A 42,411-nucleotide genomic window follows, 5' to 3' on the forward strand; every position below is an offset into this window, starting at 1 on the left:
CCCTGGATCGCCCTGTCCGCCGGCGGCGCCATCGCCCTCATCGCGGTCGCAGTTATTGCGTACCGCCGCCGCAACCAGCACTAACCGTCAACACCTGTCCGAGCGGGGAAACGCCCCGCGTCCCCCGCTCGGCACTCTCGAGATCGAATCGCACCATGCGCTCTGCATCCTCACCCCCGCGACGCCGTGCATCGACCGTCGCGCTTATCGCGGCAGCGACCGTCGCTGTCCTGGCGGTGGTCGGCGGGCTCATCGGTGCCGCCAACAACACCCCCGGGTCCGGCACCGCGTCCGTCTCCGGTACAGCGATGAACGGTAAGCACGTCACCCTCGATTTGGGGGAGTCAGCGGATGCCGCGCGGAAGTCAAACGCGGTCGCCTCCACCGGGGACCGGCTTCGCGTCCCCTCTGCCGGTCTCGACGTGCCGCTCGGAGCGCTCGACGCCGTCGAGGGGCAGATCACCCCGCCCGGCTTCCAGGAGGCGTACGTCGTCCGCAACATGGGTACCACGCTGGCGGACCGGAAGAACGGCACCGTGTTCGTGGTGATGCACTCCCTCCGCGGCGGTGCGATCGGACCCGGCAACTACCTCATCGACGTCGAGAAACAGCGTAGCGATGTCGCCGTCGACAGCATCGTCCACGTCGGCGACGCGACCTACACCGTTACCGGATCGCACCGCATCACTAAGAAGACAATCGCCGACGATGCAGCGACGTGGGCGGACGTGCCGGGCCGGCTGGTCCTCATCACCTGCCTGCAACGACCAGACGGGTCCGCCTCGGTTGACAACGTCCTCATCGAAGCGACCCTCCGACCATGACTAGCACCCGCCAAGAAAGACGCATCATCACCACGCCATTACGGAGCAGTCTCGTCGCTGTCGTCCTTGTCGGAGCACTCATGCTTGCCGGCTGTACGACACAACCGGCCAGCGAAGTCGATCAGGCCTCGGCCGCCGGCACCAGCGCGACGAATCCTGCTAACAGCTTGACCGGCATCGCGCCGGTGACGGATGCGAAGACGTTGGAGGGCCCCAGTACGGCGACGTTGGCAACGGACCTGCCGCCGCGTGCTGCGACGATCGATGCTCCTGACCTGCCGGTCACCGTCACGGACAACCAAGACACGAAGGTCACCGTCACGAGCGCGGACCGGATCCTCGCACTCGACATCTACGGCACGCTGTCCTCCACCGTGTACGGCCTCGGACTCGGCGACAACCTCGTCGGCAGGGACATCTCCACCGGCTTCGAGGGCACCGAGAACCTGCCGCTCGTCACGCAGAACGGCCACGAGCTCTCCGCCGAAGCGATCCTCTCGCTCCGCCCGACCGTGCTGATCACCGACACGTCGCTCGGCCCGTGGGACGTCGTCCTGCAGGTGCGCAAAGCCGGCATCCCCGTCGTCGTCGTCGACTCACACCGGGACACCTCCAACATCGACGAGCTCATCGGGCAGGTCGCAGACGCGCTCGGCGTGCACGACACCGGCGAGCGGCTCGCCGCCGAGGTGCACGCGCAGCAGGCAGCCGTCGCCACCCAGGTGGCGCGCATCGCCCCGAAGCGCAAGGCCGACAAGCTCCGGATGGTGTTCCTCTACGTGCGCGGCAACGCGGGCATCTACTACCTGTTCGGCAAGGAGTCCGGCGCCGACTCGCTCATCGACGCCGTCGGCGGCCGCGACATCGCCACCGAGCAGGACTGGACCGGCATGCGTCCCGTGAACGCCGAAGCACTCGTCGCCATGCAGCCAGACCTCGTCATCATGATGACGAAGGGCCTCGAATCGGTCGACGGCGTCGACGGGCTCCTGCAGCGGGTGCCGGCAATCGCGCAGACCCCTGCCGGGCAGCACCGCCGCATCGTCGACATGGCCGACTCGACAGTGATGAGTTTCGGGCCGCGCACCCCCGAGATCGTCGCAGCGTTGACAGCGGCGATCTACGCCCCGGCGGGGTCCTGATGACCGCACGGGAGGCACGGATCGCCGTGGCCGGACCGGGTCCGGCCCGTCCCACGGCCGGGGCGCGTGCGACGTCGCGAGCAGGACGGATCACGCTGCTGACGGTCGGGCTCCTCGTGGCGCTCGTCCTCGCGACGCTGGTGTCGGCGAGCACCGGGCAGCTCGGCATCCCGCCGATCGAGGTGCTGCGGACCGTTGGACGCTCGCTCGGCCTCCCTGTGCACGGCACCGCCGACGACCTGTTCACGCAAGCGCTCTGGACCATCCGGTTCCCCCGCGTCGTCATGGCGCTCATGATCGGCGCCGCCCTCGCCGCGGCCGGTGTCCTCATGCAGGCGGTGTTCGCGAACCCCCTAGCCGACCCCGGCGTCGTCGGCGTCTCGGGCGGAGCGGCGTTTGGGGCCTGCGCCTCGATCGTGCTCGGGCTACAGTTCGCCGGGTACTGGACGACACCCCTCATGGCGTTCGCCGCCGGGCTCGTCGCGACACTGCTCGTGTACGCACTGTCCCGAGCCGGCGGGCGCACGGAGGTCGTGACGCTCCTGCTCACCGGCATCGCCGTCAACGCCTTCACCGGCGCGGGCCTGGCGTTCCTGACCTTCCTCGGGGACCAGCAGGCCCGCGAGCAGATCGTGTTCTGGCAGCTCGGGTCGCTGAACGGGTCGATGTGGGACCAGGCGGGGTCGATCGCCCCGGTCGTCGTGTTCGGTCTCGTCGGCGCCGTGGTGCTCACCCGTTCCCTCGACCTGCTGTCGCTCGGGGACCGGGCGGCCCGACACGTCGGGGTCCGGGTCGAGGCCGTGCGGGTCGTCGCGATCGTCGTCGTCGCCCTGCTCGTCGGCGCCGCGGTGGCTTTCGCCGGGATCATCGCGTTCGTCGGGCTCGTGGTCCCACACCTCATGCGCATGCTGATCGGTCCCGCCCACGGCCCGCTGCTGCTCGTTTCAACACTCGGTGGCGCCCTGCTCCTGACGATCGCGGACCTGCTCGCTCGGACACTCGTGCCGTACGCGGACCTGCCGATCGGCATGCTGACCTCGCTCGTCGGCGGACCGTTCTTCTTCTGGCTCCTGCGCCGCGCACGTCGCCGGTCGGGAGGGTGGGCATGAACGCCGCGGCCGTCATCGTCGACCGGCTCGGCGTCGCGATCGGCGGACGGCCGCTCCTCGACGGCGTCGACCTGACGGTGGCGTTCGGCGAGGTCCTCGCACTCGTCGGACCGAACGGCGCCGGCAAGTCGACACTCCTCCGTGCCGTCGCGGGTGACCTGCCGCACACCGGGTCGGTGTCGATCGACGGGGCCCTCAGCGGCAGCGAACGACCAATTCTGACTGCCCGACGGCGGGCCGTGCTCGAGCAGGACAACGCCGTGGCGTTCGGGTTCCGGGTCGGCGAGGTCGTCCGGATGGGCCGGGCACCGTGGCGCGGCACCAACCGCGCGGACGCTGACGACACCGTGGTGGCACGAGTACTCGACCAGATGGAGCTCGCCGCGCGCATCGACCAGACGTTGCCGTCGCTATCCGGCGGGGAACGTGCCCGCGCCTCGTTTGCCCGGGTGCTCGCGCAGGAGACGCCCGTGCTCCTGCTCGACGAACCCACCGCCGCGCTCGACCTCCGCCACCAGGAGGCCGTGCTCGACACCGCCCGTGCGCACGCCCGCGCCGGGGGAGCGGTCGTCGTCGTGCTCCACGACCTGTCGCTCGCAGGCGCGTACGCCGACCGGGTCGCGATGCTCGCCGACGGACGCATCGTCGCCGTCGGCACCCCGACCGAAGTCCTCACCGCCGACCGCATCAGCGACGTCTACCGCCAGCCGGTCGCCGTCATCCCCGACCCGAACACCGGCACGCCCGTCGTCGTGCCGACCCGACGCCCCCAGGAGGTCCACTCGTGACCACGTCCGTCCGCCCGCTGCGGTCCATCCCCGCCGCACTGCTCGCCCTGGTGCTCGGCATCGTGTCGGCCGTCGGGCTCGCCCTCGCCGGTGCCGCTCCGGCGTCCGCGGCCGCCCGGGTCAGCGTCGCCGTCGAGGGACACCCCGAGGTCACAAATCGTACCGACTCGACGTATCTCACGACCCTGCGGGTGAGCGGCACCGGGTTCCAGTCGATCAAAAAGGGGTTCGGCGGGATCTACGTCGCGTTCGGCACAGTGTCGGGCACCTGGCAGCCGAGCAAGGGCGGCGCCACCGGCGTCAACTACAGCTACGTGCCCGACGACGAGTCAAACCCTTCCGGCTACCTCGACTTTGTTTCATTCCCCGGCGGCACCACCGAATACGCTGCGAACGGCGGCACGATCGACGCCGCCGGCAACTGGTCCGCCACGCTCAAGGTGCCCGGATCGACGTTCCAGGCGCTCGACCGAAACAACAAGGCCACCACCGTGAATTGCACCGTCGTGCAGTGCGGCGTAATCACCATCGGCGCACACGGCGTACCGAACGCCAACAACGAGACCTTCACCCCAGTGACAGTCTCCAATCTCTACGGTACCGGCGGCACCCTCGCCGGAGGCGGCACCATCACCCAGCAGGGGAGCGCCCAGACCGGCACAGGCACGACGCAGGCCGGCGGGACGGCCGCGAGCGGTGCCTCCAGTCCGACCGCCGCGGCAACGCCCGGCGCGACCGCCACGTCGCGCGCGACCAGCCGACCCACCGCGTCCGCCGCACCAACCACGGACACGCCGACCGCGACCCCGTCGGCCGTGGCCGCCGCAGCGACGGACGCAACCGCCTCGGGCGGCATCGACCCAACCGTGCTCCGCATCGTGCTCGGCGGGCTCTCCGCACTCGTCGTCGCCGTCGCGGCACTCGTCGTCATCGCGATCGTGCACTCCCGCCGCGCCGCCAAGCGTGCTGCGGCCGAACCGCCGACCGCATGAGAACGACCCCGCCAGGGGCGGGGTCACTGATGGGTGCTCGCAGGGGGTGCCCTCATCGAGAGAAGGAATGAACACATGACACGAATCGCTCGCACCGTCGGCGGAACGCTCGCGGCCGGAGCAGCCGCGCTCGCACTCGCCGTGCTGCCCGCGGTCAGCGCCTCGGCGGCCACCACCGGCACCAACGGGACAGCCACGCTGTCCGCCACCGGTCCGGCTACCGTCGTCACGGACGGCAACGGTGCCCTGAACGGCGTCGGCACCGGCACGGTGACGCTCACCGGGACGAACTTCGACGGCAACGCCGGCGGGCTCGGCTTCGGCGTGTACGCGGTCTACGGGCCGAAGGAGTCCGACTACTTCACGAACTCGGGCTGGTACGGCTCGGCGCAGTGGATCCCGAAGAGCTCCTTCACCACCGGCGGCAAGTTCACCACGACGCTCACCGTGTCGAAGTCGTACACGGCGGACCCGCACCACACCGGTGACGCCGCCGCGAAGGTCAACTGCGCCTACGACACGACGAAGACCAAGGCCGCCAACGCCGCACTCGGCAAGTACAAGTGCTACCTCCAGACGTTCTCGGCGCACGGCGTCCAGAACAGCACCCCCACCCGCGACGAAGTCACCATCCCCGTCAACTGGTGACCCACCGCTCGGGCGGCGACACCGCCGCCCGGGGCCCCCACGGCCGCGCCCAGCATCGCTGTCCACCGCTCCTGTCCACCGCTCGCATCCACCCGAGGAACCCCATGCACACCGTCACGTCCTGTGGCACTACCCGTGCGCCGATCCGCGCGCTCGGTCTGGCCGTCGCCGCCCTGATTGGGCTGACGTCCGCCGTCGCCGGTGCAGCCGGCACGGCTGTCGCCGCCGACTCCACGTCCACCAGCGTCACCGGCGGCACCGTCGACTGGGGGTTCAAACAGTCCTTCCGCAACTACGTCAGCGGCGGCGGCTCGATCACCACGGGCGGGGGTGCCACGAAGAGCAGTGACGGCACCTTCCGGTTCCAGGCGACCTCGGGGAGCTACGACACCGCCACGAAGGAACTCACCGCCACCGGCGCCGGGAGCGTCGAGTTCGACTACCGTGCGCACACGTTCGTCATCACGCTCGACCAGCCGACGCTGACGCTGACGCCGACCAGCGGTTCGCTCGTCGCCGGGCTCCGCGTGCAGATCGTCGACGCGGCCACTGGCGCGCCGAAGGGCACGTCCACGTCGAAGCGCATCACCCTCGCGACCGTCGACGTCACGAAGGGCACCCGCTCGGTCACCGCCGGGAAGTACTCGTGGTCCGGACTGCCGACCGCCATCACCGCCGAGGGGGCGAAGGCGTTCGCGGCGGACATCAGCGGCACCGGGCAGGACCCGACCGAGTTCTACTCCGCGGGTACGGCGCTCGACCCGGTGTCCGTCGACCTGACCGGCACGTGGCCGGCCGAGGGCGAGACCCCGGACGCCGAGTTCAGCGAGCCCGGTGTGAGCGCACTCGCCGCCACCCGGTTCACTGAGACGACGTCGACCGTGTCCGCCATCGCCGCGGACCCGAAGCGTGGGCAGTTCGTCGTGCAGAGTGGTCGGAGCGACTCCGGTGCGCCGATCCTCAGCGTCGTCGACGAGCACGGCACGGTCGTCCACGGCGGCATCGACGGGGTGACGACGGGCTTCGCGAACGCGCGGGTCGACCCGAACACGGGCGACATCATCGCCACGACCTCGCTGCCGGCCACGACCTTCGGCGGCGACGAGGGCTCGTGGGTCTCGGGTGCCTACGTCGTCATCCAGCGAGGAGCCGACGCGGCCTACGACCACGTCGTGTACGTCAAGCCCTCCATCGCGGTGTCGCCGTCGACACCGTTCTCGATCGACCCCGCCGACGGATCGATCGTGACCCAGGCAGCGCTCGACGACGACGGTGGCTCCGCCGGCCTGGTCCGGGTGTCGCCGCTGTCCTCCGGAACCCTCGAGGACGCTGGGGTGACCGACGAGGGCGCGGCGCTGTCCACCGCGAGCCTGTCGGCAGAGCGCATCGCGGACGTCGACCTCCAGATCGCCCAGGTTGCGGTCGATTGGACGTCCGGGCGCGCCGCGGTGACCGACCAGTACGCGGGGAAGGCCGCGGTCGTCGACCTCGCCACAGGTTCCGTCGTCAGCACGCTCTCGATCGGTGCCGCCGCGCAGTCCGGACTCGCGGGCGACGTGCCCGTGGACGCCGACGGACGGGCCTGGCTGAGTAACGACGGCGACCAGAAGCTCCGTGCCCTATCACTCCGCGGGACTCCCGCCGTGACCGCCACGATCGACCGCGTCGGCACGGCGTCGTACCTCGCCGTCGACACCGCCCGTGGGCTGCTCTGGGCTTCCGGCTCCGGCGACACCACGGCGGGCAACGTGCTGCGGGCGTACCGCATCGGCGGCACCGCCGGTACTGCGGCGAAGCCGCTCGAGGGCACGTTCCTGCCCGGCAATAAGTACGTCGCCGACCCGATCCAGGTGACGAGCACCGGCACCGTCCTGGCCGGCACGGCGAACACCGCGACGGGGTCCGCGAAGCAGGGGCTCCGCGAGGTCGCCGTCGTCACCACGCCCACCTTCACGAAGCAGCCAGCGGACGTGTCCGTGGAGCTCACCGGTGCGACGACCGGCGCCGACGGGACCGTGTCCGGCGCCGACCCGAAGCTCGTGTCGTTCACCACCTCCGTCACAGGCTCCCCGACACCCACCGTGCAGTGGCAGCAGGAAACCCCATCAGGCTGGGCAGACCTGCAGGACGGCGAGTCCGTCGCCGGAGCCACCTCGACCACCCTTCGGATCACCGCAACTGAAGCACTTGACGGCGCCACGTTCCGGGCGGTCGCGACAAACACCGTCGGCGATACCGTGATTGGCCGGGTCGCTTCAGGCACCGCGAAGCTCACGGTGACGGTCAAGCAGCCGAGCACCAGCCCCGGCACAGGTGCGGGAGCAGGCGGCGGATCGACGGTGGTCGGCGCCGACGGGTCGATTACCGGCGCGAAGAACGCCGCCGGGGCATCGACGAGAGTCAAGCCCGCCACGCAGATCACCACGGCTGCTGCTGGCATGAAGCTCACCGTCAGCGGCACGGGGTTCTCGAAGAACACCAACAAGTCCGGTCTGTACGTCCTGTTCGGCTACGTCACGAAATTCCCCGCAGCCGGCGGCTCACTCGGCACCGGGTACGACTACGTCAACGGTGGAGGGGCGTCCGGCCAGGAGGGGCAGGGCTTCGTGGCGTGGCCGGACAACACCGCGACCGGTGGCGCGGCGACGGCAAAGCTCAGCGCGACGAAGAACGGTTCGTTCACGCAAACGGGCCTCACGGCGTCCGCCACCTTCACCGGCGCCTCGACCAAGCGCGTGGACTGCCTGTCCGGCGCCGTGCAGTGCGGCGTGATCACGATTGGGGCGCACGGATTGAAGGACGCAGCCCTCGAGACGTTCACCCCGGTGTACTTCGCGGGCCAGACCGTCCCAGGGGCGCTCCCGACGACACCCACCACTGGGTCGAACGGTGGCCTGCCGGTCATCCAGCCGCCCGTGGTGCAGACACCGCCTGCCGCTGCGGCTCCGACCGTCGTCAACGCCGCGGCTCCCGCACCGAAGGGGTCCGTCCGCCCTGCAAACGCGGCGACCCCACCCAATGCCGCCGAGCCGCCGACCGCTCCGGCAGCGGACTCCACCGAGCTGCAGGCGAAGATCGACTCCGGAGAGATCCGGACGGTTACTGCTGCAGAGGCCGGGATCCCGGACGAGGCCACCGCAGGCGATGTCCTCGAGATGTCTGTTGTCTGGTCGGAACCCGACCAAGCCGGAGCGATCTGGACGTACTCCGAACCCACGCGCACCGGCGACTTCACCGTCGAGGACGGCCGCGCAAATGGCACCGTCGACACCACAGGGCTCAGCGCCGGCAACCACCACATCGTCCTCGCCGGCGACGCCGGAACCATCGTCGCCATCCCTATCGCCGTCAGAGACGCTACAAATGGCTCCACCGCCTCAACGGTCGATTCGTCGTCTACGACCGCGGCGGCGAACCCGACCGACGGCGGCGTGCCGACCGAGACATGGCTCCTCGTCGCCGTCGGCTTCCTCGGCGGCATCGTCATCATCGCGATCGCCATCATCATCCTCCTGCTCACCGGTGTACTGACCGTCCGGAGCAAGCCAAACGCCCGCACCACTGCGCCGACCGAACCGAGGACCGCACCGTGACCGACACAGTCATCCCTTTCTCCGAGCTCCTCCGAACCCGCACACGACGCTCCCACAGCGCCTCAGCCCGAGGCGGGTTTCTCCACGACCTCGTCGCCGGACGATGCACCGTGCAGGACTACACCGCACTCCTCGTGCAGTACTCATACCTGTACAACGCACTCGAGCAGGCATCCGAAACGATGCGGAAGGACCCCGTCGCGCGTCTGTTCGTCTCCGAGCAGCTCACACGGCTCCCCGCAATCCACGCCGACCTGGAGTTCCTGGCCGGGCCGGACTGGCGCGAACAGGCGAGAGTCCTGCCCGCCACCACGCGGTACGTCGAGCGGGTACGTAACGTCGCCGCCCGCTGGCCCGGTGGATTCATCGCACACCATTACACCCGGTACCTCGGGGACCTATCCGGCGGTCAGATGATCGGACGAAGCCTCGCGAAACAATTCGCATTCGACACCAACGGGATCGGTTTCTTCATCTTCGACCAGGTCGCCGATCCAAGCGCATTCAAGGACACCTACCGGGCCCAGCTCGATGCCGTCCCCTGGGGCGACGACGAACGAGAACGAGTCATCCAGGAGGTTGTTCTCGCCTACGATTTCAACCAGGCGATGCTCGACGGACTCGATACCATGCGTGCCGGCACCGCAGGCGAAACAGTAGGAGTATGAGCGCCCTCGACTCAACTGCACGGCAAGCCGTCCTCACGCATATGAACAGCGACCATGGCTCGGACAGCCTGATCATCGTGCGTGCCAACGGAGCGCCCGCTGCGGTGAGTGCCGAAATGCTCGACATCGATGACACGGCGGGGACCTGGAGCACTGCCCAAGCAGACGGGACGGTGACGCTGGTCAAAGTCTGGTGGCCACAACCGCTAACCTCGCGTCAATCAGCTCGCGAACAAATCGTCGCTGTCTACGACGCCGCGATGCGTGCGAAATAGTGAAGCCCAGCCGTCCCATCGACGTTCCTTGCGCTATAATGTGATTGGAGTCTTCACAACCCCAGAACAAACCGCTTCACGCTGATGCGTGAAGCGGTTTGTTCTGCGTCAATAGCGCAACAAGCATCACATAGATAGCCGGCGCCAACGTCCCGTTTCTGTTGAATTATCGATACTCGAACCCTGCCTGCACAGGGGTGACTATCCGCCGACTTTTGCGCCGAGACCCCCTGGCGTTGAAACTGCAAACGCATTCGACTTGATGGCGATGGTTGTGCGACAGCAATACCATCAACCTGGCTCAGACCCGCGCTCCATCTAGTGACGCTTGAGATCGCCTCCGCACGGAAGACTCGTGTGAGGTATGAGTCGAAGTGCAGGCCTGAAACCTAGTCAATGTCGGCGATCGTAGTCGTCGCGGTGCTATCAATCTCGTCGCCAAAAGGCGGTGAGTCTTGAGCTGAAGTACGGCAAGACTAAGCATCATCGTTGCTCGTGAACAGTAGGTCTCAGGGGCAGTGAAGAGGCAAGTCTCCGCGGAATCGGCCTCACGCGGCGTGCAAGGGGAGCGGGATCAGGCGTTCCAGAGCTCGGTATACAGCCCATCTTGCCTGATGAGGTCCTCGTGACTGCCGAGTTCGACGATGGTGCCCTCGTCCATGACGGCGATGCGATCGGCGTGCTGCACATGCTCGAGTCGGTGGGCAATGATGACACAAGTGCGACCGCGGATTGCGGCGTTGGCTGCATGGTCGAGGGCCACCGCGTCGGCGGATCCGGCCTCTGCGGTTGCCTCATCGAGGATGACGACGGCAGCGTCGGACAACGCGACGCGGACGAGGGCGAGGTGTTGTGCTTGCCCTGGCGTCAGCTGGTGAGCAGCGTCACCGACAGTGGTGTTGATGCCGTCGGGCAGTTGATGAATCCAGTGTGCGCCGACGAGCTCGATGGCGGCTTCGAGTTCGGCGTCGGTGGCGTCGGCGAACAGTCGAAGGTCGTCGGCGATGGTGCCATGGAAGACGTGTGGTTCCTGGCTCAGCAGCACCATGTTCGCGCGGAGGGTTGCCGCGTTCCAGTCGGTGTAGTCCACTTCGTTGAACCAGAGGGTGCCGCGGTCGACTGGGAGCACACCGGCGAGGATGCGCGCCAGGGTTGTCTTTCCGGACCCGCTTGCGCCGACAATCGCGAGCCGCTCGCCGGGGTCCAGTCGGAGGGTGATGTTTCGGATGGCGGGCCGCTCGTTGTCGTAGCGGAAGCAGAGATTAGCTGCTTGCAGTACGCCGCTCTGCGCGTGCGGGCTGCGTGGTTGCGCGCTGGCAGGGGTGGGAAGGGTGAGGAGTCCGACGAGTCGCGTCATACTGGCGCCAGCGTCCTGCAGGGTGTCGACTTCGGAGAGAAGTGTGCCCATGGGGCCGAACAGCCCGAGGAAGTACAGCGCGGCTGCACTCGCTGCGCCGACGGCGATGGAGTCGCTGCTGACGAGGGCGTAGCCAGCGATGAGTACTGCGCTTAAGCCGACGAACTCGGCACTGTTGAGGAACACCCCGAAGGTGTTGCGAATGTGCGTTGCGCGGAGTTCGAGCTGCACTGCGTTCTCGGATTGCCGTCCGATGTGGCGCAGGTGATGCTGTTCGGTTTGCAGCGCGTGCACGGTGTCGAGTCCGCGGACGGCCTCGATGGTGTGTTGGCTTCGTTGCGCGACCACCGTTCGATGCTTCCGGTAGACGGGGCCCGATCGGCGCAGAAACTGTCGGAGCCCGAACATCTGCACCGGCACCGCCGCCATTGCGGCGATCGCGAGCCGCCAGTCAAGCAGTACCAGTCCGAGCAGACTGAGCAGGACTGCGAACATTGCGGCGAGGAACGTTGGGACAGCGCGGCTGACGACATCGTTGAGCGCGCGGACGTCGTTGGAGAGCCGTGAGATGAGGTCGCCGGTGCCGGCTGACTCGAGCACTGTGGAAGGTTGCTGCAGCACGGTCGTAAAGACGCGTTCGCGGAGTTGCCGGATGATGTGCTGGGCGAGCCGCGCGAGGAGCACCCGACCAAACCATGTCATCGCTGCGGCAGCAATCATGGCGGCGCCCAGAACGCTTGTGAGGGGGATGAGCGCGGCGCCGGCGTTGTCCTGCACGTCCGTGACGATCAGCCCGACTATCCACGGTCCAGCCAGCGTGAGCGCGGATCCGCACCCCAGGGCAGCCAGTGCCATCACCGTCAGCGCTGACCGATCCCTGGCGATGCGGGCGAGTTCGTCGGCGGTGCGCCGGCCGGTCGCGATCGGTAGCGCGATCATGCGTTCTCCTGCCGGCTGTTGGCGGGACCCGCTTTGCGGCGGAGGTCGTATACAACCGAGCAGTGTTCGAGCAGCGTTGGCCGGTCTGTGATGACGACGATGGTGCGTGCCGATCCTGCAAGATTCTGTGCGACTCGACGCTCGGTAACGGGATCCAACGCTGTGGTGGGTTCGTGCAGGACTAGCACGGGATGCGTCTGATGAAGCGCGCGTGCGAGCAGCAGCCGCTGCCGCTGTCCACCGGAGAGTCGCATCCCGCCCTCACCGATCGGCTCGTCGAGCCGTCTGGGCAGGCGGTCGAGTACTTCGTCGAACGCAGCGGTGACGAGATGCTCCGGTGAGATGGTTTCGGCGATGTTGGATTGCACGGACCCGGTGAACACGGCGGATGCGTGCGGGGGTGCGAAGACTGTGCGGCGGAGCAGGTCTGCCGGCAACGCGCGACTGTCGGCGCCTCTGATAAGGAGCGTTTCCGGCGGTGACAGCGTGGCACCGTTGAGGGCGCCGAGCATCGCCGCCGCGTCGGAGTCCGCGCATCGGATCCCGATCATCGCGTGCTCCTTTGTCGCCCATATGCGCCCGTCAGCCCCGACGAAACGAACCGAGGGAACAGCGGACACATCGAGCGTTGACGGCATCGATGGTGCGGCCTGAGGAGGCGGCGGCTCGATGATCAGTTCTGCGATCCGGCGGGCGGACCCGTGTTTCGCGGCGATTTGTGCTGGGAGCTCGCTCAGCGCTTGCAGCGGCCAACGGATGGTTTGCGCGAGCCCGATGACGGTGATGAAGCCGCCGACGCTGACCGCGCCGGTGACTGTGAACCAACCCGCCGCGAACGTCAACCCGGTGAACGCAATCCCGGACACGAACGTGTTCAGCCCTGAGATCGTCGCACCGGTCCGCTCGGTGATGTATGCGGCGGTGGCGGCGGCCCGGCTGGCGTCGATGTACCGCCGCACAGCATTGGATGTCCCGCCGAGTGTGTCCAATACGCGGAGCCCTGATGCAAGATCAGTTCCGATCGTGTCAAGGTGCGCCGCACGCTGCTGCGCGGCGTAACTGCGCCGCTCAAGCCGCCTCGCGACACTGCGGATCAGCAGCAGCTGGCCGACGGTGATGATCATCACCGCGGCCGCCAACGGCCAGGCGATGAGCACCAGCGAGACGATCGCAGCGGACACTGCTGCGGTTGCCGCGGCGACTTCGGCGATGGTCCACATGATGCCCGCGGCGGCGGCTGAGTCGGTTGCGGAGATGGTGAGCACTTCACCAGTTGGCCGACGAGCCGCACCGTTCCGCGCGAAAGCCGCGATGAGGATGCGCTGTCGAAGCCCGTGCTCACCGAACGCGAACACCCGCATTCCGGACCGGTCGCCGGTCTGCCACGCAGTGATCAACGCCGCAAACACCACCGCGAGAACAACGACCGACCATGCCAGAGCAGTCGGATCGCCGGCGCTGATTGCGTGATCGATGGCGAAACCGACCGCAACGGGCACGAGGACCTCGGCGATCTGATGCCCACCGAAACCGCACACTGCCAACGCAAGACTCAGACGTCGACCGCGCTGCCATGCCACCGCCCGAAACACGGAACGAACATCACGGCGGCTCACGGGCATCTGCTGACTCATCTCTCCTCCACTGGGATGCTCACCGCGCACCGCCCGGCGTTCGCAGCAACAACCACACGAAGTAGGGCGTACCGACCAACGCGGTGAGGATTCCCGCGCCGAGCTGCGCCGGCGCGATGACTGTCCGACCGAGCAGGTCCCCGAGGCATACGAGCACCGCTCCGAGCAGCACGGCCACCGGCACGACCCGGGCGTGCCTACGGCCTACGAGCGAGCGGGCCGCGTGTGGTGCGACCAGCCCGACGAAGCCGATCGTCCCGACGGCCGCGATCGCCGTCGCGGTGAGCAGCACCGCGAGCGTCAGGAAGCCGAGTCGGGTCCGGCCGAGTCGGACGCCGAGCAACCTTGGGGAGTCCTCGTCGAGCGAGACGAGGTCGAGCTCCCGGTGCGCTGGCAGCACGAGCACGAGCGCAATCACGAGCACCACGACCACGGGCAGCGAGTCCTGCCACGTTCGGCCGTACGTCGAGCCAGACAACCAGGTCAGCGCCTTGTTCGCGTTGAACGGGTCGGTGACCACGATGAGCAGGCTGATCAGTGCCGTGAGCCCGGCCGACACCCCGACGCCGACGAGCACGAGGCGGTTCTGTCGGAAGCCCCCGCGGACAGCGAGACCGAACACCACGAGCGCAGCCACCGCGGCACCGGCGAACGCGGCCCCGGCCACGCCCCACGTCGACGCCGCGGGGACCGCCGTCACGACGAGCACGGCACCGAGTCCGGCTCCGCTCGAGACGCCGAGGACCCCGGGGTCGGCGAGCGGGTTGCGCGTCACGCCCTGCACGAGCGTCCCGGCGAGTGCCAGCGCTGCACCGGCGAGCAGCGCGGCAGTGACCCGCGGGACCCGGGTGTCCAGGATGAACGAGATCGCCTGGTTCGCCCGGCCGGTCAGCCAGTTCGACACGTCACCGAGCAGGAGCTTCGCGTCCCCGAGCAGCACCGACGCGACGACCACGCCGACGAGCACGGCCACGAGGGCGACGACCGTCAGGGTGACCGCGAGCCGACCGGGGATGCGCGAGACCTCGAGCGGGGTGGTCTGCCCGGTGTCGCGCATCCGGAGTGCCATCACGACGAGGAACACCGCGCCGACGACGCTCGTGACGACGCCCGTGGGGACGGTCACGGCCCGGTCGCCCGACACGACGGCGCGGAGCAGGACGTCCGAGGCGACCACGATGCCGGCTCCCACGAGGCCCGAGACGGTCAATAGTGCCCAGGATCGGTGCAGGGCGGGGAAGGACCTCGCGACCGGGCGGACGAGCGCCGGCGCGCACAGGCCGACGAACCCGATCGGTCCGGCGATCGTCACCGCCGCGGCGGAGAGCAGCACCGCGAGGACGACTGCGACGATGCGGGTGCTCCGAACCGGGACGCCGAGCCCGCGGGCGGCGTCGTCACCGAGTGCCAGGGCGTCCACCCGGTGGGAGAGGACGAGGAAGCCGACGACCCCGACGGCGACCACCGGGAGCATCGGCAGGATCGTGTCGTACCCGTTCTGTGCGATACCGCCCTGATTCCAGCTGTACAGCCCTTGCGTCTGTTGCGGAAACAGTAGGACGAGGGCTTGAGTGATGGACCCGAGGCCGAGGGCGAGCGCGGTCCCGGCGAGAACCAGCCGCAGGGTCCCGCTGCCGAGCCCGGACAGCGCAAGCACCAGCGCGGCTGCGGCGAGCCCACCGAGGAATGCGACGCCGGACTGGGCGATAACCGGTAAACCGAGACCGGTCACCGACACGATCCCGAGCGCGAGGTACGCGCCAGCGTTCACGGCGAGAGTGTCTGGCGCCGCCAGTACGTTCCGGGTCACCGCTTGCAGCGCCGCGCCAGCGACACCGAGCGAAAAGCCGACGACGATGCCCGCGACCGCGCGGGGGAACCGTGAAGCGACAACGACCGACGCGTCGGCGCTATCTGCCCGACCGATCAGAGCCTTCCAGACGTCGGTCGCACCGATGTTCGCTGTCCCTTGCGTGGTGTCGACGGCTGCGAGCACCGCGACGAGGGCGAGTCCGGCGATGAGCAGTAGCACGCCGAGCGCGGTCCGGGTGACGCCTGTGGAGCGTCGCCCGGCCCGCGTCCCTGTGGTGGTGCTGGTCACTGCTACTTCGTGAGCGCGGCGACTGCGGCGTCGACGTAGGCGTCCACCGCGCCGGGGCCGCCGAACATCCAGATGCCGTCGTCGAGACGGTGCACCTGTTCCTGCTGGACGAACGGCAGAGACTTCCACACGGCGTTCGACGTCAGCGACTTCGCGAACACGTCCTCATCACCGGATGCGGTGTTGCCGATATAGAGGAACTGGGTGTCCGCCGGGAGCTTGGTCAGCCCTTCGACATCGGTTGACCCGAGCCCGTACGCCTTGTCACCGTCGATGCCGGTCGACGACCACGCGTCCTGCAGCCCGAGCTGCGCGTTGACCTCACCGAGGAGCGACCCTTCCGTGTAGGGGCGGATCGTGACCTGGTTCGACAGGACGTACCCGTCCGCGAACGCCACCTTCGTGCCGGCCTTGCCCGCTCCGGCGATCTCCTGCTTGCCGTCCGCGATCTTGTCCTCGAGGGCCTTCCACACGGTGTCGGCCTTCGCGGTCGTGCCGGTGGCCTCCGCGATGAGGTCGAGGGTGTCCTTAATGGTCTCGAGCTGGGCGCCAGACTTCGCCGAGGCGATGACGATCGTCGGGGCGATCTTGCGGAGCTGCGTGATGACCGAGTCCTTGAGGTCGGTCGTCGCGACGATGAGGTCCGGCGCGATCGAGGCGATCGTGTCTGTGCTCGGCTCTCCGCGGGTACCGATGTCCTTCGGATCGCCGGTCAGCGGGACCTTCGAGTCCCATTGGCTATAGCCCTTCACGTCCGCGATACCGGCGGGTGCGACGCCGAGGGTTTCGAGGTCCTCGACGACGTTCCACTCGGTGCCGACGACTTTCTTCGCGGGGCCGTCGAGCGTCACCTTCGTGCCCTGGGCATCGGTGACCGTGATCTTCGCGGCGGAGGGGCTGGCGTCGGAGGCCTCCTGCGTGGAGCCGCAGGCGGTGAGAGCCAGCGCGGCTGCAGCGGCGAGAGCGGTGGCGGTGAGGAGACGTCGCTTCATGGCGGCTCGGGTTCTTCCTGTTCAGTGGGGCGGGGGATGGAGTTGACGGCCGGGCGCCTGCTGCGCCAGCGGCTCGTCAGCGTGCTGAGATTGCGGTGTTTCGGGTGTGGTGCCGCCCGACCGCGCGGGTCCGCAGCCCGCCGGTAGCAGGGTCGTGGTCAACGTCAATGCGGATGCCGTACACGTCGGACAGGCGTCCGGCGTTAAGGACGTCCTCCGGAGTGCCATCGGCGACGACGACGCCTGCGCGGAGCAGTACGAGGCGGTCTGCGACGGCGGCGGCCTGGTCAAGGTCGTGCAGCACCACGCCGACCGCTGTGCCGTGCACGTCTGCGAGGTCACGGATCAGGTCGAGGAGCTCCACCTGGTAGCGGAGATCGAGGTACGTTGTCGGCTCGTCAAGAAGAAGTATCCCGGTCTGCTGTGCAAGGCAGCTCGCCAACCAAACCCGCTGCAGCTGCCCACCGGACAACTCATCCGCGGGCCGCTCAGCAAGATTCGTCAACCCCGTCACCGCAAGCGCGTGCGCGATAACAGCCTGGCCGTTCGGGTCCGGCCCGCCGAAACGGCCGCGGTACGGGTGCCGACCGAACGCAACAAGGTCACGAACGCGCAGACCACCAGGAACCGGCCGACTCTGCGTGAGAAGCGCGACCTGTCGGGCAAACGCCTTCGGGGTCAGCGTAAACCCATCGACAACGTTCGCCAGTTCTGCGGCACCGCGCAGTTTTACCGTCCCGGAGTGTGCGGTCTGCAACCGGGCGATGGTCCGCAGCAACGTCGACTTACCGGACCCATTCGGACCGACGAGCGCTGTCACCGTCCCGGCGGTGAGCTGAAGGGACGCGGAATGGACAACGTCCTTGCCGTGGTAGCCCACGGTCATCTCGCTAACATGCAGATCAACCACGCGCTTAGGTTAGCCTAACCTTGGCGGCCTCGCCGTACTCGCTCGTGCTTGCTTCGCGGTTTGGCGGAGGGCTACCGGTTACTGCTGCAGAGGCGTGCAAACGGTGGTTACAGGGGTCACCCTGTACATCGGTAGGGGGTGATCGCGAGAAGATGCGTCTGATCGTTGAGGATGCACGCCAGCACGAGGTCGCGGTCCTCCTCGAGGAGCACGTTCCGGTGCGGCAGTTCCCAGAGTGGACGATGGGTCACGCCGCCGACGACACGCTCCGGCACGCCGACGTGCCCGGCTACCGAATCACCTTTGACGACATCGAATTCATCCCCGACGACCATCAGCAGAGTTCCACCCTGCTGGCGCTTCGCGAGCTGATCCGCTGGTTCCGCGCACAGCGCCCCGACGACAACGTCCGCGACGCCACCAACGGGACGGGCACGGCCGTGCCCTGATCAGGTGATCGGCGTCGTCCGGTGTTGGTCCTCGCAATTTGCTTGCGTCCTCCGGTGTGCGGCAGTGAGGTGGAGGCGGTGTGTGGTGATGACGGCGGTGGCCCAGCCGAATCCGGCGGTCCAGCCCATGGCGACGTCGGTGAACCAGTGCGCTCCGAGCAGCACCCGGGATGCCCCGACCGCGGCGATCGTCGCACCAGCGCCGACTGCCACGGCGACCTCGCCGCGGCGGCGGCGCTGCCGGAGGATGATCAGGTACGCCAGGACCGACATGACCGATGCTGCGTTGATGGTGTGACCGGACGGGAAAGACGGGGAGTGCTCGTACGGCGGTGCAGCGTCACGATGCGGGGGCCGGTTCCGATGGATAAGCTGCTTGCCGAGCAGGGTCATTGCGAGGGACCCGGCTCCGGCTGCCGTGACGAAGCCGAGGGGTTCAGCTCGGCGTCGGCGCAGCGCGAGTGCGGATCCCGCGCCGAGGGTGAGCAGCGGCATGCCGATGGGGCCGAACAGCCGCGCGATCGTGCCGGCCGCGGTGTTCGCTGCGGGGGAGCGGAGCCGCTTGCCGAGCCGCAGTGCCGGTGCGTCGAGACGTTGCACGCCGAACCGGCCGGTGACGTCGTCATAGACGGTGATCGCCGCCGCGGTGCTCACCGCGACCACGACACCACCGGCGACCAGTCCAAGCGTCGACGCGGTGCCCGCGCTGGAGCGGTGGGCGATCCTGTGGTGGGCGCAAACGAGGAACCTGCCTGGAGGGCTCGTCCAGGTGCGAACGTCCTTGCCGAAAATGGTCGGCGCGTCGTCCGGGTGGTCTTCGTTCATGCTCATCTCTGCATCGTGCCCGCACAGGTGCAAAGTCGCGTCGGGCATCCGGGAAGAGCTCGTTCAGGCTCGGCAGTAGCCGAGGACCGCAGTCGTGAAGTAGGTCAGATCCTGACGGTTCGGGCCAGTGGGCGTGGTGCCGCTACAGTCCGAGCCTGTCCGCGTCGAAATGTTGCCCGTCGACGTGGTGGCGATACACCTGCAGCCTCACCATCGGGCATAACGGGCTTCATCGCTTCCGGGGAGGCGACGTCTCCGCCGAGTGGAACGATGCTGAGGCAACGCTCGGCTTCCTGCGGGGATGACGCTCGTGAAGCGGACCCGCTGTTGGATTTTGTTGCTGGTCCGCCGCTGCCAGCTACACGTCGGCCGGTATTCGCCGCAGAAGTGGAACTATTGCAACGCGGAGTGACATTTCGCGCTATCTATGACAGCACCGCACTGGATGATGTGACTCATGCCGTCCAAATGCGGCAGCTCGCCGAGGTTGGCGAACAGGCGAGAATCCTGGTGGGTCTACGTACGAAGATACTCATTGTCGATGGGACGACTGCCCTCATACCGCTGGCGCGGACACCTGATCGCCCAGAAGCGACAGCAATCCACCTCGGGCCGTCCGCTGTGACAGATGCGCTTGTACTGCTTTTCGCGTTGCTTTGGGAGGGGGCACACCCAACGCTGCTCGAACGGAACGGAAAGGACGAGCACCTTCCGCAGGAACTGGAAGAACTCCTTCAGCTCCTATCAAGCGGCATGTCAGACCGCCGGATTGCCGAAGTCTCCGGCGTAAGCGACCGCACCCTCAGGTGGCGAATTGCAAACCTACACGCGCACTTTGGAACATCGAATCGATTTCAACTAGGTGTTGTCGCGGGAGTTTTTCGGCGATGACCACCCCCTCAATCGGTTGGCAGTTCGAGGCTGCCCAAAGCATCGGAGTACTTCTGTGCAGTGCAACGTTCTCCTCTAACGCACCACCCATTTGGGCAATGATGGCGTACACACCCAAAGTCGTTACGTCGTCCCATAAGTGATCGCGCAACAATACGTTCAGTACTTATGCAGCTTCCGCGCGTACTTCGAAACTCAAGTAGTGCTTCGAAGTGGGACCGCGAGAAGCCAAAGGAGGTAAATTCCGCCGAGAGCCGCCGTGATTAGGCCAACGGGGATCTGGAAGGGGCTGAGGAGCCGTCCTGCGAGGAAGTCGGCTGCGGCGAGTAGGAGCGCTCCGAGGACTAGTGCTGGGAGTATGCCGCGGTGATGGTGGGGGAGGAGGCGTCGCGCGAGTTGGGGTGCGGCGAGGGCGATGAACGCGATCGGTCCGACGGCGGCGACACTGACGGCCGCGAGGGCGACGCCGCACGTAAGAAGGTAGGGGCGCCAGAACGCAAGGTTGACGCCGAGTGTTGTGGCGAGTTCTTCGCCGAGCTCGAGTATCGCCAGCGGCTGGCATCCTGCTGCGGCCATCGGCAGCAGGATGGTGATGGCCAACAGGGTGGGGAGCACGTGCGGCCAGGAGATCGCGTTCATACTGCCAAATTTCCATGCCGCGGCGGCTTGCGCGCGTTCGATGTCGCTGCGGGTGAGGAGGTAGTCGTTGACCGCGGCGAGCATCGCGCCGACGGCGATTCCGACGAGGACGAGCCGTTCCCCGTGTCGGCGGGTTGATGCGCTGAGCAGGTACACGGCGATCGCGGTTGCGAAGCCGCCGATGATCGTTCCGCCAGCCAAAGCGACGGCTGATGCGGATCCGGACACGAGAATGGTGACGAGTCCGCCGCTTGCGGCGCCGGTGCTGAAGCCGATGAGGTCTGGGCTGCCGAGCGGATTGCGGGAAATGCGTTGGAAGAGCATGCCGCTGACACCGAGGGCTGCGCCGACGCCGATTGCGCACACCGCCCGCGGTAACCGTTGGTTTAGCACGATGAACTGCGCCTCGGGGTCGCCGGAGCCGGTGAGCGCAGCCCACGTCTCCGGCAGTGTCAGCTGCAAGGGACCAGTAGCGATGCTGGCAATCGTGACCGCGAGCAGCAGCATGAGCAGGAGAACCCATCGCAGCGCGGACCGAGTCTGGTGTCGGTGGTGGCGCATCACCACTCCCCGGGCGGAGTGGGGACAGCTATTCGGCGACGGCGGAGGACGAGCCCGATCAGTACCGGCGCGCCGATGAACGCAGTCACGATGCCGGCTTCGAGCTCGCCGGGCGGCGCGACGACGCGGCCGATGATGTCCGCAGTCAGCAGGAGTGTCGCTCCGGCGAAGAGTGAGCCGAGCAGCACCGCACGCATTCGGTTTCCGAGGAGGAGCCGGACCGCGTGGGGCACGACGAGCCCGACGAAACTGATCGGTCCGGCCACGGCTGTCGCGGACCCGCACGCCACGACGACCAGGGCAAACCCGAGAAGCCGCACGGTGGGGACGGCGACCCCGAGCGACGCGGCGGCCTCATCACCCATTGCGAGCAGCTCTACCGGCTGCGCGAGCAGCATCGCCCCCAGCACCACGATGACCGCGACTGGTATCAGCCAGCCCATGTCCGCGAGGTCACGGTTCGCAACCGATCCGATCACCCAGGACCGGTAGTCGCCGAAAGTCCGTTCATCGGCCAACGTGATCACACCCGTCACCGACGACAGACTCGCTGTCAATGCAGCGCCAGCGAGGACCAGCCGCGTCGACTCCGCACGCTGCCCAGAACGCACTGCGACGAGCATCACCACGACCGCCGCTCCTGCCGCACCGAGACACGCCGCTCCCATTACCGCGCCCCGCTGCCCCATACCGAAGACGCCGATGGTGATCACAACCGCCAGGGATGCGCCGGCATTCACGCCAAGCAGGCCCGGTTCCGCGAGCGGGTTCCGGGTGATTGCCTGCATCAGCACGCCCGCGACAGCCAACAACACCCCGACGCCGACAGCCAGCAGCGTCCGCGGCATCCGCAGTTGCCACACGATGATCGCGTCCCGCCCCCCGTCCGGATGCATCACCGCTGCCCACACCGCCGGCAACGACACCGGCTGCGCCCCCACGGACAAACTCACCGCGAACAGCAGCCCCAGCAGGAGCAGCAGCCCGACAGCAACAACACCCATTCGGGTCCGCGGACGTCTGTGGAAGAGGCGAAGGACAGACATTGCCAGGTAAGGGTATCCTAAGCTAATCGGGTGAAAACTTCCCCCGCTCACCGAAACGGTCGGCGCCTGGTCTGCGTCCTGGTCGCTGCCATCGCCACATCCGCCGCGCTCACCGCGTGCACATCGACGAGCGCCACCGACACGGCTCCGAGCTCCTCGCCCGCTGGCTCCGCGTCCTACACGACGCCGCGCACCATGCCCACCGGCAAGGGCAGCGGCGAGGACGACGGCGTGTTCCCGCGCACCGTCAAGCACTTCGAAGGGTCAACGACTCTGACTACTGCACCGAAGCGGGTGGTCGTGATCTCCACCGGGCAGGCCGACGCGCTCCTGACGCTCGGGGTCGTGCCGGTTGCGTCGACCGCTGGTGACGGCGCGGACCTGATCCCGTCCTATCTGACCGGCGCGTTCCCGAAGGACGCGGAGGCGCTGGCTGCTGTGACGAACGTGGGGAACCGGTTCGCGCCGGATATCGAGACGATCGCGACGGCGAAGCCGGACCTCATCCTGATGAACATCGCGGGCAAGGATGCCGACACCCTCTACGCCAGCCTTTCCAAGATCGCCCCCACCGTCGCAACGCAGGGCACGGGTCTGTACTGGAAGCAGGACTTCCTCCTCCTCGCCGACGCCGTCGGTAAGACCCAGCAAGCGGAAACCTGGCTGACGACGTACCAGAACGACGCGAAAGCGTTCGGGAAGACGGTCGAGGGGGCTCCGTCGGTGTCGTTCCTGCGGTACAACGCGGATCGGCTGCGCGTGTTCGGCGTGGCCTCCTTCCCAGGGTCCGTTGCCGAGGACGCCGGCCTCGACCGTCCGGACGCGCAGGACTTCACCGACGACACGTCGCAGGACATCAGCAGCGAGCAGCTCGCACTTGCGGACGGCGATCACCTCTACGCCGGCGTCCAAGGCGGCGACCGGACCAAGGTCACCGGTTTGGCCCTGTGGCCGACGCTCGACGTCGTCGACCAGAAGCAGGTGACGTTCGTCGACGACGACGTCTTTTACCTCAACACCGGCCCCACCGCGGCGCAGGCGGTACTCGACAAGCTCGAGCAGACCCTTCCGACACAATGACCTCGTCCTGCGTGGTGGCGCGGCTCATACCCGCATCACCACGCAGGACGCGTGCGCAGGTCCTGCTCGATGTTCGGGCCCTGGTCGGTCCGCATCCGGGGCCAACCGGGTCCGAGTCAGTTGCGAGTGTCGAACGCGGCGGTCGTGGTGGTCGTCCCCAGTGCGGGGAAGATCGATCGGAACCGGTCCGCATGCGCACCTGGGTTGGGGTCGTTCGTGGCGTCCTCGACGATCACGATGTCGTAGCCGAGATCGTATGCCGCACGCGCCGTTGACTCGACCCCGAACGTGGTCGCCTGCCCGACGATCACCACACGGGTGGTGCCCCGTGCTTGGAGCTGTTCGTGCAGGCCAGTGCCGGTGAATGCGCTCCAACCGCCGCGGGTCAGGTCGGTGTCGCCATCGACGCGTTCAACGAGGAGGTTGCCGTACGCGACGGGCGCTGACCTTGGCCCGCCGCCGTACTGCGTCGCCCCGGATGGGGTTGCTGCGGGGTTGTGACGGATGATGACGACGTGGCCGCCCGCAGCGCGGACAGCACGCGCCACGGTGTTCACATTCGTGACGACCTCGTCAACCGGTCGGGTGTGCTGGTATTCGGCGGTACCGGTCTGGACGTCGACGACGATGAGTGCGGTCTGCGAGTTCAGCATGTGTCCTCTTCGGTCTCGGCGGTCCGCACGTTGACGGAACAATCAGGCATCAGCGCGGGGGCGGCCGCGCCCCTGCGCGAGCAGTGCGATGGCGGCAGCGAGAGCGGCGGCGACGGCGCAGATGGCAAAGAGCACGCGGTAGGCGGTCAACGACGGTAGGTCGACGGTGCCGAGGGTGATCGTGAACGTGGCGAGGATGGTGCCGCCGAGGGCGCTGGCGAGGGAGCTGCCGAGGGAACGGATGAGGGTGTTGACGCCGTTCGCGGACGCCAGTTCATGATGCGGCGTGTTCGCGCTGACCAGCGCGGGAATGGCGGCGTAGCCGATCCCGGTTCCGATGCCGACAATGGTGCTACCGACGATAACCTCCCACAGTGTTCCGGTAATGGTGATGCGCATCACCCAGCCGAGCGCGACGATCGCGCCGCCGATCGCGAGTGTGCGTCCGGCGCCGATGCCGTTAATCAGCCGCGCCGCGACGGGGGAAAGTACTAGCATCGCGATGCCGCTGGGGAGCATTGTTAGGCCGGCGACGAGGGTGGTGGATCCGAACCCGTACCCGCTGGCCTCGGGGGCTTGCACGTAGGTTGCCGTGCCGATGAGCGATGCGAACAGCGCAAAACCGATGAACAGCGACGCGATGTTCGTCAGCAGGATCGGCCGCCGCCCGAGCGAGCGCAGATCCACCAGCGGGTCGCGGTGCCGCAGTTCCCAGAATCCGAGCGCGACGAACAGCGCTGCGGATGCGATCAAGAGGACGACCGTCGACGCGGATCCCCACCCCCAGTCGGAGCCTTCCGCGAGGGGCAGCAGCAGCGCGACCAGCGCCCCGGCGAGCAGGACCGCCCCCAGGATGTCGACGCGGCCTCCGACACGGTCGTCCGACTCAGGTACGAAGAACATGATCGCGGCGAACGCGACCGCGGCCGCGATCGCGGTCACCCAGAACAGGGTGTGGAAATCACCATGCTCAGCAATCAGCCCAGCGAAGGGCAACCCGAGCGCTCCGCCGACGCCGAGCATGGCGGAGATTGTCGCCATCGCAGTCGCGCGACGCTTCGCGGGCAGAAGCGTCGCCAGCAGACTGATGCCAAGCGGGATCGCGGCGGAAGACAGGCCCTGAATGGCGCGGCCGATGATGAGTACGACGATGTCGTTCGAGAGCGCCGTGATCAGGGAACCGACGACCATCGCGCCGATCGCCACGAGCAACATGAGCCGCTTACCCCACATGTCGCCGAGGCGCCCCATCAGCGGCACGGCAACGGCACTGACCAGCAGCGTCGACGTCAGCAGCCACTGCACCGTCTCCGTTGTGGAGTGCAACTGCTGCGGTAGTGCCGGGAGTACCGGGATCAGCAGCGACTGCGCCAGCGAAACCACCAGGGCCCCAAGGCCAACGGCGGCAAGCCAGAGACTAGACCGCGAACTGGAGACGCGCTCGGCCGCGTCGGAGATGTCCTGCTCGGCAGTCGTCGGTGAAGGAGTCATGACCGTAAACTACGTCAGGCAGTTGACTTAATCAAGTTGTGCTGTTGCACTGGTGTCACAATGGCGTGCTAGGGAGGACGGCATGTCAGACGACGGACGCGGCGCGGTTGCGGCTGTTCCCGTTCGTGAGGCACGGGCGGAGCACACTCGGACGGTGATTCTCGACACGGCTGAGCAGCTTTTCGCTGAGCAGGGTGTGCGAACGGTGTCAAATCGGCAGATCAGCGAGGCCGCAGGGCAAGGGAACAACACCGCGGTCGGATACCACTTCGGCTCCAAAACGGACCTCGTTGCCGCGATCGTGCGGCGGCACCATGAGGACATTGAACGTCGTCGGGATCAGATGGTGACGTCGCTGCCGACCGCACCTACCGTCGAGGATTGGGTTGCGTGCCTTGTGCGCCCGACCGCGGAGCATCTCGAGGCACTACGCAGAGCGGACGGCGTGAGCTACTACGCCCGCCTCAGCGCGCAACTTCTAGCTGATCCAGAGCTACGCAACGTCATCGTTGGCGAAGCGGGCGAGGGGACGTCGGTGCGAGAAGTGACGACGCAGCTGATACAAAACGACTCTTCCATGCCGGGCCAGGTGCGACGCGAACGCGCCACCATCTCGCGGCAGCTGATCACGTGGGGCTACGCCGAGCGAGAGAAGTCGCTTGCCGCGGGTGAGGACGAGCTGGGTTGGTCGGCGTATGCAACGATTCTGACTGACAGCCTGACCGCGGTATGGCTCGCCCCGTGGGCAGGTGATGAATGCGGCAGTTGAAGGTGATAGGCAGAATTCGCGCAGCCTGACCGGGCTGCGGCACACAGCCGAGCCTGAGCCGCACGAGTTGACGATGGCCTTCCGCGCATGTACCGCGTCTGCCGGCGTCAAGATGCTACGGACGCAGTACGCCGTTCAGCGGTACTCCAGCTGCAATAGATGCAGAAGCGGGCGACATCCGCCCCAGAGAAGGAGAACAAGCTGATGCGCACCGTCGTTGTCACCGGCCCCGGATCCGTTGAAATCCGCGACGAGCCCGTCCCCGAGGTCGGCCCCGCTGACATCCTGATCGCCGTCAAGGCATGTGGGATCTGCGGCTCCGACGCCTTCTACGCCGCCCGCGGCGGCATCCCGCCGCGAGAGGGTCACACACCCCTCGGACACGAGGTCGCCGGCGAGGTCACCGTCGTCGGCGACGCCGTCGACGGCATCGCCGTCGGCGACCACGTCGTCGTCAACCCGATGGGTGATCCCCGCGGGATCATCCGCAACGGCGGCCCCACCGGCGGGCTGTCCGAGTTCCTGCTCATCGAGCAGGCCGTGCTCGGCACCAGCGTCGCGATCGTCCCGGACGACCTGCCCTGGCAGGTGGCCGCCCTCAATGAGCCGATGGCCGTCGCCCTGCACGCCGTGAACCGGACCGAGCCACAGCCCGGTGACACGGTCGTCGTATTCGGTGCCGGCCCAATCGGGCTGGGCGCCGTGATCAGCTACAAGGCGCTCGGCGTCGGGCACGTAGTCGTCGTCGACGTCATCGCCTCGCGACTCGAAAAGGCCCTGCTCGTCGGAGCCGACGCCGTCGTGAACTCAGCCGACGAGCCACTCGATGCGCGCCTGATCGCCCTACACGGCGATGCACGCGACGGCGTCGGACACGGCGGGAAGTCCGGCACAGACATCTGGCTCGACGCCGCCGGGGTGCCAGCCACCGTGCAGACGGCGCTGCGCCTGGCAAAGCACCGCGCGACCATCGGTGTCGTGGCGGTGCATAAAAAGGCCGTCGAGGTCGACTTCGGCGACCTGCTGGCCGTCGAGCCGACGATCGTGACGGCCATGGGGTACCCAACCGAGATCTTCGACGTCACCGAGCACATCATCGCGAACCCCGAGGCCTACGCGCGGATCGTCAGCGACGTCTTCCCGGCGACCGACGTGCTCGAGGCCCTCCGGGTCGCGGCCACCCCCGGCGCAGCCGACAAAGTCGTTGTGACCTTCGGATGAAGCCAATGAGTAGGGAGGAAGCGTTCCGCTACGCACTCGGTGTGTGGAAGGACCGTTCTCGTCGCGGACTCGCACTTGCAGCGCTGTCCATCCCGGGTAGCGTCGTCATGGCCGGCTGGAAGCTCATCCTGTTCTGCGCAGCGCCTTCCCTGCTTATTGCCGCCACCGTCTTGTTCAACCTTGGTGTGGCAGCCGTGAAATTCTTTGCAGTGCACCGGCACCGACGCTCCGTCGCTTTATTCGATGACGAACAGGAGCGTGCCCGGTTTCGACAGCGTGGCTACCGATGGATCGGCCTGTCTGTGCTGCTACTCGGGCTGCTGTTTGTCGGGGCGAGTATGCCGCTGCTGACTGGTCGTGCGCATGTGACGCTGTTCGGGAAATGGCCCGCAATTATCATTGCCACGGCCACCTTCTCTGAGCTCGGTATCAGTATCTGGGGTGCTGTCACTGCCCGCCGTGACCGGGAGCCGCTCGTGGAGGCAACCAAACTGGTGAATGTCGCCGCCGCGGTTGTGCTGCTCGTGCTCACCCAGGCAGCTTTACTGTCTTTGGGTGGTAGCACGGACGCTGCTGCCACGTTCAATGGTGCCAGCGGTGTGTTCCTCGGCGGTGTCGCCGCGGCGATTGGCGCTTTGATGGTGCTGCGCCGCTTCCCAGTGAACACAACTTTGGACACGGGTTCACGGAAGCAAGCCGCTTTGGAACGCAAACGCGACTAGTTGCGCTCGATCGCGAGCGTTCACTTTGGTCATCGCGCGGTTCACATGGGTTTTTACGGTCAACGGTGACAGGAACAGGTCCTGGGCGATGTGGTCGAGGTCGTGTCCCCGGCAGACGAGGGTCACGATGTCGCGCTCTCGGTCCGTCAGCGCATCGAATCGCTGCCGCATGCCGGGATCGACGGATACGACCGGCGCTGCGGCAGCCTGAGCGATGAGTGCTGCAGCGGCGTTCGCGGATAGCGCGCCGCCTCCAGCTGCGACATCGGTGATCGCGGTAACGAGCTCGGCGGGGCCTGCCGCTTTGCTGAGGTACCCGTTGGCGCCGGCTTGCAGCGCCTGAAACACGAGGTCGTCCTGATCGAATGTGGTCAGCATCACAATTTTCGGGTCGACTGGCGCAGCGGCGCGGACGCGGCGCGTTGTCTCGACGCCATCGATTCCCGGCATACGAATGTCCATCATGACCACATCAGCTGGTGTGTTCGCGATGACGTTGACGGCCGTGAGACCGTCAGCTGCTTCCCCAACGACGGCGATGCCGTCGGCGCGGTCCAAGATGGCGCGCAAGCCGAAACGGATCATGTCCTGGTCGTCGACCAGGATCACTCGGATGCTCATGCGGTGTCGCTTTCGGTCGGGAAGTGTGCGTGCACGATGAACAGCATGCCTTCCGGACCGGCAGACAGCGTCCCACCTGCAGCGCTGACGCGTTCTCGCATGCCAATAAGACCAAGCCCAGATCCGCCCGCACCCGTTGAGACGTCTCGGGCCCGTCGATTCTCGACTCGCACGGCCACACTGTCGCTAGAGCGGGAGATGCGGATGTCGGCGCTGCCGGATCCGTACCGGTGAGCATTCGTGAGTGCCTCCTGCAGCACCCGATAGACCGCGACGCCCACCGTCGTCCCCGGCTCTTTGAGCTCGTCGATCTCAGTGGTGAGGGTAAGCCCAAGCTGCCGGTAGGAGTCGATGAGTTCCGGGATGCGCGCCGTGCCCGGGACGGGCGCGGTCACAGGGTCGCCGTCGGAGGTGCGGAGTACGGCGAGGATGTGTTGCGTTTCGGTGAGGACGTTGCGCACTCCCACCCGTGCTGCCTGCAGCGCTGCACGGGTGTCGACGTCGTCGGCTGGGACGGCCATCTCTGCGATGCCCAATTGCATGCTCACCACCGCTACTTCGTGTCCGACGACGTCGTGCAGATCACGGGCGATGCGGACGCGTTCCTCCGCGACGCGGCGTTCTGCTTCCCGTTCCCGGGTGGCGATGGCGTCCGCAGCGCGCTGCTCGAGTACTGCCCGGTACTGATGCTGCAGCCGAAGGCCGGAACCGATCGCGGCAGCCGCGGCGATCGAAATCATCGCCCCCAACACGGTGGCGACGCCTCCGCCGGTCCCCGGTGCCAACGCAGTACCAACAATCACACCGGGCATGACGATCACAGCAGCGCGGACAGGATGACCCTGCCTGGAGCATACGGCAAACAGCAGCAACACCGCTGACGTCCAGGACACAGTCGGCTGCCATCCCGCAGCGCCGGCAAGTACCGGCGCGACCGACGCAAGCCCCAACGACACCCAAGGCAACCAGGGACACAACGCGACGGCGCACACCACCGCCACTACCGCAACCGCGACACTTGGCGGCGCGGTTCCACTGATTGCACGCGCAAGCTCGATCCCGCTCGCCACGAGCACGACCGCTGCGGTGGCGCGGAACACCCACCGGTCATCGGGACGCCACGCGTTCCACATCATCCGCAGCTGCCGCATATCCCCATCCTTCCGGAGCGATGGGCGTTCCCACTACTGCAAACGCAGTAGTGGGAAATACCACCAACCGCGGGTTACCGCTAGCCGCTGGACCGGAACGATGAAGTCATGCCGCGAAGGCCGGCACGAACCAAAGCATTGACCCCCGAAGGACGACCCCATGACCATTCAGCAGACCGCCCCGACCGCGACCACGTTCGACTACCGCACCGTGCAGATCCCGAAGGGCAAGGACGCGCTCTACCAGGACACCTACCGCAACTTCGGGTGGGAGCCCGACGGCAGCAGCAACAGGGTCCCCGGGACCCGCCGCCGCAGCATCGGGCTACGGCGAGACCGCACACTGCGGTCGGTGGAGGTCGCCGAGCTCCAGCAGAACGCCGAGACCGCGCTGGCGAACATCGAAGCTCTCGAACGGTCCCGGAGCACCGCGGCCACGATCCTCGGATATGCGTTCGGCCTGATCGGCTGCATCTTCCTCGCGTTCTCCGTCTTCGCCACCCAGGACACCGTCACCACCCCGAGTTTGTTCTCCGACGCAAACGCGTTCACCGTGTTCTCCGTCGGCGCTGGCGGCTTGTTCAACTGGGCCATCGCGCCGATCGCTTACCACCTGATCCGGAACGCCCGCACCAAGAAGCTTCGCCCCCGCATCGACCGGCAGTACGACGTCGTGTACGGCGCCTGTGAAGCCGCCAGCCGCCGCCTCAACGCCTAATCGACGCCAAGCATGACGCACCTGCGCCGCCGCGCGGACGAGGACGCCACCACGGTCCCACGAGCAGTTGAGATGCGGACCATCATCGCTCCACGCGGCTACGAACCGCTTTACCGGAACACGCTCGAGCAGCTGCAGTGGACCACAAGTACCACGAAGGCTCCCTTCGGAGCGACTCGGCTGTTGCTGCAACGCCCCGCCCGAACCCACTCGGACACAAACGCGTTGTTCGAGCGACGCGCAGAACGAGCGCTTGCCCGCATAGCCGCGCTCGAGCAGCACCCCGCCCGGACGGCGTTCACATTGCACCTGACGGGCTCGGCAATCTCGTTCAGCATGCTCACCATCAGCATCCTCAGCGCGATCGCCGGTCAACCCTTGCTTGCCCCGGTCTTCATTGGCGCCGCCGCATGGATGGTCGCCGCTATTGCTGCACCGTCGGTTCGTGTGTGGCGGACCCGACGCGTGCAGCACGGGCTGCATGCCGAGTATCAAGCGCTTCGCGTCTGCACGCTGACGCAGCGCATCGCGGACACCGCACAACAACCAGACCAACCGTCGTACCTCGCGTCCGCACCTGGCGGACCCACCCCCTCAGCAAAAGTGAACGCTGCTGTCGTACTGCAATCGCAGTAGCCGGATCGCTCCGACTGAAGGACGACACCGGTCGGTACACCGCGGACGATGAATCCGGCTCACAACGAAATCCCGGGAGGACTCCATGGAAATCGCGGTTGACATGACGAAATGTCAAAGTTACGCGCAGTGCTGCTTCCTCGCGCCGGGGGTGTTCCGGTTCGAGGGCGAGGAAGCACTGGCTTACAACCCCAACCCCTCCGACGACGAACGTTTCCGGGTGCTGCAGTCAGCAGCCGCGTGCCCCGTGCAGGCGATCCGTGTCGGGGGCGCGCGTCTGCCGGTACGAGCAGCCGACTCTGCTGAATCGGTGCACGCTCCGCTCACCGCGGACGCACGAGTCGTGATCGTCGGCGCGTCGCTGGCTGGTCTGACTGCCGCCGAGACGCTCCGCACTGCCGGGTTCACGGGAACGATCACCGTGCTCGGTGACGAACCGCACCTGCCGTACGACCGTCCGCCGCTGTCGAAACAGGTGCTCACGGGGATTGCCGGCACCACCACGACACGGTTGCCGCACGCCGCGGACCTCGACGTCGACTGGCGGCTCGGCAACGCCGCCACCGCCCTCGCCACGGATGCCAAGCAGGTGCTCCTGCAGAACGGTGCGCGAGTCGACTACGACCGTCTGCTGATCGCCACCGGCCGACGCTCCCGCCCCTGGCCCGTCACTGCCGAAGCAGCGCTGGACGGTGTCTTCGTGCTCCGTACCGCCGATGACGCCGCCGCGATCCGCGAACGACTGACGGACGGCACCGCGAGGGTGTTGGTGATCGGCGGCGGCTTCACCGGCGGTGAGATCGCCTCCTCCTGCAGCAGCCTCGGCATCCCTATCACCGTCGTCGACCGTGGGCCAGCACCCATGGCGAAACTCTTCGGGACAGCCATTGGCGAGATGATGCGTGAACTGCACCGCGAACACGACGTTGACCTCCGAATCGGCACCGGCGTCACCGCCCTGCACGGTGACGACGGCGGACGACTTACCGCAGCGCAGCTCACCGACGGCTCCACAATCGACGTCGACGTGGCCGTCGTCGCGATCGGCGCCGTCCCAAACAACGAATGGCTCGCCGGATCCGGCGTCGCGAGTGACGACGCGGGTGTGCTCTGCGACGCATCCCAACACGCCCTCGGCGCCGACGGGCAGCCCCTGTTCGACGTGTTCGTCGCCGGGGACATCGCCCGGCACCCGAACCCCCTCGCCGGGTCTGGCGTGTGGACGAGTGAACACTGGGGCGCCGCTGTCCGACAGGCCGAGACCGCGGCGCGGAACATGGTGCACGGCACGGACACACCCCACCGGGATGTGCCGGTGTTCTGGACGACGCAGTTCGGGCAGGTGCTCAAAGCGACGGGAGAACCGGCGATCGCCGACACCGCACAGATCGCACAAGGATCCCTCTCAGAGCGATCCGCTGTGGTCACGTTCGGCCGTGACGGTCGTCTGGTCGCCGCGGTCGCCGTGAACCAGTCGAAGTGGTTGCCGTACTACCGGGCGCAGATCGAAGCCGGAGCAGCCTTCCCCCTCGAAGACCCGACGGTTGATCCCGCCGCCGACCCCACGCTGTCAGCGGCGCGGTAGCGCTCGGCATCGCTTGCCACCAATCGAACCCACCAGGAGCAGAACACGATGACCGATACCCCGCAGACCACACCCACCACCGACGCCGCATCGACGATAGCGACCGCGTCGGCGACCTGGGAGACGTTGCTCGAGCAGGACAGCCGACCCGACCCCAACCCCCACTACGAGCAGCTCCGCACCCAGCCGGTGCAGCAGCTCGACAACGGCGCCTTCCTCATCACCGGGTACGACGAGATCCTGCAACTCGTCCACGACCCCCGCATCAGCTCCGACCCGATGGCACCACACCGTAAAGAGGGTGCCGACGCGGGGGAGCCTGGGCTGACGTCCGCGTTTGTGATGACCGATCCGCCGGTCCACGACCGGCTCCGCCGCCAGACGATGCGCCACTTCGGCCCGCCGCACGCCGCCGACTACATCGACGGGCTCCGCCAGGACATCGACGTCATCACCCATGACCTCATCGACGGCTTCGCCGACCGCACGGAGATCGACGTTGTCGAAGCCTTCGCGTATCCGCTGCCCGTGGCGATGATCTGCGACGTACTCGGCGTCCCCCCGGAGGACGAGCCCCGCTTCCACGAGTGGAGCCAAGCGATCATCGCGCCTCCGGAAGCGGTCAACGACGCGGACGCTGCGGTGAAGCGCCGCGAAGCCGACGACGCATCCCGCGAGATGGCGGCCTACCTCGGCGACCTCGCCGACGCCCGGAAGGGCACCCCACAGGGGGATCTGCTCTCGGGCCTCGTCAACGATCACGGTCCCGACGGACCGATGTCGCGCACCGAGATCCTGAACACGTCCATCATGCTGCTCATCGGCGGGCACGAGACCACCGTCAACATGATCGCCAACGGCACACTCACCCTGCTGCGCCATCCCGAGACTATCGACCTCATCCGCGAACACCCGCACACGATCGCGCAGGTGTTCGAGGAGCTCATCCGCGTTGAACCGCCCGCCCAGGTGACACCGAAGTATATCGCCCTCGCCGACGTCACCGTTGCCGGCGTCACCATCCCCGCCGGTTCACCGGTCTGGATCGCCTGGGCCGCCGCGAACCGCGACCCGCGGCACTTCGATGACCCGGACCAGTTCAATCCACACCGCGCCGGTAATGACCACCTCAGCTTCGGTTCGGGCATTCACGCCTGCTTCGGCGCACCGCTGGCACGCATCGAAACACAAATTGCGCTCGCCAACCTTTTCAGTCGCCTAATCAACCCAAAGCTAGTCATCGACCCGCCGCCCTACCGCCGCAACGCGCTCCTCCGCGGACCGAGCGAACTGCGCATCACCTACGATGGGATCCGACCTACGGCATAATTTGCAACTCAATTAGGATTCGAACCACTGCGAGGTCCGGATTCTCCCGGAATTCGGTGACGACGCTTCTGCAGATCGGCACCGCCTTAAAAGGCGTAGCCTTTGTGCAACTGGTAACGGTCGAATTTGGAACACGAATCTCGACAGAGCTTGTTGCGACGCTTCCCTTGACTACAACGACTATCGGTAGGGACGTTTCCTCGCTACAAGCTCGCAAAGACTTCGTGTAAACGCCGCAAGAGGCGCTGAAGTCAACGATGTTGACGGGGCCGGAACGAGATATTGCCTGCGCCTTATATGAATGCGGCGAGGCGCAAACGGCGTCGGCCATCGATGAGGCGTTGACGGGGGCGATCATGAACTCCTGGAAGTCCAGCTTGTTCGCTGCGTGGGCGCCGCCGTTGAGGACGTTGAAGTGCGGGACCGGCAGGCGCGGCGTCGAGCCGGTGATCTCTGCGATCCACTGCCAGAGCGGCAGGTCCGCGGCGTGGGCGAGGGCCCTGGAGGCGGCGATCGAGGTGGCGACGACGCTGTTCGCGCCGAGCCGGCGGTACCCGGTGGTGCTGTCGAGTTCGGCGAGGGCGGCATCGACCTGTCCGATCGCCGACCAGGGCCGGCCGGTGAGGAGCCCTGAGATGTCGGTGTTGATCAGGTGGAGCGCCTGGGTGACGTCGCGGCCGCCGAACGCGGAACCGCCGTCGCGGAGCTCGACGGCTTCGTGGGCGCCGGTGGATGCGCCCGCGGGGCGTCGCCGGTGACGGTGCGGCCGTCGTCGAGCTCGAGGGTGATGCGGACGGTCGGGTAGCCGCGGGAGTCGAGGATGCGGGCGCCATGGACGGCGTCGATGGTGACGGGGTGGTCGTGGTGGGTGACGTACTCGCCCTGATGGGTTCCGTGGTGGTGGATGCCGCTGATGTAGTCGTTCATGGTGACGCTCCTTCTGGTCGGGTTATACGTCGGGCTGGTCTGTGACTGAGGGGGAGCCGCGGGGAGGCGGAGGGGACGTCCTGCTGGCGATCACTCGGCGCCAGTGCCTCCCCGCGGCGGTCTTGGGACCCGTGGGTCACGGGTGTCGGGTGTGGGCGTTCTGTGCGGTGCGGATGACGGCTTCGGCAGCGGCCCGGTCGACCCATCCGTTGGTGGTGACGTGCTTGCCGTGCTCGATCTCCTTGTAGTGGGCGAAGAAGTGCTCGATCTCGGTGAGGGTGTGCTCCGGCATGTCGTCGATGTCCTGCAGCTGCGCGAAGCGGTCGTCGCCGGCGGGGACGGTGAGGATTTTGTCGTCGCCGCCGTTCTCGTCGACCATGCGCAGCATTCCGACCGGCCGGACCGTGATGACGACGCCGGGGAACGTGGGACGGGGCAGGAGCACGAGCGCGTCGAAGGGGTCGCCGTCATCGCCGAGGGTGTTGTCGATGGAGCCGTAGTCCTGGGGGAACACCATGCTGGTGAACACGGCTCGGTCGAGCCGGATCCGGCCGGTGGTGTGGTCGACTTCGTACTTGTTGCCGCTGCCGCGGGGAATCTCGATCGTGACGTCGAACAGCATGGGTACCTCCGGTTCTGGAGCGGGTGTGGTGTGGTCAGTGGGTGGGGTGGTCATAGGGTGCCGCCGAGGAGGATGCCGGCGGTCGCGGCGGCGACGGAGACGACGAGCATTCCGAGACCGTTGACGGCGGCGGCGGTGATGCGGCCGCTGCGGGCGAGGCGGACGGTTTCGAAGCTGGCGGTGCTGAACGTGGTGTAGCCGCCCATCACCCCGGTGCCGAGGACCGCGACCGGCAACGCGCCGAGGTGGGTGGCGGCACCGACGATGAGTCCGAGCAGCAGCGACCCGGTGATGTTGATCGTCAACGTGCCGACGGGGAGCCGGAACTTTCGGCCGGTGTTGATGAGCCCGTCGAGGAGGAACCTGCCGGCAGCGCCGGCACCGCCGCCGAGGGCGACGGCGAGGACCAGGAACGGGCTCATGCTTCCTCCGTTCGGGGGCGGAACCAGCCGGCGACGACGAGACCGAAGGCGGTCGCGATCGCGCCGGACAGGACGGTGAGGAGCGCGTAGCCGGTGCCGGCGAGGCCGTGGCCGTCGAGGAACAGGGCGGCGGTGGACTCGGCGAGGGTGCTGTAGGTGGTGAACCCACCGAGGACCCCGGTGCCGAGGAGCAGCCGCAGCACCCTCCGGCGGCCGGCATCGGGCCCGCGGTGCGCGAGCGCTTCCAACAGCACACCGAGGGCCAGCGCTCCGGTGATGTTGATCCAGAAGATCGACCAACTCGCCCCGCCTTGGGCGGGGAGCAGGCTACTGATGACGTCGCGGAGAGCAGTACCGGCTGCCCCACCGATGGCGACGAGGCCGACGTACCGCCACCGCAGATGCACCGGCCGCATCGCCGTTGACGGGTCGGAGACGTCGACGTCGGGGTCGGAGGGGAGCTGGTCGTCGGGCATCGGGGTGTCCGTTCGGGTGGTCATGTTCCGCCTTCTGCCGCGACCAACGCCGCGGCGTGCTGTGCTGCTACCGGATCCAGGAACGCCCCACCACGCGGGAAGAGAGCACCCGTGGGGCCAAGGTGGTACTGCACAGGTTGCCCGGTCGGCAGGTTCAGATGCTCGAGCTCCGAGTCGGTGAGGTCGTCGATGCATGCGCACAACGCGCGGAGCGAGTTCCCGTGCGCGACGACGAGGACGCTCCGCCCGGCCCGCAGCATCGGCAGGAGCCGGTCGTGCAGGACGGGGCGGACCCGCTCGATGACGTCCGAGAGTGCCTCGGTGCGTCGGAGGGCGCCGTCGGGCAGGCCGCGCAGCGCGGAGCTTGACCGCAGTTCCTCCCACAGCTGCAGCGACATCGGTGGCGGCGCGCCGGTACGGGACCTGCGGAGCCGCACGTACTCGTCGTCACCGAGCATCCGGCGGGCGTCGGTCTTCGTCATACCGGTCAGGGCGCCGTAGTTGCGTTCGTTGAGCTGCCACACCGCTTCCGTTGGCAGCTGCGTCCCGAGGGCGTCGCAGACCAATTCGGCGGTGCGGACGGCGCGGCGCAGTGTCGAGGTGACCACGACGTCCGGCGTGATGTGGTTTGACCGGAGGAGCCGTCCGGCTGCGGATGCTTGCTCTTCACCGTGAGGCGTGAGCGGGACGTCAAAGAGACCGGTGAAGGTGCCAGCTTCGTTCGCGGTGCTCTCCCCATGCCGCAGGAGCGTCAACGTGCCCGTCATAGGGCATCCGACGGCCGGAAAACGGTGACGCCGACCGGGTCATGCGGGACGACCAGCACCGGCCGGTGCTGCTGATGGGTCAGGTGCGCGGCGACGGACCCGGTGAGCAGTTCCGCCATCCGGCGTCGGCCAGTCTGCGATCCGACGACGATCATCACCGCGTCACGTTCCTCGGCCACCGCCGCGAGTGCGTGACTCGGATCCCCGACGCGGGAGAAGATCTCCACGTCAACTGATCGCGCTGCAGCAAGATCTCCGATGACCCGCACGTCGTCGTCGGGGAGCTGCTGCGGCTTGCTGTCCGCCGTGTCCGGGTCGATCGGTTCGATGATCTCTGACCCGTCCGCACGGAGCCCCGTTGACAGCAGTGCCGGATCGACGACCACACACACCAGGCGGGCGCTGAACCGTTCAGCGACGGCAGCCGCGACGCCGACGACGTCGTGCGCCTGCCCTGGCTGCACGCCGACGACGACAACGCCGGCAGTGTTCGATTCGACCATGACCTCTCCCTACCTCAGGCGCGCAGAATCGCAACCAGCTGAGATAGGGACTGTTGTCGACGGGTGTCGAGGTTGGGTCCGGCAAGCCCCACTGCCGGGTCCGAAGACCCCACCAGTATGCACCCACCACCCCGTGACCGCACCGAGGATCTTCCGCATCTCGATACCTGTGCCGGCTGCTGCCCCCCCCCCCCCCCCCCCCCCCCCCCGCGATCCTCGGACGACGGGTACCCCGTGGGGGTATCATCACGGTCACCTGTCGCCTCGCACGGCTGACGCTTTCCGCTCCATGACCCACTGAAACCAGATGATCATCACCACGTCTCCGCGACGCCGGCTGCTGTTGCAGGTCACGGCGACGGTGGCGTTGCTGCTACTGGTCGGGTTCACGGTCCTGATGCACACCATGGCTGGGCACACCGCCGACCACGAGCATCCGATGACCGCTCCCACTGCCGCGATGGAGCACCACCCGGCCGCTGCCACCAGTCACACCGTGGCCGCCGATGACGCAGAACACGCGGTGCCCGCGATTGCGGTGATGGCTGTCCTCACCGATGCCGGCTGCGATGGTGGCTTGTGTGCGCTGATGTGCTCCCTGATGGGCATGGCGTGCATGCTGACGATCGCGCTGTTCGCATGGGTGCTGCTCCGCGCCCGCAGCGGCGGCGTGCTGCACCTCCTCGCCCGGCTGCTCGCCCTCGCAGCCCACGTGGCACGCGGTATCTCGGTGCCGCGACCGCCGTCACGATCGGCGTTGCAGATCATCCGAGTCTGATTCCACCCCGGCGGGTCCTCCCACCCTTCGGGAGCTCCCGCATGCCCAGACCCCGGGCAGGCAGTCGCCTGCCCGCACCCATCTGACGCATCCATGGAAACGGAATTCACCATGCAGACCACCTCCACGCGCGCTCTCGCGGCCGCCGCAGCCTTCACCATCGGGCTTACCCTCGCCGGCTGCTCCACCACCAACACCAGCAGCCCGGACACGTCGTCGTCGGACTCCTCGTCGTCCGAGTCTTCGTCGTCCGTGGCGTCGCACAACGGTCAGGACGTTATGTTCACGCAGCAGATGCTGCCGCACCATCAGCAGGCCGTCGAGATGAGCGACATGCTCCTCGCGAAGGGCTCCGGCGTGGAGGCCGACGTTGTGACGTTGGCGAAGCAGATCAAGGCCGAACAGGCCCCCGAGATTACGACGATGACCGGGTGGCTGAAGAGCTGGAACGAGCCGACTCAGATGCCGAGCACGTCCGGGATGGATCACCCCTCGATGTCCGGGATGATGTCTGACTCCGACATGCAGGACCTCCAGGACGCTTCCCCGCGGGACGCCGGGAAGCTCTACCTCGAGCAGATGATCCAGCACCACACCAGCGCCGTCGACATGGCGAGAACCGACTTCACCAAGGGCAAGAACGCTGACACGGTCGCCCTGGCGAAGTCGATCGTGACGAGCCAGACCGAGCAGATCACCCAGATGCGGGACATGCTCGCATCCAAGTGACCTCGGCGCGCGCCGACGCAGGCTCGACCGCCCCCTCGGCGCGCAACCGGTCCGGTCCGGTCCGACCCGGTCCGGTCTCCCTCATCCGCACGACGCCGCGGGACAATCTGCCCGCACCGCAACGAAGTAGGTGCACATGTTCATCCTCAACGCGCTCGGCGACGCCCTCGCAGCCGCTGGCTCCATGGGGTGGGAGATCCTCTGGCCCCTCATCCTCGGCTTCACCCTGTCCGGCATCATCCAAGCTGTCGTCCGCACGGACCAGATCACGAAGCTGATGCGGGACGACTCGCCTCGCGCGATCAGCGTCGCGACCGGACTCGGCGCCCTGTCGTCGTCCTGCTCCTACGCGGCCGTCGCATTGGCGCGTGCTCTGTTCCGGAAAGGGGCGAGCCTGTCGTCCGCGATGGCGTTCGAGGTCGCGTCGACAAACCTCGTCGTCGAACTGGGCCTGATCCTGGCTTTCGTGATGGGCTGGCAGTTCACCGTCGCAGAGTTCGTCGGCGGTCCGATCATGATCATCCTCATCGCCCTCGGCTTCCGGCTTTGGATGCGTGGCAAGATCCTCGACGCCGCCCGCGAGCAGGCCGACAAGGGGCTTGCCGGATCGATGGAGGGGCATGCGGCGATGGACATGTCCGTGCAGGGCGATCAGGGGTTCTGGCGGCGGCTGTTTTCGAAGCCGGGGCTGACGAGCGTGTCGCAGTACTTCGTCATGGACTGGGCGTCCGTGCTCCGCGACATCATCATCGGCCTGCTCATCGCCGGCGCGTTCGATGCGTGGGTGCCGAAAGCCTGGCTGCAGGCGGTGTTCTTCGAGGGGCATCCCACGCTGGCGTTCCTCATCGACCCGCTCATTGGCCCGCTGCTGGCGATGGTGAGCTTCGTCTGCTCCGTCGGCAATGTGCCCCTCGCGGCAGTGCTGTGGAACGGCGGGATCAGCTTCGGCGGAGTGATCAGCTTCATCTTCGCGGACCTGATCATCATCCCGATCATCGTCATCTACCGGAAGTACTACGGCTGGAAAGCCGCCCTCCGGATCACCGGGATCTACGGCGCCATGGTCCTCGCCGGCTACGCCGTCGAGCTGCTCTTCACCCCGCTGGGCTTGGTCCCCACGAACCGGCACCTGAGCGTGGCCACGTCCTCGATCAGTTGGAACTACACCACCTGGCTCAACATCGTGTTCCTCCTGATCGCGGCGGTCCTGCTCGTGGTGTTCATCCGCAGTGGTTCCTGGTCGATGCTTCGCATGATGGGCGGCACCGACGATAATGACAGCGGTCAGAAGCAGGGCGCGCATCACCACTGATCAGAAGCGCACGCACACCGACTCCGGTTAAAAGCGGCTCGTCGACGTCGAGGAACGGCTCCCACACCGTGATGTGGGAGCCGCCCTTTCCTTGCCTGGTTACCGTGCACGCCACAGGTCGAGCAGGAACCTGGCGATGGTCATCGCGAGGGTCGCGATGCCGAGCCAGGGGATCTGCCGCCTGCGGTGGGTGTCCTCGTCTTGCGACATCAGATCACCACCTCCTTGCGGGTCCGGCGCCGGCGGACACAAGAAGCGGCTGCACCAGGGGTGCAATCCGGGCGGACCCGGTTTACACTGGACCCGAGTTTCACTGCTCGGGGTCCCGTATCGGCCCCTGGCTTTCCACTCGGAGGGCCAACTCGGACCCGCTCCTGTTGACGCAGGGGCGGGTCTTTCGTTGTCCCTGTGGGCTGAAGCTCCGGCGCGGTCGCTCAGCCCACGAGCAACCACTGTACGGGCGGGGGAGAGCGCTACTGTGGATCGCCACCATGCGTCGTGCTCGTCACGCGATGGAGCGACTCGTCCGCGGGTTCCGCCGCGATCGTCGTTCGAGCCAGGTCCGCGGTCGTTCTTGGAGGGCGTGCGCGTATGCGGCGAGCCAGACGACTGCTCGAGTGTGGTTGCGGTTGCCGATGACGGCATGCCAGATCGAGGGCAGCAGGATCACCATCGCGAACGCTCCGAGGGTGATGCAGACGATGAGGAACACGACGTAGCTGACCCATCCCTCGTCAGGTTTCGGCGGTGCAGGGAACACGTCGTGTGGGGTGACGCTGAGCATGACAGCGAGGATGGCGATGCCAGCGGCCTCAAGGGTGAGGAGGAGCGTGGTTTCCTGGTCGGCGGAGCGTGCTCGCAGTTCGGCGAGGACCCGCAGCTGCGTCGCGTCGTCGGCGCGGACGAACGCGTCGAGGCGCTCCCGGGTGACGTCTTTATCGTCATGGAGGTGCTGCTGCACCTCAGGGTGGTCGCTGCGTCGCACTCGTCTGATCACGACCTCAAAGCATTCCACTACAAACACCTACCAACCGCGCCGCAAGTCGCCGCCGGGCAGTTCGGCTCGTCTCATGGTGACGTCGGTCGGGGCCCGTACAGTGCTGGTAGCCGGGGTTCAAGAAGGAGCAGTCATGACCGACGCGTCTCCGTCCGATCTCGATGTGACTCCGGCATTCGATGATGCGCGCGCGTTGAGGCGGAGCGCGACCGCGGCACAGCGCGCTGCGGCGGAACGGTCCCGGACCGCATTCGCACGGCAACGGGCAGCAGCGGGCAACGGATCGCCGGCTGGCACAGGTACCGCGGTGGTGGTACCGGCGGACGCATCACCGCGGGTTTTCGCCGAAGCGTCCCTGTCGCCGAACACGATCCGTGCGTACCGGTCGGACCTTCGGCAGTTCGCCCGGTGGCGTGCCGGGTTCCTCGACCACGAGATCTCCGAACCGCACGAGCTCGAGCAGATCACCACCGCACCGGTCGACCCGACCGAGGTCGCGGCGTTCCTCGCGGACAAGGC

42 protein-coding genes and 1 pseudogene are annotated in these 42,411 nt (G+C 67.2%); 22 read left to right on the forward strand and 21 right to left on the reverse strand.

Translation table 11 applies throughout. The annotated features are described in order from the left end of the window. From H7A73_RS13870 to H7A73_RS13905, 9 genes are all read left to right on the forward strand, one after another. Positions 1 to 824 (forward strand): class F sortase (locus H7A73_RS13870; protein ID WP_220456620.1); only part of this gene is annotated, 824 nt, incomplete at its 5' end. Between the two features lie 167 nt (positions 825 to 991). Beyond that, a complete protein-coding gene (locus H7A73_RS13875) occupies positions 992 to 1,966 on the forward strand; it encodes a hemin ABC transporter substrate-binding protein (RefSeq protein ID WP_259362902.1) in 975 nt (324 codons plus the stop codon). Continuing rightward, positions 1,966 to 3,075 (forward strand): FecCD family ABC transporter permease, encoded by a 1,110-nt coding sequence (locus H7A73_RS13880; RefSeq protein ID WP_182066501.1) that lies wholly within the window; start codon positions 1,966 to 1,968, stop codon positions 3,073 to 3,075. The genes H7A73_RS13875 and H7A73_RS13880 overlap by 1 nt, the downstream gene beginning before the upstream one ends. Beyond that, a complete protein-coding gene (locus H7A73_RS13885) occupies positions 3,072 to 3,863 on the forward strand; it encodes a heme ABC transporter ATP-binding protein (protein ID WP_182066502.1) in 792 nt (263 codons plus the stop codon). Before H7A73_RS13880 ends, H7A73_RS13885 begins: the two co-directional genes overlap by 4 nt. Continuing rightward, positions 3,860 to 4,855, forward strand: a complete 996-nt coding sequence (locus H7A73_RS13890) for a hypothetical protein (protein ID WP_182066503.1) — start codon at positions 3,860 to 3,862, stop codon at positions 4,853 to 4,855. The genes H7A73_RS13885 and H7A73_RS13890 overlap by 4 nt, the downstream gene beginning before the upstream one ends. A 75-nt stretch (positions 4,856 to 4,930) precedes the next feature. After that, positions 4,931 to 5,503, forward strand: coding sequence for a hypothetical protein (locus H7A73_RS13895; RefSeq protein WP_182066504.1), 573 nt, complete (start codon positions 4,931 to 4,933; stop codon positions 5,501 to 5,503). 104 nt (positions 5,504 to 5,607) lie between these two features. Further along, positions 5,608 to 9,096 carry an HtaA domain-containing protein gene (locus H7A73_RS18120; RefSeq protein ID WP_259362903.1) on the forward strand — a complete coding sequence of 1,163 codons (3,489 nt, stop codon included), beginning with the start codon at positions 5,608 to 5,610 and terminating at the stop codon, positions 9,094 to 9,096. After that, entirely contained in the window at positions 9,093 to 9,764 is a 672-nt protein-coding gene (locus tag H7A73_RS13900) for a heme oxygenase (biliverdin-producing) (protein WP_259362904.1), read from the forward strand. Before H7A73_RS18120 ends, H7A73_RS13900 begins: the two co-directional genes overlap by 4 nt. Then, on the forward strand, positions 9,761 to 10,039 hold the full coding sequence (locus H7A73_RS13905; protein ID WP_182066506.1) for a DUF2470 domain-containing protein: 279 nt from the start codon (positions 9,761 to 9,763) through the stop codon (positions 10,037 to 10,039). The genes H7A73_RS13900 and H7A73_RS13905 overlap by 4 nt, the downstream gene beginning before the upstream one ends. A gap of 574 nt (positions 10,040 to 10,613) precedes the next feature. Here the strand turns inward: H7A73_RS13905 and H7A73_RS13910 are convergent. The 5 genes from H7A73_RS13910 to H7A73_RS13930 form a co-directional block, all read right to left on the reverse strand. Next, positions 10,614 to 12,335 carry an ABC transporter ATP-binding protein gene (locus tag H7A73_RS13910; RefSeq protein ID WP_182066507.1) on the reverse strand — a complete coding sequence of 574 codons (1,722 nt, stop codon included), beginning with the start codon at positions 12,333 to 12,335 and terminating at the stop codon, positions 10,614 to 10,616. Then, positions 12,332 to 13,969 (reverse strand): ABC transporter transmembrane domain-containing protein, encoded by a 1,638-nt coding sequence (locus tag H7A73_RS13915; protein WP_182066508.1) that lies wholly within the window; start codon positions 13,967 to 13,969, stop codon positions 12,332 to 12,334. Before H7A73_RS13915 ends, H7A73_RS13910 begins: the two co-directional genes overlap by 4 nt. A gap of 19 nt (positions 13,970 to 13,988) precedes the next feature. Then, positions 13,989 to 16,070, reverse strand: a complete 2,082-nt coding sequence (locus H7A73_RS13920; RefSeq protein WP_259362905.1) for an iron ABC transporter permease — start codon at positions 16,068 to 16,070, stop codon at positions 13,989 to 13,991. Between the two features lie 2 nt (positions 16,071 to 16,072). Then, positions 16,073 to 17,062 (reverse strand): iron-siderophore ABC transporter substrate-binding protein, encoded by a 990-nt coding sequence (locus H7A73_RS13925; protein ID WP_182066509.1) that lies wholly within the window; start codon positions 17,060 to 17,062, stop codon positions 16,073 to 16,075. 76 nt (positions 17,063 to 17,138) lie between these two features. Further along, positions 17,139 to 17,948 carry an ABC transporter ATP-binding protein gene (locus H7A73_RS13930; RefSeq protein ID WP_182066536.1) on the reverse strand — a complete coding sequence of 270 codons (810 nt, stop codon included), beginning with the start codon at positions 17,946 to 17,948 and terminating at the stop codon, positions 17,139 to 17,141. A gap of 176 nt (positions 17,949 to 18,124) precedes the next feature. Between H7A73_RS13930 and H7A73_RS13935 the strand changes: the two genes are divergently transcribed. Beyond that, entirely contained in the window at positions 18,125 to 18,421 is a 297-nt protein-coding gene (locus H7A73_RS13935; protein WP_182066510.1) for a hypothetical protein, read from the forward strand. On the opposite strand, the gene H7A73_RS13940 is transcribed toward H7A73_RS13935, so the two are convergent. The 3 genes from H7A73_RS13940 to H7A73_RS13950 form a co-directional block, all read right to left on the reverse strand. Continuing rightward, entirely contained in the window at positions 18,422 to 19,252 is an 831-nt protein-coding gene (locus tag H7A73_RS13940; RefSeq protein ID WP_182066511.1) for a phosphatase PAP2 family protein, read from the reverse strand. It lies immediately after the preceding gene. A gap of 1,080 nt (positions 19,253 to 20,332) precedes the next feature. Next, on the reverse strand, positions 20,333 to 21,283 hold the full coding sequence (locus tag H7A73_RS13945) for a FecCD family ABC transporter permease (protein ID WP_182066512.1): 951 nt from the start codon (positions 21,281 to 21,283) through the stop codon (positions 20,333 to 20,335). 53 nt (positions 21,284 to 21,336) lie between these two features. Then, a complete protein-coding gene (locus tag H7A73_RS13950) occupies positions 21,337 to 22,341 on the reverse strand; it encodes a FecCD family ABC transporter permease (protein WP_182066513.1) in 1,005 nt (334 codons plus the stop codon). A 237-nt stretch (positions 22,342 to 22,578) separates the two neighbouring features. Between H7A73_RS13950 and H7A73_RS13955 the strand changes: the two genes are divergently transcribed. Next, the gene (locus tag H7A73_RS13955) at positions 22,579 to 23,463 is read left to right on the forward strand and encodes an iron-siderophore ABC transporter substrate-binding protein (protein ID WP_259362906.1); all 885 of its coding nucleotides are present in this window, start codon (positions 22,579 to 22,581) and stop codon (positions 23,461 to 23,463) included. A 116-nt stretch (positions 23,464 to 23,579) separates the two neighbouring features. On the opposite strand, the gene H7A73_RS13960 is transcribed toward H7A73_RS13955, so the two are convergent. Next, positions 23,580 to 24,116 (reverse strand): isochorismatase family cysteine hydrolase, encoded by a 537-nt coding sequence (locus tag H7A73_RS13960; protein ID WP_182066515.1) that lies wholly within the window; start codon positions 24,114 to 24,116, stop codon positions 23,580 to 23,582. Positions 24,117 to 24,158: 42 nt separating this feature from the next. Then, positions 24,159 to 25,607 (reverse strand): MFS transporter, encoded by a 1,449-nt coding sequence (locus H7A73_RS13965; RefSeq protein ID WP_182066516.1) that lies wholly within the window; start codon positions 25,605 to 25,607, stop codon positions 24,159 to 24,161. A 154-nt stretch (positions 25,608 to 25,761) separates the two neighbouring features. On the opposite strand from H7A73_RS13965, the gene H7A73_RS13970 reads away from it, so the two are divergent. The 3 genes from H7A73_RS13970 to H7A73_RS13980 all read left to right on the forward strand — a co-directional run bounded on the left by H7A73_RS13970 (position 25,762) and on the right by H7A73_RS13980 (position 28,319). Beyond that, on the forward strand, positions 25,762 to 26,376 hold the full coding sequence (locus H7A73_RS13970) for a TetR/AcrR family transcriptional regulator (RefSeq protein ID WP_220456621.1): 615 nt from the start codon (positions 25,762 to 25,764) through the stop codon (positions 26,374 to 26,376). A gap of 204 nt (positions 26,377 to 26,580) precedes the next feature. Then, the gene (locus H7A73_RS13975) at positions 26,581 to 27,597 is read left to right on the forward strand and encodes a zinc-dependent alcohol dehydrogenase (RefSeq protein WP_182066518.1); all 1,017 of its coding nucleotides are present in this window, start codon (positions 26,581 to 26,583) and stop codon (positions 27,595 to 27,597) included. Between the two features lie 5 nt (positions 27,598 to 27,602). Next, on the forward strand, positions 27,603 to 28,319 hold the full coding sequence (locus H7A73_RS13980; RefSeq protein WP_182066519.1) for a hypothetical protein: 717 nt from the start codon (positions 27,603 to 27,605) through the stop codon (positions 28,317 to 28,319). Here H7A73_RS13980 and H7A73_RS13985 read toward each other — a convergent pair. After that, the gene (locus H7A73_RS13985) at positions 28,281 to 28,940 is read right to left on the reverse strand and encodes a response regulator transcription factor (protein WP_182066520.1); all 660 of its coding nucleotides are present in this window, start codon (positions 28,938 to 28,940) and stop codon (positions 28,281 to 28,283) included. The genes H7A73_RS13980 and H7A73_RS13985 overlap by 39 nt on opposite strands. Further along, positions 28,937 to 30,091: a sensor histidine kinase gene (locus H7A73_RS13990; protein WP_182066521.1), complete on the reverse strand. Its 1,155-nt coding sequence runs from the start codon at positions 30,089 to 30,091 to the stop codon at positions 28,937 to 28,939. The genes H7A73_RS13985 and H7A73_RS13990 overlap by 4 nt, the downstream gene beginning before the upstream one ends. A 160-nt stretch (positions 30,092 to 30,251) precedes the next feature. Between H7A73_RS13990 and H7A73_RS13995 the strand changes: the two genes are divergently transcribed. The 4 genes from H7A73_RS13995 (at position 30,252) to H7A73_RS14010 (ending at position 34,359) form a co-directional block, all read left to right on the forward strand. Then, positions 30,252 to 30,809, forward strand: a complete 558-nt coding sequence (locus tag H7A73_RS13995; RefSeq protein WP_182066522.1) for a hypothetical protein — start codon at positions 30,252 to 30,254, stop codon at positions 30,807 to 30,809. A 72-nt stretch (positions 30,810 to 30,881) separates the two neighbouring features. Beyond that, positions 30,882 to 31,445 (forward strand): hypothetical protein, encoded by a 564-nt coding sequence (locus H7A73_RS14000; protein WP_182066523.1) that lies wholly within the window; start codon positions 30,882 to 30,884, stop codon positions 31,443 to 31,445. Positions 31,446 to 31,530: 85 nt separating this feature from the next. Continuing rightward, positions 31,531 to 33,030, forward strand: a complete 1,500-nt coding sequence (locus tag H7A73_RS14005) for an FAD-dependent oxidoreductase (protein WP_182066524.1) — start codon at positions 31,531 to 31,533, stop codon at positions 33,028 to 33,030. A gap of 48 nt (positions 33,031 to 33,078) precedes the next feature. Then, positions 33,079 to 34,359 carry a cytochrome P450 gene (locus tag H7A73_RS14010; RefSeq protein ID WP_182066525.1) on the forward strand — a complete coding sequence of 427 codons (1,281 nt, stop codon included), beginning with the start codon at positions 33,079 to 33,081 and terminating at the stop codon, positions 34,357 to 34,359. On the opposite strand, the gene H7A73_RS18125 is transcribed toward H7A73_RS14010, so the two are convergent. From H7A73_RS18125 to H7A73_RS14040, 8 genes and pseudogenes are all read right to left on the reverse strand, one after another. After that, positions 34,349 to 34,873, reverse strand: a complete 525-nt coding sequence (locus H7A73_RS18125) for a hypothetical protein (protein WP_310648863.1) — start codon at positions 34,871 to 34,873, stop codon at positions 34,349 to 34,351. The two genes, H7A73_RS14010 and H7A73_RS18125, sit on opposite strands and share 11 nt — an antisense overlap. A 3-nt stretch (positions 34,874 to 34,876) precedes the next feature. Then, positions 34,877 to 35,044 (reverse strand): annotated as a pseudogene (locus H7A73_RS18130) (phosphopyruvate hydratase); the annotation flags it as partial. Next, the gene (locus tag H7A73_RS18135; RefSeq protein ID WP_259362908.1) at positions 35,008 to 35,286 is read right to left on the reverse strand and encodes a hypothetical protein; all 279 of its coding nucleotides are present in this window, start codon (positions 35,284 to 35,286) and stop codon (positions 35,008 to 35,010) included. The pseudogene H7A73_RS18130 and the gene H7A73_RS18135, both read right to left, overlap by 37 nt. A gap of 136 nt (positions 35,287 to 35,422) precedes the next feature. After that, the gene (locus H7A73_RS14020) at positions 35,423 to 35,908 is read right to left on the reverse strand and encodes an inorganic diphosphatase (RefSeq protein WP_182066526.1); all 486 of its coding nucleotides are present in this window, start codon (positions 35,906 to 35,908) and stop codon (positions 35,423 to 35,425) included. 50 nt (positions 35,909 to 35,958) lie between these two features. Beyond that, entirely contained in the window at positions 35,959 to 36,330 is a 372-nt protein-coding gene (locus tag H7A73_RS14025; protein WP_182066527.1) for a fluoride efflux transporter FluC, read from the reverse strand. Then, the gene (locus H7A73_RS14030) at positions 36,327 to 36,830 is read right to left on the reverse strand and encodes a fluoride efflux transporter FluC (RefSeq protein WP_259362909.1); all 504 of its coding nucleotides are present in this window, start codon (positions 36,828 to 36,830) and stop codon (positions 36,327 to 36,329) included. The genes H7A73_RS14025 and H7A73_RS14030 overlap by 4 nt, the downstream gene beginning before the upstream one ends. Continuing rightward, positions 36,827 to 37,573 carry a 2,3-bisphosphoglycerate-dependent phosphoglycerate mutase gene (locus tag H7A73_RS14035; RefSeq protein WP_182066528.1) on the reverse strand — a complete coding sequence of 249 codons (747 nt, stop codon included), beginning with the start codon at positions 37,571 to 37,573 and terminating at the stop codon, positions 36,827 to 36,829. The genes H7A73_RS14030 and H7A73_RS14035 overlap by 4 nt, the downstream gene beginning before the upstream one ends. Then, positions 37,570 to 38,076: a universal stress protein gene (locus H7A73_RS14040; RefSeq protein ID WP_182066529.1), complete on the reverse strand. Its 507-nt coding sequence runs from the start codon at positions 38,074 to 38,076 to the stop codon at positions 37,570 to 37,572. Before H7A73_RS14040 ends, H7A73_RS14035 begins: the two co-directional genes overlap by 4 nt. A 307-nt stretch (positions 38,077 to 38,383) precedes the next feature. Here H7A73_RS14040 and H7A73_RS14045 point away from each other — a divergent pair, with 307 nt between their 5' ends. The 3 genes from H7A73_RS14045 (at position 38,384) to H7A73_RS14055 (ending at position 40,895) form a co-directional block, all read left to right on the forward strand. Further along, the gene (locus H7A73_RS14045) at positions 38,384 to 38,854 is read left to right on the forward strand and encodes a hypothetical protein (protein WP_182066530.1); all 471 of its coding nucleotides are present in this window, start codon (positions 38,384 to 38,386) and stop codon (positions 38,852 to 38,854) included. A 111-nt stretch (positions 38,855 to 38,965) separates the two neighbouring features. Next, a complete protein-coding gene (locus H7A73_RS14050; RefSeq protein WP_182066531.1) occupies positions 38,966 to 39,583 on the forward strand; it encodes a DUF305 domain-containing protein in 618 nt (205 codons plus the stop codon). Positions 39,584 to 39,719: 136 nt separating this feature from the next. After that, positions 39,720 to 40,895 (forward strand): permease, encoded by a 1,176-nt coding sequence (locus H7A73_RS14055; protein ID WP_182066532.1) that lies wholly within the window; start codon positions 39,720 to 39,722, stop codon positions 40,893 to 40,895. 505 nt (positions 40,896 to 41,400) lie between these two features. Here H7A73_RS14055 and H7A73_RS14060 read toward each other — a convergent pair. Beyond that, on the reverse strand, positions 41,401 to 41,856 hold the full coding sequence (locus tag H7A73_RS14060) for a hypothetical protein (protein WP_182066533.1): 456 nt from the start codon (positions 41,854 to 41,856) through the stop codon (positions 41,401 to 41,403). A gap of 343 nt (positions 41,857 to 42,199) precedes the next feature. Here H7A73_RS14060 and H7A73_RS14065 point away from each other — a divergent pair. Then, the coding region (locus H7A73_RS14065; protein ID WP_182066534.1) for a site-specific integrase at positions 42,200 to 42,411 on the forward strand (212 nt) is incomplete at its 3' end.

The organism is Curtobacterium sp. ME12, from assembly GCF_903970855.1.
Lineage (GTDB): Bacteria > Actinomycetota > Actinomycetes > Actinomycetales > Microbacteriaceae > Curtobacterium > Curtobacterium poinsettiae_A.

What these genes read in the sequence shown, in the direction of transcription:
- H7A73_RS13880 (WP_182066501.1), top strand. Translation starts at nt 1,966, where the DNA reads ATGACCGCACGGGAGGCACGGATCGCCGTGGCCGGACCGGGTCCGGCC.
- H7A73_RS13885 (WP_182066502.1), top strand. Translation starts at nt 3,072, where the DNA reads ATGAACGCCGCGGCCGTCATCGTCGACCGGCTCGGCGTCGCGATCGGC.
- H7A73_RS13895 (WP_182066504.1), top strand. Translation starts at nt 4,931, where the DNA reads ATGACACGAATCGCTCGCACCGTCGGCGGAACGCTCGCGGCCGGAGCA.
- H7A73_RS18120 (WP_259362903.1), top strand. Translation starts at nt 5,608, where the DNA reads ATGCACACCGTCACGTCCTGTGGCACTACCCGTGCGCCGATCCGCGCG.
- H7A73_RS13905 (WP_182066506.1), top strand. Translation starts at nt 9,761, where the DNA reads ATGAGCGCCCTCGACTCAACTGCACGGCAAGCCGTCCTCACGCATATG.
- H7A73_RS13910 (WP_182066507.1), bottom strand. Translation starts at nt 12,335, where the DNA reads ATGATCGCGCTACCGATCGCGACCGGCCGGCGCACCGCCGACGAACTC.
- H7A73_RS13915 (WP_182066508.1), bottom strand. Translation starts at nt 13,969, where the DNA reads ATGAGTCAGCAGATGCCCGTGAGCCGCCGTGATGTTCGTTCCGTGTTT.
- H7A73_RS13925 (WP_182066509.1), bottom strand. Translation starts at nt 17,062, where the DNA reads ATGAAGCGACGTCTCCTCACCGCCACCGCTCTCGCCGCTGCAGCCGCG.
- H7A73_RS13930 (WP_182066536.1), bottom strand. Translation starts at nt 17,948, where the DNA reads ATGACCGTGGGCTACCACGGCAAGGACGTTGTCCATTCCGCGTCCCTT.
- H7A73_RS13935 (WP_182066510.1), top strand. Translation starts at nt 18,125, where the DNA reads ATGCGTCTGATCGTTGAGGATGCACGCCAGCACGAGGTCGCGGTCCTC.
- H7A73_RS13940 (WP_182066511.1), bottom strand. Translation starts at nt 19,252, where the DNA reads ATGAGCATGAACGAAGACCACCCGGACGACGCGCCGACCATTTTCGGC.
- H7A73_RS13945 (WP_182066512.1), bottom strand. Translation starts at nt 21,283, where the DNA reads ATGCTGCTGCTCGCGGTCACGATTGCCAGCATCGCTACTGGTCCCTTG.
- H7A73_RS13950 (WP_182066513.1), bottom strand. Translation starts at nt 22,341, where the DNA reads ATGGGTGTTGTTGCTGTCGGGCTGCTGCTCCTGCTGGGGCTGCTGTTC.
- H7A73_RS13955 (WP_259362906.1), top strand. Translation starts at nt 22,579, where the DNA reads ATGCCCACCGGCAAGGGCAGCGGCGAGGACGACGGCGTGTTCCCGCGC.
- H7A73_RS13960 (WP_182066515.1), bottom strand. Translation starts at nt 24,116, where the DNA reads ATGCTGAACTCGCAGACCGCACTCATCGTCGTCGACGTCCAGACCGGT.
- H7A73_RS13965 (WP_182066516.1), bottom strand. Translation starts at nt 25,607, where the DNA reads ATGACTCCTTCACCGACGACTGCCGAGCAGGACATCTCCGACGCGGCC.
- H7A73_RS13975 (WP_182066518.1), top strand. Translation starts at nt 26,581, where the DNA reads ATGCGCACCGTCGTTGTCACCGGCCCCGGATCCGTTGAAATCCGCGAC.
- H7A73_RS13980 (WP_182066519.1), top strand. Translation starts at nt 27,603, where the DNA reads ATGAGTAGGGAGGAAGCGTTCCGCTACGCACTCGGTGTGTGGAAGGAC.
- H7A73_RS13985 (WP_182066520.1), bottom strand. Translation starts at nt 28,940, where the DNA reads ATGAGCATCCGAGTGATCCTGGTCGACGACCAGGACATGATCCGTTTC.
- H7A73_RS13990 (WP_182066521.1), bottom strand. Translation starts at nt 30,091, where the DNA reads ATGCGGCAGCTGCGGATGATGTGGAACGCGTGGCGTCCCGATGACCGG.
- H7A73_RS13995 (WP_182066522.1), top strand. Translation starts at nt 30,252, where the DNA reads ATGACCATTCAGCAGACCGCCCCGACCGCGACCACGTTCGACTACCGC.
- H7A73_RS14000 (WP_182066523.1), top strand. Translation starts at nt 30,882, where the DNA reads ATGCGGACCATCATCGCTCCACGCGGCTACGAACCGCTTTACCGGAAC.
- H7A73_RS14005 (WP_182066524.1), top strand. Translation starts at nt 31,531, where the DNA reads ATGGAAATCGCGGTTGACATGACGAAATGTCAAAGTTACGCGCAGTGC.
- H7A73_RS14010 (WP_182066525.1), top strand. Translation starts at nt 33,079, where the DNA reads ATGACCGATACCCCGCAGACCACACCCACCACCGACGCCGCATCGACG.
- H7A73_RS18135 (WP_259362908.1), bottom strand. Translation starts at nt 35,286, where the DNA reads ATGAACGACTACATCAGCGGCATCCACCACCACGGAACCCATCAGGGC.
- H7A73_RS14020 (WP_182066526.1), bottom strand. Translation starts at nt 35,908, where the DNA reads ATGCTGTTCGACGTCACGATCGAGATTCCCCGCGGCAGCGGCAACAAG.
- H7A73_RS14025 (WP_182066527.1), bottom strand. Translation starts at nt 36,330, where the DNA reads ATGAGCCCGTTCCTGGTCCTCGCCGTCGCCCTCGGCGGCGGTGCCGGC.
- H7A73_RS14030 (WP_259362909.1), bottom strand. Translation starts at nt 36,830, where the DNA reads ATGACCACCCGAACGGACACCCCGATGCCCGACGACCAGCTCCCCTCC.
- H7A73_RS14035 (WP_182066528.1), bottom strand. Translation starts at nt 37,573, where the DNA reads ATGACGGGCACGTTGACGCTCCTGCGGCATGGGGAGAGCACCGCGAAC.
- H7A73_RS14040 (WP_182066529.1), bottom strand. Translation starts at nt 38,076, where the DNA reads ATGGTCGAATCGAACACTGCCGGCGTTGTCGTCGTCGGCGTGCAGCCA.
- H7A73_RS14045 (WP_182066530.1), top strand. Translation starts at nt 38,384, where the DNA reads ATGATCATCACCACGTCTCCGCGACGCCGGCTGCTGTTGCAGGTCACG.
- H7A73_RS14050 (WP_182066531.1), top strand. Translation starts at nt 38,966, where the DNA reads ATGCAGACCACCTCCACGCGCGCTCTCGCGGCCGCCGCAGCCTTCACC.
- H7A73_RS14055 (WP_182066532.1), top strand. Translation starts at nt 39,720, where the DNA reads ATGTTCATCCTCAACGCGCTCGGCGACGCCCTCGCAGCCGCTGGCTCC.